Source organism: Streptomyces sp. NPDC047880 (genome assembly GCF_040706515.1).
GTDB lineage: Bacteria > Actinomycetota > Actinomycetes > Streptomycetales > Streptomycetaceae > Streptomyces.
In genome coordinates this window covers 239,063-293,422 of record NZ_JBEZOK010000001.1, presented here as the reverse complement: position 1 = coordinate 293,422, position 54,360 = coordinate 239,063, and the positions used below count along the sequence as shown (strand labels likewise).

Genomic DNA, 54,360 nt, shown 5'->3' with positions numbered 1-54,360 from the left:
CGGCTTGCCGACGGCCGAGGAGAAGACCAGCCCGTGTTCCTCCCAACTGTCGCCAGCGGCGAGCCGCTCCCAGCCCTGGTCCTCGAACTGCTGCCACAGGACCTCGACGCAACGCGCCGGCAGAGCGAGCGTTCGCCGGGACTTCCGGGTCTTGGTGTCCCCGCCGCGCCGGACCGAGCGCCACACGGCGATGTGCGGGGGCTGCGGCGGATCGGCGTCCGGCCTGCCCTTGAGGAAGACGTGGTCCCAGGTCAGCGCCCGCAGCTCCTCAGTGCGGGCACCGGTCAGCAGGGCGACGACGGTGTACGCGTGCATCGAGGTTCCCTCGGCCGCCTTGAGTACCGCCTCGGCCTGGGCCAAGGTGAGCGCCTTGGACGGTCGCCCAGCCTGGCCCTGGGGCACGGAGCACAGCTCGACGACATTGCGCTTCACCTTGTCCCGCGCCATGGCCCGCTTGACCGAGCGGTTCAGGCAGGAGTGGACGGACTGCAGCGTGCGGGTGCTGAGGGTCTTGGCCTTGGCGGCCAGCCAGCGGTCGACATCCTCCGCACTGAGGTCGCGGAGCTTCCGGGCGCCCAGAGCGGGGATCACGTGGTTCTGACTCAGGATGGTGCAGGTCTCGACGGTGCCCGGGGCACGACCCGCCAGGCCGAAGGCAAGCCAGTCGTTCACGGCGTCGGCGACGGTGTAGCCCGTGGGCGCGATCGCAAGACCGTCTTCGTGGTCCCGCAGCACCTCCTTGAGCTTGTTCTTCGCCTCTGTCTTGGTCCTGCCACTCCCACGCTTCACGATCCGCTTGCCGCTCGGATCGAAGCCGAGGTTCGCCGTGGCGATCCAACGCTGCCTCTTCTCGTCCCAGTGGAGCCCACCGTCGCCGCGGCTGCGTCGCTTGGTCATCAGGCGGCCTCCTCCAGCTGGTGCTGGATGAAGTCGCGTACCGCGTCGGCGGGTATCCGGCGAGCTCCGTCAATCTTGATGGAGGCCAGCCGGTGAGTACGGATCAGGTCGTAGACCTTGGAGCGTCCGACCTTGAGCCGTGTCATGACGTCCGACACCGTCAGCAGTTCAGGGGTGGCAGTGGTCATGCTGCGGCTCCTTCCAAGGCAAGTTGGTCGCGCAGGGCTTCGCGGGCGGTTTCGCGGTTGAGTTGGAGGTCGCGGGCGATGGTGGCGGCGAGGGCTGATTCGCCGGGGGTGTGGCCGTGTCCGGCGTACTGCCAGTCGGCCAGGACCAGGACGGTGTCCGGCTCGCGGTCGTCCAGGCCGAGGGCGGCGTGTTCCTGGGCGGCGCGGTAGTCGGCGCGTGCCTGGCGGAGGGTGCCGAGGGTGGTGGAGTAGCGGCGGGACTTTGAGGAGAAGTGGCCGCGGAAGCCGAGCATGTGAGCCCAGGCCCACAGGCGCCGGTCCGGGTAGAGCGGGTCGAGCTGCTTGCAGGCCTCGATGAGGCGGCGGGTGTGGTCTGGGACCTGGTGGCGGTCGAGTTCGGAGAGTTCGCCGATGCGGCGGTCCAGGGTGCCGGTGTTCTCGGCTGCCTTGGTGGCGTACTTGGCCACGTATGAGGCGACGGCCTGTTCGGTGATGTCGGAGCCGTCTCCGAAGGCCTTCACGGGCCGGACATCGAGCTGGGTGCCCCAGCGGAAGGTACGGGCCGGTTGGTCCTCGGCGGCCGGGACGGAGACCGAGGTGTAGGAGTGCGCGGCAGCTGCTCGGATCGCATCAGCAAGGAGGTCGACAGTGGCCCAGAAGGGCGGGGCGGTCTCGGGTCCGTCGGGGCCGTCGATGCGGATCACGGCATGGAAGTGCAGGGCACCGCGTTTCTGGAACTCGGCGACCTTGCCGTAGGAGAGGCGGGCGCACTCCTTCAGCTCCCGTTGCGTGATGCCGGCGCGGGCGGCGATCTCACGGCGGAGCCGGTTGGTGAAGCGCTGCCAGAGCTGCCCGGCGTGGTTGTTGAACAGCACCGCGCCCGCGTAGTCGTAGGTGGCCGGGTCCAGGGCGGTTCCCAGTTCCGGGGCGTCCGGGGCGTGGCGGGTGCCGCAGCGGCAGACGCCTCGGTCGGGCCGGTTGTGGACCGGGCCGAAGGAGGGGGCGGTGAGGGTGGCGAAGACGCGGGGGTGGTCGCGGACGGTGGCGGGGATGTCGCGTCGGTCGTCTCCGGCGAGCCCGGCGCGGATGAGGTGGTAGGTGTCGCCCGCGTAGGTCCAGGCGCAGGAGGGGCAGCGGGAGGCGCGGCGGTTGCCGCAGGCGACACGCAGGCGTCCGCCCGGTTCGTTGGCGGTGGTGTAGTGGTGCAGCGTCTCGCCGGTGGTCTTGTCCTTGTGGAGAGTCCAGCCGGTGAGGTGGATGGGGTCGGCGCAGCCGCCGGTGCGGCGGATCTGCTCGTGCCAGCGGTGGTAGTCGGATGCCGAAGCCACCCTCAGCAGGTCGCCGAGGGTGGTCGGGTCGAGCCGGTCAGACACGCGCACCCTCCCGGACGCGGCGGGCGGAGACTGTGCCCAGGCCGTCGCAGGCCCGGCAAGCGATGGTGAGCGTGGGCAGGTGGCCGTGCCGGTCGCGGCTGCCGGTGGTGATGGCGGCGGTGGCGAAGCCGTCGCAGTTCGGGCAGATGCGGGGCGCGGGTGCGGTGCGGTCGGTCATGCTGGGGGTTCCTTCCGGTTGCGAGATCGGACAGGGACGGCGCCCGGAGCGGACGAGACTTGGCGGTTGATGCCGCTCCGGGGGCCGGTCAGCGTCGCTTCGTCTCCGAGGCGAGCAGCGAGCGCAGGACGACGGCGCAGACGGCGACCGAGGCGCCGGTGACGGCGACCGCCAGGAGCATGGAGACCAGGACGGCGCCGACGACCAGGACCACGGCGGTACCGCCGCCGACCAGGGCGAGCGCGGTGCCGGGGGTGAGCTGAACCGTCGGACGGGACGGCGCGGGGACCGGGGTTACCGGAGCGGGCGGCGGGACCTGGGCGGCCGGGACAACGGTGGTCGGCTCGACCACGGCAGGCGGGCTGACCTGACCGGTCGGCGTGGGCATGGTCGGGATCTTCGGACGGAACATCAGCGGTTCTCCCTTCCGGGGCGGTTACTTGATGAAGGTGTCGATGGCGGGGGCAAGGACGCTGTCGGCGAGGAGGAAGCCGCCGAGCAGCAGGACGGCGATGAGCCAGGCGGGCGGGCGGATGAGCTTGACGCCGAGGTAGCCGACGACGAGCAGCGCGAGCCAGAGCGGAACCTGCATGGCGGCCTCTTAACGGACGCGGCAGCGGTGGGTGCGGGCGGCGAGCTGGGCGGCGGACTGGCTGGAGTAGTCGGAGGACCAGCCGCAGCGGTCGGCGGTGCACACGGCGGCGTACTTGGTGCGGCCGTGGCGGTCGCGGTGGGTGCCGATCTGCACGGGGCCGATCCGCATCACGGAGTGGAAGTGGTCACGAGCGGGCATGTCAGTCGGTCTCCTTTCGGGTCAGGGCCGGGTCGGGGAAGGCAGCGCGAATACCAGCGGCGGTGGCCGGGTCGGGGGTGCGGCGGGCGGCTTCCTCGGCGAGCAGGTGCGCGAGGAGCGGCCGGTTCGCGGCGGCCATCTCGCGGGCGGCGTCGAGGTGGTCGGCGGCGGTCAGGTCGGCCGGGTCACTGGTCATGGCGTGTCTCCCTTCGAGGTCAGGCGAGTTGGGCGGCGATGGCGTCGGCCAGCTGGGGCGGGACGCCGAGGCGGGCGCGCAGGGTGTCGGTGTCGATCGGCGTACCGGTACGGGCGCGGTGGTCGTCGGCAACCTTGCGGGCGTGGTCGACCAGCGCGGCCGGGACCGGCACAGCCGGAGCGGGCTCGGCCGGGGTGGGGTCGGCAGCCGGAAGTGCCGGAGTGTCGTCGACCGCCGGGGCCAGCTCGGGCTCACTCTCTAGCTCGGTCTCGGTAACCGGCTCAGGGTGCGGTTCGGTGACCGGGGCTGCGGGTGCCGGCGGATCCGGCACCTGGTCTGTGGCGGAGTGGGCGAGGAGGGTGCCGCCCATGAAGGCCAGGGCGGGCCAGGCGGCGACGAGGATGCGCAGCCAGGCCGGGACGTCGGTCAGGTCGAGGAGTCCGGCGGTGGCGACGTTGGCGCCGAGCGAGGCGACCAAGGCGATAACGAACCAGCACCAGGCCAGCCGGGACGGTCCGTCGGAGCGCAGCCGCCGCCAGGCAGCGACCAGGAGCAGGTCGACGCTGATCGGGTAGGCCCAGGCTTTCCAGCCGTCCTGTCCGGCAGCGGCGGCGAGGTCGTGGAGGTGGGCGAAGGACAGCGCCCCGGCGATGACGGCCTGGACCAGGACGGCGTCGACGCGGAGAGCGGGGCGAGTCATCACGGCTCCTTCCTGTGATGTGACATGGGAGGGGTAGGGACCTGGCGCGAAGCGGTCGCGCCGACCGGAGATGACGGGTGGATCAGGCGGTGGCGGGTGTCGTCTTCGACAGCGAAACCCGGGCCGAGGGCAGCGCGGCAGTCGCGGGCCGGTACGGCGCCAGAGCGGGCACGTCGGGGGTGCGGTCGGCGTACCTATTGCAGGTGTTCACGGCCTGGCGCAGCGTGGTGTGCGGGGCGCGGATGCGGTGCCAGCCGCCGGTGGAGTCACCGGCGATCGCGATGCCGCGTGTCTCGGCGGGGATCTGGATGGCGGCCAGGACGGCGTCCGGGGAGATGTCGCCGAAGGCCATGTTCGCGCTCGTTTCGTCGTTGACGCGGTGGGCGGTGCGGCCGGTGAGCTGGGCGCGGAGCATGGTGATGCCCTTGCCGAGTTCGGAGCCGAAGCGCTGCCCGCAGATCTCCAGATAGATGCCCGCCGCGCGGCCGAGCTGAGCGAGACGGACCAGCGCAGTGATGATCCGGTCCCGGCGCTTCTCCTCCTCCTTCGTAGCGAACAGGGCGAGTTCGGCGACCTCGTCGACCAGGACCACGACCGGTACGGGGCGGATGTCGTCGGGCAGGTCCCAGATGTCGGCGGCGATCTCCGCATCCGGCACCGCGACACTGATGCGCTGCTCGGCCCGGATCAGTTGATAGACCTCCTCCATGTGGGACACCAGGGCTTCCAGCAATTCCAGGGCAGTGTCGGGGTTGTCGGCGAGGGCGGAGAACCGGTGCGCGAGCGGGAACAGCTCGACGCCTTGCTTGCAGTCGATGCCGACCAGGGCGACGTCCATCGGGGCGAGCCCGGCGACCAGGTTGCGCTGGTAGACGGACTTGCCGGACTCCGTCGCCCCGAGGGTCAGGCCGTGGGGGACGGCGCGGTAGTCGCGGTAGTGCACCGAGCCGTCCTCCCGCAGCGCGACCGGAACCCGCATCGGGGCCGGATCGGTCTTGGCAGGCATCTGCACCTGCTTGAGCACGTCGTAGCCGGTCATCCGCACCTCAACGACGCCGGAGCGGACCTCACGGGAGGTCACGCCGTACATCCCCAAGGAGTGCCGCAGCCGGTCCGTAGAGGCCGACACGTCGAATGCGTCCTGGCCGGGCCGGAGCTTGAGCCGCAGGACGAGACCGGTCCTGGTCGGGCGCAGCCGCAGGATGCGCGGCACCCGGGACTCCGGCACCGGCCGATTGGCCATCCGGGCCAGAGCCAGCCGCCAGCGCGAGGGCGGAACCGTCAGCCCGCACGCCTCCATGACCGAGGCGTAGCGGATAAGGACCCGCACCGAGGCGAGGACGACGCCGAAAGTCAGCCAGTACCAGGCGGGGCGCCGCCACCGCAGGAGCCCCGCAGCGGCGACGACCACAACCACAGCGACCATGAACCAGGTCATGATCACGCCGCCTCAGACGCCGAGCCGGTAGCAGCCAGAGAGGTGACCGCCACCGCACGGAAGGCGATGCCGTGCCGCTTCTGGCCGTTGAACTCGTTCTCCCACGGCCGGGCGATCAAGCCCGTCAGGGCCACCGGCGTGCCCATGGCCAGGTCACTGGAGATACCGGGCTCCGGCACGGCGACGGAGAGGATCTCGACTTCGTCATTGGCCGCGAACATCACGTCCACGGTCATCAGCTTGACGCCGTCGGCGTCGGTGGCGATCTCGCCGGTACGACGGTCACGCACCTTGGGCTGTGGAGCCTTGGCGACCATCACGGTCGCGGTGGACGTGTCTACGGGGATCTGACGCATGATGGAACTCCCTTGAGGGGCGGGAGCGGCGTACTTGCTTGGCGGTGGGTCGCCGCTCCTGTGAACGTGAATGGAATGTCGCAGCAAAGCCGCGGAGTGCTTCGCGCCCCAACTGGTGCGCACCAGAAGGTTGCATCTGGTGCGCACCAGATGTCAAGCGCTGTCGCGAGCCGGGCACCTCAACTCGCCTGACTGCGACGGTTCCAGGAAAGCGCGCCGGACAACGTCCCGGTAGACAACAGGGGTTAACACCAGACCGGTTAACCCCTCCCCACCTGCGCTGACGTGAGGCATCCTGCTGTTACGGCTCAACAACCCCAGGAGGAACGGCAGTAGCGCATGAGTGGACTCAAGGCAGCAAGAACGGCACGGAGCTGGTCACAAGAGCATCTGGTGCGGGAGATCGAGCGCCATGCACGTCAGCACATGCTCACCGTCGCCTCGACCGCGAGTTTGCGAGTGTACGTCTCGGAATGGGAGAACGGCCGACGGACGATCTCCAGCTACTACGCCAAGATTCTTCGCGCCCTCCTCGGCATCACTGACGCCGAACTCGGAGGCGGAGCGCAGCCGCCGGCACCCGCAGCAGCGGACGGCTACGACGAGCTGATAGACCGAATCGACGAGGCGCGGAACGTCAGCCTGACCATGGTGAAGACCTTCATGGACCAGACTGAACTGCTCCGGACCATCGACCGCCAGATGGGCGCCGCAAGCCTGGTCGACCAGATGACCGCCCACCTGACGCGGCTGGAGGACGCCCTTACCTTCGCCGTACTCCCGGAGACCCGACGTCCGGTCGCCCTGGCCCTGACCGGTGCGGCAACACTCGCAGCCTGGCAGGCTCTTGACGTCGGAGCCGTCGAACGAGCCTGGCGTCACTACGAGCTGGGCAAGCGCGCCGCCCAAGAGGCCGAGGAACCGATGTACCTCGCCCACGCCACCGCCGAGCAGGCCTACGTGCTCTGCGACGCCGGGCGCCCGGAAATTGCGGTGCACCTTGTTCGAGAAGCGCAGCGTCTCGGAGGACCGGGTATGTCTCCGCGCCTCAAGGCGTGGCTGCACGCAGCCGAAGCGGAGATCTGCGCCCGAGCTGGGCTCCAAGAGGACTGCCGACGGGCCCTCGACCTTGCGATACGTCACCTGCCCGCAGGAGAAGAAGCCCGCGATCCGGACATGCTGAGCATCTTCCTGAACGAAGGCCACCTCACCAGGTGGCGCGGGAACGCACTTGCCCTGATCGGCGACGACGAAGCCGTGGACAACCTGTACACGGCACTGGAGACGACCGACCCCACGTTCGTCAGAGCGTCAGCCGGACTCCACTGCGACTTGGCCCAAGCCCACCTGGCCCGCGGGGAACACGACGCAGCCCGGAAGCACCTGCGGCAAGCCCGACTCGTGGCGAGCCGAACCAAGTCAGTACGTCACAGGCGCCGGATAGAGCAGCTCACCCAGCGGTTGTAGGCGACGCGCCGGACCCTCGTGAAGCGAGCACGTGGAGAAGGGCGACCAACGTGCCGGACCCCATCAGCTCACCACGAGCCATCAGGCCCGGAATGTCAGACAGCGGAACCCAGGCGATATGCCCCGCCTCTTCCAGATCGGTCGGCTCTCCAACGAGCTTCGCTCCCTCACCGACGAAGATGTCGTGAGGCGAGTCGACCATGCCGACCATGGGCTGATACGTGACCACGTGCTCCAGGGCGTTCGGCCGCCACCCGGTCTCTTCCTCGACCTCACGCAGCGCAGCCTGAAGAGGGTCTTCCCCTTGGTCGACGATGCCGCCCGGCAGCTCCCAACCGAAGGCATCAGGGACGAAGCGGTACCGCCACATCATGAGCACGCGGTCTTGGTCGTCGATGACGGCAGCGATCGCCACATGGTGCAGCTTGACCATATGGTGCTCGAAGCGGTCGACGCCGGGCGGCTCAACGTCGACGAGGCTCAGCTTCACCCACCGGTTGTCATACAGCGTCCGCTCACCGTGGATCTGCCATGGCTCGACATCCGCCGGCGCTTCCGTGGTCACGGATCGATCCGGTACGCGGTAAGAGCTACGGCCGTGCACCTCAACCACGCCCTCAGCAACCAGCTTGGCCAGCACTTGGCGCAGAGCGGTTCGGCCGATCTCCAGGTCCTCCGACAGGGTCCGCTCGGACGGAAGCTTGGAACCCGGCGAGTACTTGCCCTCAGCGATCCACTCACGAATCGTGCGGTAGACCCGCTCCGACTTCGGTCCCATCCGGCGAGCACGCTCCTGTCGTCCTGCTATGTCGGCCAGCACAACTGTAGCCGGGACTTACTCACGTGAGTAGGTGAGCGTCAGCACCCGTGATCAGCATTGATCAGTCCAGCGCGGTAATAGTTTCCCTACGTTCATCAAGGCACCCGGCTGCGCTCCGCTCCGCCGGGCGCACTTCCCGGCTCCGCTGCGCGCTGCGCTCCTGCCTTCGGCCCGCTCCGCGCACGCTGCGCCGACGCGCGCCCACATGTGGATAGGGCCGGTGGCCATGAGTCGATCACCGCATAGAGCGGCCCCGGTCAGAACAATGCCTCCGGCGGGGGATCGGCCGGCACCGGGATGGAGGGGGCGCCGTCGCCGAGTGCGGGTCCGATGGGGCGTGCGCGGGAAGCTCCCATCCCGTCCACCGTCGACCCAGGCAAAGCCGAGCAGACGCGGCCCATGGCGTCCAGGTCGTTCGTACAGTGGCGCGCTCCACCTGGACGCCATGGACCACGCCCGCTCCACGGTGTGTGGGTCGACGGCGGACGGGATGGGAGCTGGGGAGAGTGGTGGGCTGAGGAATGTGCTCGATGCACAGCAGGAGTCCAGTGACACCATTGCTCCATGGACCAAGCGACGGCCGCGTTACTCGGTGCTGTGGTGGGGATCGTTGGAACGACGACAGCCGCCGGCCTAGCCGCTTGGCAGGGGCGCTGGGCAACCCGCACGCAGATAGATGCGACGAACAGCCAGTGGCGCCGACAGATGCAACGAGATGCCTACAGTGCGCTCGTCCAGCAGGCGATGAGCATTACACGTCTCTTTGACGAGATCGACTACAAGATCTGCAACGGGCACTACACCGGTTCTGACGTGGATCCCTTAGCGGATGCAGCCGCACAGAGTCTGCATGATCTGTCGGCAGCGACGTTCGCAGTGATCCTCGAAGGGCCCCTCGACCTAGCGGATACTGCAGGACCGGTCGAAGACACGACTAGAGCCTGGTGGATCGCATTGCGGACCTTCGGAGACGTTGTGGCGCAGGGCGATGAGGGCGTCGAGGAACACGCGGCGGCGGAGGCGGCACAAGAAGCTGCCGCGCTGGCCATGGGACGGTTCATCGGTCAGGCACAGGCTTATCTGAACCATTCCTGACCTGCCAAGCTGCGACCGGCAGTGCCCACATAGCTAGCTCAAGGGTTACGGCGGACTGCCCCCGATGCGAACCACTGCACCAGGGCGGCTGCGACATGCACCCCTGCTCTAGCAGCCTCCAAACTCTCCGGCACAGTGCCGTTCTGATTGCCGTGCCGAGAGGTCTGTCCCTCCCAGAGGGCCCGCATCATCCCCTCAACAGGTGCGATGGGATCTTTTCCTGCTGGCGTAGCGAGCACGGTTACGAACTTCGATCGCGCGTTTCCTATCTCTCCGAGCATGGTGCCCAAAGTGGCTTTGGCGTGATTGGCCTGGACGACTGCGTGTGCAGCCGACTCCACCGCCTTGATGGCCTCGCTGTACGCCCGCACCGGGTCTGGATGCAATCCATAGGCTGCCTGCCAGGCACTTGCCAAGTGATCGGCAGCAGACCCCGTAGACGAAACAGCTGCTGCGTCCTTGACAGTGCCCACGACTGCCTCACGGACAGGCGGCACGATCCGCGCTTCTAGACCGTCGCCATCGTCGTTGACGCGGTAGGCCGACCCGCCCTCATCCAGAAGTGCTGTAAGCGATCCGTCTGCGTCGCCACTTCCGTAGCGTTCTGCCTGAATCCGCAGCAGTGCGTCTACAACGTCCAGCAAGGCCATGCCTGTCAGGGTTCGGAAGTACTGACTTGCTGTCTGTCGCTCGGGGAGGGGCAAGCGCAGGCGAACGCACACTTGATCGCCCCTGACGCCCTCACCCCAGGTAGCTCGCACACCAGCCCAATCCCGCAAAGGCTTAAGCAGGTGCTGAGGTACTCCTTCATAGGGAGCTTCGTCGGGGTCGGGGCCACCAAGCCTCTCTGAGAAGCGCGGACGCGAAGTACCGGTCATGACAGGCGATCGTAGCCGCCGATGTTCGTGTTGATCAGCGGATAAACCGCATAGAGCAACACGGCATCCTGTACTGGAGCTGACACCAACGCCTGACACCAACAGCAGCGAACGGCAGCGGTTAGTCAGGGATGACAGCGGACTGCAGATCGAGGCCCGCAGCGGGTGGATCCGCCTCGAAGACGCTGCGTGATCGACCTGATAAGGATGAGGCCAGAGGTCCAAGTACGCGATGACCGGGGGACGCGCGCATGACGGAGTACACGTGGCCGAACGGTGTGGGGGATCCGACGCCCGAGGACATACGACGGGCCTGGCCGGCAACCGTGACCGCGCTGCCAGTGGGCGCCGCCGTGACCGGCAGGGTCATCGGCCGACAGCCATTCGGCGTGTTCGTAGAGATCGACGGGGTGCCCGACGCGGTGGGCCTGGCGGAGATCTTCGGTTCACCGCCCGGAACCGTCCCTCCCCCACTGGGGTTCGCTATCAGTGGGAGCGTGGTCGATCACGCGGAGCGCAACTTCCAAGTCAGGCTCAGACTCGATGACTGGGGAGACGAGCGCGAGCCCCTCCCACTTGAGCCTAACGAGCGCCTTGGCGACCGCGAAGCCCTAAGCGGCTTTCTGAGGCGTCTTCAGCAGGACTATGAAGCGAGCGGCGACCAATGGGAGAACCGGACGCTGGGCAGCTTCCTGGAGGCTCTGGAAGCGTGGGTGGCCGATGCCCCAGGGTGGTACGCGAACCACGGCCAGGAGCTCCCGCCTGAGGGCGACTGGGCGTTCATGGCACGGGCCCTCAGCGCAGCGCGGTTCTACGAGTGACGCCGTGCCCCTTGCGTGCCCTATGAGGAAGCGGCCAACGGGGAACAGCGGGGAGTCTCGGCGAACGGTCCGAGAACCCGCAGGTCAGCGTTACGCCAGGTCAGGCCGGGGCCGCGTACGCGATCTTCCGAACTAGCTACGCGGGTTCGATTCCCACTCCCGCTCCATACGACTCGGGGCCAGCTCAGAGGGCGTTGATCGCGCTGTAACCTCAGGCCTCATCCTGGATCTGCTCGACCCGAAATGGTCCGGCTGCCCCAGCGCCAAATAGCACCGTCTCTGCCCCTTCCTTGCACTCAGTCATCACGCTTACCGGGTGTCCGCTGAACTTCCCCAAGGTGCTGACAGCCTGCTGCCATAGGTCTTGCTGGGACTCCTCGGGTACCGGCAGAAACGGATCAGAGATCAAGTGCTGAGCGGCACCCTGGTACATGCGCCTTACTGGACGCCATTCGTCACCCACCAGCACTTCCAGTCGCACGTTCATACTCGCCAGCATCCGTCGGCACAGGACGCTTCGCACGTTCTCGGGCCGTCTCGGGGCCGTCGAAGGGTGCGACCAACGCTGACAACCACCGACAGCTAAGTCGCAGGCCGCAGCGTTGATCGATTACACGGCCGCAGGTCAGGACCCCGGCCCACCACTTCTTCGGCTACTGGTCGCACACCGCGACGCTTGACTCGCCCATTGAAACTCCAGCCCAAAGCCGCTCCACCGACCTAATCGCTAGGCCCTCATTCCGTCGTTCTTGAACTCCGAAACCGCACGGTCCTCAGCGTCACGTACCAGCTTTATGCCGGTAAGAAGATCTAAATCTCCCGTGATTGAAGCCGCCACTCTACAAACTGTTGCGCCAAGATCGGAAAGTACAATAACAGCGACGGCCAGGAAATGCCTAACGGTTTGGTGCTGAACCTCGCTCACAGTCGGAAATGCTGACCCATTGCGGAGCCGCAGGCGGTTCATGAGTGCGCTTGGACCTGCATGAATTGCGTCATTTCCGGCCATGTAGAAGCCGCGCATGTGCTCCATATTCACCAGCTGCTCGATGTCACTGAAGGGGATCGGGGGCCTGCGTCCGGGGAAAAGTGGTGCCGCCCATCCATTCTGTCGGAAAAAGTCGCTTCCCCATGCTGCGGCTGCCCGACGCTCCAATTCTGCTTCCTGCTCGTCGAGTGGATCAGGCGTCCCCCCTTGTGCTGCGATAGCCCGTGCCTCCTTGCGGGCCTCGGCGAGTGTCCACGCCCCATAGCGATCAGAAACGCTAGTGTCTAGCTGCCCGAGGGCAGACAGCGCGAGCGTGATGACCCCGAGCTCGTGCAAGCTCCTCGTCCTAGCCCTTACCGCTTCGGGGAAGCCATGCTCGGCTAGAAGCCGAATCTCGTTGGAGATTGAGCATGCTCGCGAGTGGAGCGACAACAACAAAAGGCATTTGAGCGCCTTTCCTCCCAGGATTCCCTGCACACCTAGGAGGCTATCCCTTTTGATCGCTGGCTCATCATCCAGGACCCATTTTCCAATCGCATCCTGGACGGCCCCATTTAGCACCTCTGCAGCGGTTAATGCGTCATCGAAAAGGAGGAGGCCTCGTCCCCATCTGCGCAAATGAGTGCGCCTGACCTTCGCCATCATCTTCTTGCGGACTCGACGCCTGCTGTCCATCTCACTCAGAAACCAATTGTAATCGTCTGGCGCCAGTTCGTCGGACAACCCAATAGCCTCGTCCATGGCTAACAGCAAGGCGTTTCCGGTCGCGTCTTCGTCTTGGCTGCTAAAGGAACCTTCCCTGATATCCTCGTTGATCTTGTTTACTGCGTACCGCAGGAGTGCCGAGTCTTCCGGTTTCATGCGCCTTCGCCTCTCGTGTGGGAAACCTGCCATTGAATCGCAGCCCTACTCCGGGAGGCAAGGGGTTAACCTTCGCCGCGATGCCGTGGGAGCAGCGTGCACCCACCGAGGGCAGCCGTCCGCTCCTTACAACGTCAGCACCGCCGACGGCAGTGACGGCAGCGCTGACGGCAACGGCGGATCAAGGGCGGACTCCGGGGCTGTTCGGCTGTTACCGGGTTTTTGCGGGTGTCGAAGTTCTGGTGCCCGGCGGCGTCAGCCGGTGGACGGCTGCTCGGGGAGATCTCCGGCAGCTTCGAGTCGCCGCTTCAGTGCGGGCAGCTGGCCCTCGACGCAGCCGGCGTAGGTCGCCAGGAGCACGGCAACGCTGTTCCCGGCCCACTCGGCTACCTGGGCGGGCGGGATGCCGTCGTTCAGCCACTTCGTCAGGCGCGTGTTGCGGTTGTCGTAGACGCGCCGTCCGGTGGGCGACTCGAAGACGTGCGGGGGCAGTACGGCCTTTCGGGTGTTGCGCCACGCTCGACGGATGACGGAACCGGCGAGGATGCCGCCCGACTCGCCTTGGAACAGCAGGTCACCGGGCTTGAGCTGTTCGTCCTCGATGTGCTGCCGAAGGATGCGCGTCAGGGCGGAATGCCCGGCACGGTGCGCGTCTCGCCCTCCGCGCGGCCCTTCAGGTCCCGTTGCTCGTGGATCTCCCCCGTGTCTGTCCACTGCTTTCCGACCTCGGGGGTCGCGGTGTGGATCAGCAGCAGGTCACCGGCCAAACCCGCTCCGCCGACCTCAACTTTGCGGTCTACCCAGCCCAGCCGGAAGTAATTGAACTATCGACTTGCCGATTCTCTCGCCGAGGCGACCACCTGCGGTTGCGGCATCACCTGCTTAAGTGGAGCATTGAATCAGAGGCAAAATGCAGGTAAGTGGCCTGGAGTTCAAATTATGCCTACCAAGAAGAATAAGTCTGTTTGGCTTCGCTTCTTGCTGCCAGGAGCACTAATTATCGGCGCGCTTCTCGTTGCGCTAGTACACTTCGCTTTCCATTCAAAAGATGAATGGCATGGAGATCTTCTGAGCTCTCTGGGGGAAGCGCTTTTCATAGCTGGCCTCCTCGGATATTGCGTGGATGGTGTACTCAAGACTGCCCTGGTCAAAGATGTGGCAGGACTAGTCGTGAAGACGCTGTGGGGCACCAACGCCCCGCAGGAGTACGTGGAAAAGCTGCGCGATTCGATCGGATCCATCGATCGAATGAGTTCAACCGTGGAGATAAGCATAGAACTCTCCTGGCATGACGTGGGGGAAATTCTGAAGGCTAAATGCACCACGCGAAGCATTAAGCACAACATATCCAGGTCAAGCTGGGGCGCCTCCGCTCCCTGGCTGGGGCACGCCATCGACGGGGTACCGAGTAGTGAAATTGAGGACTTCGAGGTCATTGTTACCGAACCTGCTATCGAAAATCGGGTAGCGGTGAGCCATAGAGAGAGATGGAATGTTGAGCAACTGCAGCCATTCGTGCAGGTTAAGGAAGATGGCAGTGCCACGCTCCGAGAGGAGCTCATCTCGGCTAGCAGCCTGCCAGAAATCCCGCCCTCCGGAACATGTGAATCCAGAGTGGTGGGCACGACTTATCATCGCGCTATCGGAGATCAGCCCCTCATCTTGAGCGTCCCGGCGCTCTCAGTAGCGCTAAAAATAGGCGGCCCCGCGCTCAGAGACCTGGACTTTCGTGCACGCATAGGAGCCGATGAACTCTCATTGGCGCCTGTAGGAGAATCACTGAAAGGCGAGCACGGGTTCTCGCACGCAGGCATCGCCGTATGGTTGGAGTGGTGTCCGATGAGTGAATCCGCACGAGCGCCTGCCGATGGTGGGGCACCCCAAGCTAAGGCGACAACAGGCGATCAACGATCCTGACGTCTGCAGGTGACATCAACAACGACGTACGGCTGCATCCACGGGTAATCCAGCACGACGGCCTGAGGCGTCGGTTACGTGTTGCACAGCGCTCGATCGATGAGTGCTCACACACGAGCGCCCTTCCGGGCCGTCCTCGGGCCGTGGAAGGGCGCTCAACGATGACCAACGCCGACAACTGCCGACAGCTCAGCAGCAGGTCAGGACGCTGATCGTTTAGGCGGCCGCAGGTCACGGCCGCCCATGATCAGTTGTGGCTGAGCAGCACCGTTCCTCTCAGGGGCGTTGAGGCGCGAGGTGACCACGTCCGCGGCTAGTCGCTACACGCAACACGTCTCGCAGTGCGCTGGTCAGCTGGGCGGCAAGAAGGTTCAGCTCCTCCGGGTCTTCGGTCTCGTCGTCGAGTACCTGACGCGAGTGCTCCAGCAGTTGAGACGCCATGCCGAGTTGGAACGCCTCGATGTGGTCGGCCAGGCGGGAGACGTAACCGCCTTGGTCATCGGTGCTCAAGTAGCACGGTTTGCCATCCGGCCCTGCCCACGGGAGAAGCCGCAGTTCGTCCTGTGTCGTCATTCCTGCGTGAGCCTCTCGGTGATCTCGGCGTTCGGTGCCGGCGTGCCGGTGAATGCCGACTCGCTGACCGCTTGGCTCCCAGGCCCGGACTGACAAGGCGCCGAGTGACACAGGCAGTCGCAAGCCTCGTAGATCAAAGGCAGGTCGACCGGCGCCGATTCCGGAGAGGATTCCGCGCAGGCTCGGTGCGTGCCGATCTGGCAGGCAGTCGAGCGGTACGAGGTGTCCGTGCCAAGAGTCTGTCGCTGCGAGGGCATCAGTGGACCCCCAGGAGAGTCGACCAGGCGTCGGTCGGCAGCTGGGGAGCGATGACAACCGTCGGGTGCCGTCGCGCGCGTTCTTCGTGAGCCAGAACGTACGGACGGACAAGTGCGGTGTCCTCACCCCGGAGCGAATGCCAGTGACCCGCTCCGTCGAGAGCGGGGTCCCGGACGACCGTCGACTCGTCAGCGGATGCAGCAGAAGCGGAAACACGTGTCGGCCGAGACGGCAGTAAGGGGCGGCGGTGCCTGCCCTTGGGGAAGTACCGCACTCTGGTGAGCGAGGCGGCACGGCGGATACGGTTGAGCACGCTGGTCAGCTCCTATCGCTGATGGCCCGGTCCCCCGACATCGCCCGTCGTGGGGACCGCTTTGCGTACGACCGCCCAGAGGGTGCGGTCGTTCAGGCTGGTGGCGAGGAGTCCGAACCGGTCGGCCTCAGCCACAGCCTTCAGAACCTCCCGCCATAAGTCGGCGGGGAGTGATTCAGGCACCTCCGCCTCGACCGAGGTGTGCCGGTCGTGCTCCTCCCAACGCGCAGGAAGCCCGAGGTCGGACAGTCGGGCAGCGATGGCTGCCGCGCGGACTCCCGAAGCGGGCACAGGGCAGCCTCCGTTAACCGGCGATCACTTTGAGTGAAGCTAGTTAACTAGATTAGAGCTAGTGGACTAGATTTTCCATATGTCTGAGCAGCCGCCCTACCTCCGCATCGCCGACGAACTCCGGCGGCGGATCGCGGAGCACATGTGGGAGCCGGGGGACCGCCTGCCGTCGCGCGCTCAGATCGGCCAGGAGTGCGGCGTGGGCGAGAACGTGGTCCGTCGGGCGCAAGAACTGCTGATCTCGCAGGGCGTGCTGGAAGGCCGCGCCGGATCGGGGACCTACGTCGCCGAGCCCCGGCAACGGGTACGTATCGTCCGGTCGTCCGCGCGCGAGCAGCCCGAGAAGTCGCCGTTCCGTGCGGATATGAAGGCCCTGGGCAAGCAAGGCGACTGGGAGAGCAGGACCGACGCCAAAGTGCCGGCCCCGGCCGACATCGCCGCCCGACTCGGAATCGCCGAGGGTGACCTGTGCGTCCGAACCAAGTACGAGTTCCTCGCCGACGGCAGGCCGGTGCAGCTGTCGACGAGTTGGGAGCCGTACGACCTCACCGCGGGCACGCTCGTCGTTCTTCCTGAGGGAGGCCCGCACGCCGGGGCCGGTGTCGTGAACCGGATGGCCGCGATCGGCGTCACTGTGAGCCACGCCGTGGAGCAGCCCGAGCCACGACAGGCGACCGCCGAAGAGGCCTCACTTCTGGGCATCCAGAAGGCCGCGCTCGTCACGCACATCCGGCGGACGTACTACAGCGACGACGGGCGCCCCGTCGAGACAGCGGACATCGTCGTGCCCGCCGCTCACTGCGAGATCGTCTACGAGATCCCGATCAACCGATAGGCGCAAGCGCTCGGCTGCGACGCGACCATCCCCGGCGCGGTGAGCAGCCGAAGCCCGAAGGATCCTGAGTGTCTAACTGCGTGACAACGCCCACGAACAGCGGCGGACGACCGCGCACACCTGCGGACCATCGCAGCAGGTGAGAGGCGTACCGGCTCAAGGTCAGCCGCACACCCAAGTTGCTTCGGGACGAAGAGGTCGTGGGTTCAAATCCCGCCACCCCGACAGTGAAGTACCAGGTCAGGGGCCTGATCCAGTGAGTGGATCAGGCCCCTGAGTGCTTCCTGGAGATCGTTTGGGAGAAATCTGGGAGAAGATCTTGGTCGGGCTCTCCCAGGGGATGACCGCCGAGGCTGTGGTCAGTGCCACGGCTGAGGGCACCCGACCTGCGCGTTCGCGAATCCAGCTCCGTGGCTGACCAAGAACACCATGCCCAGCCGCCTCAACGGCCGTTAGGATCACGACACATGGCAGGCCATTACTCAGCGCGTCCTCACGACCACGCCCGCGCCCTCGCCCAGCGGGTGCGTGCGTTGCGGGAGGCCCGTGGGTGGACGCGTGAGCGGCTCGCGAAGGAAGCGGGCATCGCCGTCGGGACGCTGGCCCGTCTGGAGAGCGAGGGAGCAATTCAGCCAGGTTTCTTCACCGTCGGCGCGGTCGCTGAGGCTCTTGAGGTCTCCCTCGACGAACTCTTCCGGGAGACCAAGATCGCTCCCGGCCTTTGGTCCGCTGGGTACGAAGGCCGGGACATCGACTCGTTCGTCGCCTCGCTCCTCGACAGCCGTATTGATGTCGTGGCGGACGTACGACTCACGCCGATCAGCCGCAAGAAGGGCTTCAGCAAGACCCGCCTCGGGGAGGCGCTTGCCGAGGCCGGCATCGAGTACACGCACCTGCGTGGCCTGGGCAATCCCAAGGACAACCGGGCGCCGTTCTGGGACGGCCGACTCAATGTAGGCAGGGCCCGGTTCCGTGGCGTGCTGCGGTCTGAGGAGGCCCAGTCCGACCTCGATCGCCTCGCCGAGCACGCTCGGCAGTCCAGGGTCGCGGTGCTGTGCTTTGAGAAGGACGAAAGCCGTTGCCACCGGCAAGTCGTCCTGGAGACGGTCCGCAAACGGGCCTCCGTACCTGTAATTCCCCTGGCCTGACTTCAGCCCTCGCTCCTGCACGCGCCCTTGCCGATGGCGCATGCCTCTCCTCCAATCGGATCGGGAGATCGCTGGAGGGGGCACCCATGGGATCGGGGAATCGGCAGCGCGCACGGATCATGATCACGGTCAAGACATATCCCGAGCTTTCCAACAAGTACCGCGAGACCAGCTGTGTGGCGGGCATACGCCTGGATCAGGGGACACCTCAGCACGTGCGGCTCTTCCCTGTGCCTTTCCGGCTCCTCACCGAGGACGCCCAGTTCTCCAAGTACTCGATCATCGAGGTCGACGTCGAGCCGCACGGCCGGCGGGACTCACGGCCCGAAAGCCTGCGGCCGGACCTCGGCACGCTCGAGATCGTGGGCGCGGTTGCGGCGGGCGGAGACTGGAGGGAGCGGTACAAGTACGTCGAGCCTCTCGTCGCGCCGTCCTTGTGTGCCATCAAGAGGGACCAACAGGAGTACGGAACCTCGCTTGGCGTTTTCCGGCCCACTGATGTCAGCTTCCGGCTGACGGCGGCCGAGCGCTGGTCCGAATCCAAGGCGGCACTGGCAGGGCAACTGGACCTCCTGGAGCAAGACTTGGCCCCGCTTGAGTGGGTACCGCTGGAATTCCGCTACCGGTTCCGCTGCGCGGACGCTGGCTGCCCGAGGCATGACATGGCACTGAAGGACTGGGAGGCAGGTGCGTCGTACCGCAAGTTCCGGCGCAAGTACGGCGAGGACGCTGTACAGGAGAAGCTCCGGGATACCTGGCACGACCGCATCTTCTCCCCGGACCGTGCCGTCCACTTCTTCGTCGGCAACATCGCGGCTCACCCCAGGACCTTCATGCTGCTGGGCCTCTTCTACCCGAAGGCGAGTGTCGTCGAGTACGTCCAGGACAGCCTGTTCGGCGACTGAACCACGTGTCCTCACTACTCTCGCGACAGTTTGTTTGACGTCCAATGGCTGGTCTCCGTAGAGGTAATAGGCAGAGCACATGACCGAACGAACTACCTACCTCGACCCTGACCCCCGCGACTGGCGCTCCCGGAAAATCCGTGTCCGGCCCCACCGCTGGTACGCCACGGTCGAGCTCGACCGCGATGGGTACGTCGACACCGCGACCTCTCAAGGACACGACCCTGAGCTGCCCGCCGCCTACAGCGAAGCTGTCGCCAGGGCTCGAGACGCGTACATCGACCGCATCTGGTACGACGGCTACTCGGGCGACTTCTCGTGGGGGAACGGCCCGCGCTGGGTCACCCTGTTCGTTCCGTTCCCACACGTCGAGGCAACGGTCGAGGCGCTCCGCTCAGCGGAACTCGACCACGACTACAGCAGGTTCCACGCGCTCGCCGACTCGCTGGCGCTTCCCGTCGATGACTGGCTTGCTCCCGGCGAGCGAGAGCTGATCCGCGGCATCGATTTCGACCCGCCGCCTGGCGCGTTCCTGAGGTTCCTGCGGGGCAAGGCCCTGAAGTGCGGAGTACGCCTAAACGGTCGGGCGACCGCCGGGAGCGTGTGGATCCGCCCCACACTTTCTCCCTTCGAGAAGCAGATACGGGAGAAGTTTCCCGAGCGGTACCCCGGGTGGGTGGACCGCTGGACCGGCTACGTCGAGCCGGAGGATGCGTATTTCCGGCCCTGGGTGGGCGGCAGAGACCAGAACCTCAGTTACGGCGCGAAGCCCGTTCAGTTCCGCGCCGTGGAGACGCCGAACGGCGGGGACTGCCCCTGCGGCATGAACCTGCGGGACAACGGTAAAGAGCACACCACCCATCACGCAGCATGGGCATTCGGCATCCGAGCGCCCAAGAACCTGATGTGGTTGAGCAGCGTGGCTGTTGTGACGTCACAGTCACCTATCGCGTGGCGGAAGCTGGTCTACCAGGTGGCGCGAATGCCGCAGAAGGAGAACCACTACGACTTCAACACGTGGTCCCACCTTGATGAGCCTGAGGAGACCCCGGACAACGTACGGGCATACCTGTTGAAGTCAAACGACTACGTCATCGGTTACCTGGCCGCCAACGACGCCAGACAGCACGGCCACTGGGATCTGATCCAAGGGTCCCCGCCCAGCGACGAGGACGACACCACCCTGCGCCCGCGCATCATCCTGATCTGGGTGGCGGACGTCTATCGCCACCAGGGCGTCGGCGCCGCGCTCGTCCAGGCACTCGCGGACGACTTCGGATGCCACGTTGCCGATGTGTCCTGGTCAACGCCGATCAGTGACGCCGGCCAGCGCCTCGCACGCCGGCTCTCACCCGACGGCATCTGGTTCAGCTGACCTACAGGCAAGCTTACGCGCCGCCTGATCAGCGGACACCGGTCCGAACAGCGGCCGGTCCTGTGCCTCGTGCGGTGAAGCCCAGATCTTGAACGAGCCGGAGGCTAATGTTGTGCGTCTTACGTCGGCGCATGCGCGGCCCGGGAATTGTGGTTGCCACCGGGTGCATCCACCTCAGGGGCGATCACTGGCAGGGAGCAAGTGGAGCCGAGAAGCGCAGCCGCCGCAGGGAGAGACTTTCCCTATACGGCGGGGACGACCTGCTACATCGAAGTCCACGAGGACGGCAGAGTCACTCACGGGGACTCACGGGCTGTATGTGAGCGGGCCGTTGCGGGCACGTCCCGCCTGTTCGCCGTATGGCCTGGCCAGTGGTGGAGCGATCTCTTCCTGATCGACGACCTCGATGAGTACGCCAAGGCACATGGGATCAAGCACGATCGGGATCGCACCGGGCTCAGCGAGCACGTCCACGATGTGGCGTGGACCGAGGAGACGGCCTTCAGCACCAACCCTCGCAGCCCGTACATCAGCATCTGCCTCACGATGAAGTGCGGGTGGCGAGATCCGAAACTTGGACGCCTTCGCCAAGCAGATGCGGGAGCAGCAAGGTTGGAACGTCGCCACCAGCGTCGGCTGGGGCAGTAGTAGCGGCCCGGAGGGAACGACCTATTGACGTGGACAACTACACGGATATCTTCGACCAGTTGAGGGACAGCGCCCTTGCCCCGTCGGAGACCCGCACCCACATCGCACGCATCAGCAAGGAGCTCGAAGAGTGAGCACGCCCAGCACGACTGCCCCGCACGACGTCGATCTCGCGCACGCGCGGTGGCGGAAGAGCTCGTACAGCGGCGGTGCGAACGACTGCGTGGAGGTCGCGGAACTGGGCGGACACGCGGCAGTGCGCGACTCCAAGGACATCAGCCGTGGGCCGTTGCTCATCTCGAAGGCGGTGATGCGCGCGCTGGTCAGCGGGATCGCCAGCGGGGCAATCGGTGAGCATCGGGGCTGAGCAGAGAGCTGGGGCGTGAGGAGAGTCGTGACGGTCGTCGTGGGCTCAGGCGTCTCGGTCTCGCGACCGGCGTGGCGCTACCCGAGGCCGTACTGCGGAACGTCCTGCAAGATCCGGCCTCGCGTACCCGCACGGCCGTTCATCTCCCGTACGCGCGCTTCAAGCATGGTGTGATGATCTGACAGTTGATGGCCGTGCGAGCGTGGGGCGCTCGTTCGGGTCATGGCGCCGCAGCTGGCCCCTTGCTGGGATGCCCAGCCACTATCCGCGCGGCGATCTTCCTGCCGCAGGTTGCGCACGCGATCCGGGGCATCTTCACGTATGCGAGTGTGACGAGGCCCGAATGCCGCGTACAACAGACGGGGCGTCCGGGCAGACGACGCCTACTGGTCAAGGACGCCGGGGGCAGTGGCGACACGCGGACTGTCTCCTCGATCCTCGAGGTGCTGGGCATCGCTCCCTCCGGTCGGCGCCGAGTTGCCGGGGCCGTCTTCCCTCTCCCCCGTCGCGTCGCAGGAGCTGCCCCGACGGGTACTCACTTTGTTGTAGAGAAAGGCGCCTACGCCTACGACGGCACCGCCGACAATGGCGCCTTGCCCCCGTCCCAAGTTCCGGTAGAAGGCCCGTAGCGCAGCGGGCCCGCCCCGCTTCGCGGCTTCTTTGGTTAGCTCCGTATAGACGCTGGTCACGCTTTCCTCGCTTCGCTCAGCTACACCGGGAACAGGCCGATGATCGCAGCAACGCCCTTCGTCTGTAACGAAGTTTGGCAGCTCACTTGTATGCGCAGTCGCCGTCGAGGGCTGTCTCCTTGAACTTCGGGAGCACCTTGTCAACAGTCCCTCCGGGACCTCCCGCAGAGACCGTCACCGCCGGCGTCACCTTTTCAAGCTGATCGCGAGTTCGCCTCCACTGTTGGCCAGAGGCATCAGTGAACAGCAGGGAGTCCACGAACATCCCTTCGTCAGCAAGAGAGTACTGGTGTCCTTCCCTCTGGGGGGTCTTGCTGTCCGTTGCCTTCAGGGCAAGTTCGGAGCACGGCGGTAGCGTCAGCCCTTGGATGACGTAAACCGCAAGCTCATGCGATGGCGGCTTCGGCGGACGCTTGCCCGCGACGACAACACTTGCGCCAGTAGCGGCGTCAGGTGACCGGTTCGCGATGTGGAGTCCTCCGCCCTCTTTGCCGTAAGGGTCTGCCCACAGGGTTATTCGGGACACCTGCTCGCGGCTTTCCTGCTCCCGGTCCTCCTTGACCTGGTCGAGCTGCTGCCTGGAGACGACGGCGGCGTAGTAGGTGGCCACGCCGGTGAAGATGAGGCCGCCGATCGCGGCCACCGCCCCAATGCCCGTCCCGATCGTGGTCCACGGCAACCGCCGTAGACGTCGCAGTCCGCCCCGGACGGGTCCCGTTCGTTGGCGGACGCAGTGAGGCGACGGCCTGCGCTGTGCCAGGCGCACTCGCCCCCGGCGTTGCGGATCGTTGATCATCGGCCTGCATCGGCGGGCGGAGACCTGCAGTGTGATCACTGAGACGCCTCACAGGCTGACGACGACCAGGGCGGTGTCGTCTGTGACGCCTTCGGCGGGGATCAGGTCGTTCATCACAGCATCGGCGAGTGCTCCGGGGGTGGTGAGTTCCTTGTGGCGGATCAGGGCGTCGGTGAGTTGGCTGAGTCCGGTGTCGATGTCCTGGTGGCGGCGTTCGATGAGTCCGTCGGTGTAGAGCAGGAGGGTGCCGCCGTCGGTGAAGGCGGTGGTGGCTTCCGGCCGAGGACTGGACTCGAAGACGGCATCCAGCGGCGGATCGGTCGCCTGGTCCAACAACTCCACCGTGCCGTCGGTACGAAGAAGGACCGGAGGGGGGTGGCCGGCGCTGGAGTAGGTGATGAGGTGGCGGCTGAAGTCGATGAAGGCGGTCACCGCGGTGGTCGACTCGGCGCCGGTGACGCAATGCGCGTACCGGCCGAGGACCTCGAGGGCCTGTGCGGGGCCGGTGGCGACCAGGGAGGTGGCGGACAGGGCGCTGCGGAGCTGGCCCATGATGCCTGCGGCCTCCAGGCCGTGGCCGACGACATCGCCCACGGCCACGGCGATCTTGTCGCCGTCCTGAAGTTGGACCAGGTCGTACCAATCGCCACAGACATTGAGGGAGCCGACCGCGGGCCGGTAGCGGACGGCGAACCGGTGAGGGCCGATCGGGGGCGGAACGGGGAGCATGGCGCGCTGCAGGGAGAGGGCGACCTCACGCTCGCGGGCGTGAGCGCGACGCAGGCGCTCGTTGATTTCGTGCAGCTGCCGCATCCGGCTGAAGAGCTCGGCCTCGAGCTGGAGGGAGCCGTCCGGCCGGCTGGTGGCGCGCAGGAGGTCAGTGACTTCCTCGACGCGGTGGATCACCAGGGCGATCTGGCCGTCGGGCGCGAAGACGGGCGCGTTGACCACGCTCCAGTAGCGTTCCTCCCAATGGCCGGGGCGCTGCGCGGATTCCACGTCGTAGCGCTGCAGGTCCATGTCGATCTTGCGGTTGGCCAGGACCTCGCGCAGGGATGCCTCCAGGTGGCGGGCATCGGAGGCTGCCGGGTCCCGCGGGCTGCCGGGGAAGGCGTCGAAGAGGTAGCGGCCCACCACCTGGTCGCGGCTGCGTCCGGCCTGGCGCAGCCACGCGAGGTTGGCGTCGGCGAAGACCAGCTCGGGCGTCAGCAGAGCGACCGCGCCCGGCAGCGCTTGGAACACTGACGCGTAGTCGATAATCATGGATTCAGAATATGGACACATGGTGCGATTCACGCTTACCGGCATCCTCCTGATGGAGACCCGGGCCTTCCTCTGTCGGCGACAACCCGATCAAGAAGCCAAGGCCCTGGTTAATGGGGAGGTCCTCTGGCGCACCGCCCGCAACCTCCAGGCCAAGGTCCGGCTTGATGAGGGGCCGGCAGCCGACGAGTGATCTCCGCGGGGCCGTCTCTGGGCCGTCCGAGGCCGCTCAGCGGCGACCGGTGACGACTACTAACGACAGCTGTAGCAGGCGACAGCCGCGAGTGTCTGACTGCGTGACAACGCCGACGAACAACGACGGACGAGCGCGGACGTCTGCGGACCATCAGCGCAGGTGAACGGCACGCCCTACCAAGGCATGACGCCCACCGAAGTTGCTTCGGGACGAAGAGGTCGTGGGTTCAAATCCCGCCACGCCGACAGTGAATTACCAGGTCAGGGGCCTGATCCGCAGTGCGGGTCGGGCCCCTGAGTGGTTCCTGGAGATCGTAGGGAGCAGACCAGGAGAAGATCCTGGCCGGGCCTCCCAGCGCCGTCTGCCTTCTCCCCTTCGGTGAGGTGCCCAGCACCACTTGGGCTCTGCTGCCGCGTCGCCCGGGCCTAGCGTGGCGCAACGGTGCTCGTACAAATCACCAACCAGCGGGAAGGTACCCCTGCCCATGACTCTGCTCGCCGAACACAACGTCACCGCCATCCCCGGCCGCCGCGTACTGGAGGTCTACGACGCTGACGCCTGCCTCGGCGACGAAGCGGCTCTGGACGCTGCGGAGATACAGGTGGTGGCCGGTAACGGATACCACCTGTATCTCCTGAGCCTGCAACCGGACATGAGGGTCCGGATGACGATCCGCATCTGGGACACACCCCCCGCCCCGCCCGCCGAAGCCGAAGGCCACATCGACGTCAGCCTCGAATCCGAAACAGGCATCCTGGTCATCGGCCAGCTCGATCGCGGACCCGCCGCCGAGATCACCCTGCCCCGCCCCGGCGTCTACGAGGGCCACGCCTGGTGGCAGGGACGCCGGGCAGCAGCCGACTACTACAACACCACCCTCGGCCGGCTCACCGACGGCTCCCCGGAAGGCCGGCTCACCGAAGCCTGGGACAACTGCCCCGTCGCCGAGCGCTACGTCCTCGATCTCGCCTGCATCGGCGAACCCGAACCCGTCGATGAGGACGACCTCTGAACAAGCCGAGCCGAGCCGCTGTCTGAACACTGACGGGATGTCACCCGATGCTTTTGCGGACGGGGCCGATGCGGGTGGCGGAGCGGAAGCGGCGATGGGGAGTCGCGAGGACGGGCCGGTTCGGGCACCGTCGAACCAAGAGACCTCGTTTTCCCCGCGTACTCCGGCACGCTCCGCAACGAGGCAGGCCGGAACGCGTGGCCACCGCGTTGACACGGGCCGTCGCCGGACGTTGACTGGCGACACGGCGCCGGGCCATGCCACTCCCGCACCCACGGGCGAGGCATGCCACCCACCCACCCGCCTCGCCCGGGCTCCGCGGGAACCCACCCAACGGGCAGCAGCGAGGAACACGGCGCAGACGACGAAGGGCAGGGTCACGGAAGATCTCGGCCTGGTCATCCGCAACAGACGACTGCAACGCCGAGGCAGGATCGACCGGGTCTCCGGAAGCCTGAAACAGGCCGTCGAGAAGACCACGAGCGCCTTCGGGCGGAACGGAAGCGGCACTCGATGATGTACGACCAGACACGCGCCCAGCAGCCCGCGGGCCAGAACCCGGGCCCCGCCGAACGCCGTGCCCCGGGCCCGGAGCCGCTGCTCCCGTCGACCGAAAGGGACAAGATCGTCCAGCGCCTCCGGCACGCCCTCAACACCTTCGCCGACACTCCGCGTGAGGCGCTGGAAGAGGCCGAGAGCGCCTACGACGAAGCCACCGCCCAGCTCGTGAACGCCCTCGCGGAACGGCGGCGTCTCCTGCGTGCCGGGTGGCAGGACCAGGCCCCCGAAGCACAGTCCGACGAAGTCCGGCACGCGCTGAGGCAGTACCGGGAGATCACCCAGCGGCTGCTCCAGCTTTAGGCGGCCGCATGCTCCGCGCCGCGGCGGAGCGCGGAGTAGTGTGGACAGCACCGAGGGTATTTCGCACACCGGCTTCCACACCGGGTCGTTCTCGGCGAAAGATGAAACCCGGGCCGCCGCAGAGGTGGCCCGGAGACGGGTCCGCATCATGTCGGCGACCTTGTACCCAACCCTGCCGCACCCCGAGCCCGTCGCAGCCCGGGCCGCGCGTCTCGCGCTGAAGACCGACGGCACCTCCCGCGGACTCCTGGACGGGGCCTGGTGGCCCCGTTCCCGTGATCTGCCGAGCGAACTTCCGGCGCTCACCGACGTGTTGGATCCCTTGTGGGGCCGCATCACCCGTATCGCCGTCAACCCGAAGCACTGGCCGGTCATCCCCCGCAAGGTTCCCGTGGGCGGCCACATCGTCAAGGTCGGCTGGTTCACCCCGGAGATCGACCCGCACACGCTGCTGCTGCTCTCCTACGGCACCGGCCGCTGGGATCTCCTGGTCGTCCCGCCCGAGACCGGGGCGGAGTCGGCGGCCCGGCTGATGGCTGCCGCGTCCGACTGCGACGGCCCGCCGCTGACCGCGAGCGCGCTCGTCGCCGCGGAGGAGGCCCGGCACGGCGTCCTGGCCGCTGACCAGCCACTGGACCCGGACGAGGCATGGGAGTACGAGGGCGGCGCCTCCGCGGTGTCCGCCGCCGTTCCCGGAGAGACCGGTCCGCCCGGCCGACTGATCAACGGTATGTGAGGTGGCCGCCATGAGCGCCTTCCTGACAGCCGCAGCCTTCGTGGTCCTCATCGCGGCGGCGGCGTACGTGATCCACCGGCTCAACCTCCAGCACGCCGACAGAATCGCCGTGTACCGGTACGGCTCCCCCTTGCCCGGCCGCCGCGGCCGGGGTTCGCCTCAGCCCCCGGTGGGACCGGACCGGTCCGTGTCGCCGGCCGCCGGCGAACGACGGGACCACCGCGACGGGGGCCGAGGCCGCTTCCCGCCGCGCCGCCGCCGTAGCCGTACCACTCACCACCGGTGATGAGCCGGTTTCCCCACCGGCCGCGCGTACACCCGGGCCGTGGACCGCGTGAGGAGTGGCCGGGACCATGAACCGAGACATCTGAACCGAGGCGTCATGACTCTTCCGCAGCTGAACATCTACCGGCACGACCGGGGCAGGCGGGCACTGATCACCCTGGCCGGTGAGATCGACCCGGCCACCGCGCCCCAGGTGCGCGCCGCTCTGGAGCGGTGCCTGACCGACGGCATCACCACCATCGACGTAGATCTGACCACCGTCGACCGCTGCGACAGCGGCGGCCTGCGCGTCTTCCTCGACGCGTCACGGCACGCCGCCGACAGCCACGCGTCCCTGCGGCTGCATTACCCGTCCCCGCAGACCGCGCGGCTGCTCGCTGACATGGGCTCCGATTCTCTGCTCCTGTGATGACTCCGGGAGAGGTGGCGCACAGCGGGACGGAGAGCGGGCGAACAGTCCAAGACCGACAAGCCCCGGCAGCACCCGGTTCGATGAACTGCCGTGTGCCGGGCGTGACAGGGCTCGCGTACCGCGCGGCACTTCGTGCGGGGCGGGATTCAGGCGCAGCAGTCGCAGCCGGGGCTGCATCCGCACGGGTCGCCCGCCGCCGTGTCGGCTGTCGGGGCCGCCGCGGTGGAGGGCGCACAGCAGCCTCTGCCCTGCCACGCGTCGCGGCCTTCCTTGGCGGCGATGGCCGCGATGAGGAGGGCGGCGAGGGGATCGGCCCAGGACCAGCCGAGCGTGGCGTTGAGGACCAGTCCGGCCAGGAGCACGGCCGAGAGGTACGTGCACAGCAGGGTTTGCTTCGAGTCCGCGACCGCGCTCGCCGAGCCGAGTTCACGGCCCGCCCGGCGCTGGGCGGCGGACAGGAACGGCATGACCGCCAGGGAGAGCGCCGCGAGCACGATGCCCGGAACGGAGGGCTCGGCCGCACCGGTGCCGGTGAGGGTGCGGACGGCGTCGACGGCGACATAGGCGGCGAGCGCGAAGAACGACAGCGCGATGATCCGCAGGGTGGTCGTCTCGCGTGCCTCGCGGACGGCGTGGTCGGCGGCGGAGAACTGCCAGGCGACCGCCGCGGCCGAGGAGACCTCGATGACGGAGTCCAGCCCGAAGCCGATCAGCGCGGTGGACGAGGCGAGAGTGCCGGCGGTCAGGGCGACGACTGCCTCGACGACGTTGTAGGTGATCGTCGCGGCCACGAGCAGCCGTATCCGGCGCGTGAGCGCGTCCCGGCGGGCCGGGGACGGGCCGAGGGATGTCGCGGTCATCAGCAGCACCCCTTTGCGTCCGCCTCGGCACATGTCCGGTCCGTCTCGACGGCGATGACGGCGGTGCGCAGGTCGTCCAGTGCGTGACCGAGGCGTTCGTCGGCGAGCTCATAGCGGGTGCGGCGTCCGACGGGGACCGTGACGACCAGGCCGCAGTCGCGGAGGCAGGCCAGGTGGTTGGAGAGGCGGGTGCGGGAGATGCCGAGCAGGCCGGCGAGATCGGCGGGGTGGGCGGGGGCGTCCCGCAGGGCGAGCAGGATGCGGCAGCGGATCGGGTCGGCGAGCGCACGGCCGAACCGGACCAGCACGTCGATGTCGGGGGCAGCAGTCATGAGCACCTCGCGACAGTACACCGAATCCTGAATTCAGCATTCCATGGATCCAGCCTGGTGCAGTCGCGTTCTGGTCGTCTTGCGTCGTCTCCTTTCGGCTTCACGCGCCGGGGCCGGCCGGCAGGGCCAGCAGGCGGCGCAGGCGAGGCGTGGCGACGGCCAGTGCTGTGCCCACCGACAGGACGAAACCGCCCAGCAGCAGGAAGTACACCGTCGGGGACAGCACCGTGGTCAGGCGGAAGAGCTGGCCTCCTGCCACCACTCCGACCGCTCCGAACAGGCCGTTCACCGCGAGGAGGCGGCTGGTGCTGCCGGGGGGCGCCACCGTGGCGGCCAGGGCCAGGCCCGCGGGGGCCAGTGCGACCTCGCCGCAGGAGTAGAGGAGGTAGACCAGCAGCAGCCACTGGGGGCCGACCGGGCCGTGTTCGGCGAGTGCGGCCGCCATCGCCATCAGGAGGAAGCTGACGCCCGCTGTGATCAGCGCGCCCGCGAACTTGACCGGTACGTCCACCCGCGGGGCCCGGATCCAGAGCCGGGCGAAGAGAGGGGCGACCAGCAGGACGAAGAGCGGGTGCACGGACTGGAACCAGCTGGCGGGGACCTCGAAGCCCAGGACGTCCCGGTCGGTGTGGCGCTCGGCGAAGAGGCTGAGCACCGAACCGCTCTGCGCGAAGATCATCCAGAAGGCGGCCGAGGCCGCCATCAGCACCGTGAAGCCGGCGAGGCGGCGCTTGTGGAGCGTGCCTCCCGCATGGGTCCGGCGCAGCGAGCGCAGGTACCAGAACGGGAGGGTGACCGTGGTGAGGCCGAGGACGGCGAGCACCGCGGGGAGCGGGAGCAGCCCGCACGCCACCGGCACCACCACGAGCGCGCCCACCACCCCCGTGGCCCACGCCGCGCGCCGGAGCATCGCAGTGGCCTCGGTGCGCGGCACGGGATGCGGCGGGCGCGCGCCCACGTCCCCGTACCGGCGCAGGCCGAGGGCGAACTGGATCAGCCCCGCCGTCATGCCGAGGGCGGCCGCCGCGAAGCCGAGGTGCCAGGCGACGCGCTCGGCCAGCAGTCCGGTCACGACGGGGGCGATGAGCGCGCTGACCTGGATGCACATGTAGAAGAGCGAGAAGGCCGCCTCGCGGCGGCCCTTCCCGTCCCCGCTGACGCCCGCGACCATGGCCGCCATGGCCGGTTTGACCAGGCCCGTCCCCGCGACGACCAGCAGCAGACCGGCGTAGAGCGAGCCGGTCACGGGCAGCGCGAGCACCGCGTGGCCACAGGTGATCAGCACACCGCCGAGCAGCACGGCCCGGCGCGCGCCCAGTACCCGGTCGGCGAGCCATCCACCGGGCAGCCCGGCCATGAAGCTGAGGGACATGTACGCCGCGAAGATCGCGGTGGCCGACTGCGGCGCCATGCCCATGCCGCCGCGGGCCTCGGAGGCGGTCAGGTAGAGGACCAGGATCGCCGCCATGCCGAAGAAGCTGAACCGCTCCCACAGGTCGACCGCGAGCAGCGTGCCGAATCCGGGTCTGCCCCCACCCGCTCGCAGTGGTGCGGCGGGCGGGGCGGCCGGTGCGGAGTCCTGCGGGGTGAGGGAGGTGTCCACCCCCGGTCACCCGGCCGGTTTGAGCGCCACTCCGGCCAGCATCGCGAGCGCCGGGTCGGGGGTCTCGGCCGGTTCGGGGCGCCACAGCGGGGCACGCACCACGCCGGGCTCCAGCAGCTCGAAGTCCTCGAACAGCGCCGTGAATTCCCGGTTGTCGCGCCAGATCACCCGGCTCACCGCGCCCCGGTACTGCTCGGCCGCCTCCGGTGCCGTCCTCGGGACCTCCTCCGCGCCGGCGTGGGAGATGACCAGGGCGCTGCCGGGTGCCAGCCGCTCGGTGTACTGGCGCACCAGGGCGAGCGGATCGTCGTCGTCCGGGACGAAGTGCAGTACGGCGGCGAGGATCAGCGCGACCGGCCGGTCGAAGTCGATCAGCCGGCGGGTGTCCTCCGCGTCGAGGATCTCCCGGGACTTGTACAGGTCGCCCTGGAAGACGGCCGCTCGCGGTTCGCCGGCGAGCAGGGCCCGGCCGTGCGCGACGGCCACCGGGTCGATGTCGACGTAGACGACCTTGCTCTCCGGGTGTGCGGCGAGGGCGACGTCGTGCACGTTGCCCTCGGCGGGAATGCCGGAGCCGATGTCGAGGAACTGCCGTATGCCGAGCGCGGACAGCTCGCGTACCGCGCGGCGCAGGAAGGCGCGGTTGGCCCTGAGAGTGGCCGGGAGGTCCGGGTTGCCGGCCGCGACCTTGCGGGCGAGTTCGCGGTCCACGGGGAAGTTGTGGGTGCCGCCGATCCAGTGGTCGTAGACCCGGGCGATGCTCGGGGTGTCGATGTCGACCTCCGGCGGGGCCCAGGAGGGGCGTTGGGTGTCCTGACGTTCCACGGGTGTGTCCTCCAAGGGGGGCGGGGCGGGATCGGCTGTCACGCCGTGAACACCGGGAGTTCCTCGAGGCCGCGCATCATGAGGCTGCTGCGCCAGCGCAGTTCGTCCGCGTCCACGGCGAGCCGCAGCCCGGGCAGGCGCGTGAACAGGCGGCTGAGGACGATCTGTCCTTCCAGCCGGGCGAGCGGGGCGCCCAGGCAGTGGTGGATGCCGTGGCCGAAGGCGACCGAGGCGGTGTGGGAGCGGGTGATGTCCAGGCGGTCGGGGTCGGGGTAGCGGGCCGGGTCCCGGCCCGCGGCGCCGAGCGAGATGGTCACGAACTCGCCCTCGGGGATGGTGACCGAACCGACCTCGACGGGCTCGGTGGTGAACCGCCAGGTGGCGTTGGTGACCGGCCCGTCGTAGCGGAGGAACTCCTCGACGGCTGCGGGCCACAGCGACTCGTCCGCCACGAGCTGTCCCCGCACCTCGGGATGGGTGAGCAGGGCCAGGGTGCCGTTGCCGATGAGGTTGACCGTGGTCTCGTGGCCGGCCACCAGCAGCAGGAACGCCATGGAGATCAGTTCGTCCGGCGAGAGCTGGTCGCCGGCGTCCTGGGCGTGCACGAGGTCGGTGAGCATGTCGTCGGCCGGCTCGGCCCGCTTCGCCTCGACGAGTGCCTTCAGGTACGCGATCATCGACGCGCTGGCCTCGCTCACCTCGTCGGTGCCGGCGCCGGAGACGAGCAGGTTGGACCAGCGGCGGAAGGCGGCCCGGTCGTCCGGGGGGACGCCGAGCAGCCAGCAGATGACCGTGAACGGCACCGGGAAGGCCAGTGCCTCCATGAGGTCCAGCCGCTCGTGCCGGGCCATGGCGTCCAGCAGTTCGTCGGTGAGCCCGGTGATGCGCGGCCGCAGCGACTCGACCCGGCGGGCGGTGAAGGCCCGGCCGACGAGCCGGCGCAGCCGGGTGTGGTCCGGCGGGTCGCTGTCCAGCATGTGCACGCTGAGGACGTGCGGGAACTGGCTGCGCTCCCCCGATTCCGCGAGGAACCGGCGCTGTTTCTCGGGGTCGGTGAAGTTGCGCGGGATGAGGTCCCGGCCGACCCGCATGTCCTTGCTCAGGCGGGGGTCGGCGAGCAGGGCCCGGGCGTGCTCGTAGCCGGTGACCAGCCAGGTGCGCAGGCCGTTGGGTGTCGTCACGGGTACCGCGGGCGCGGTCTTTCGCAGGCCGGCCAGCGCCTCGTGCGGGTTCTGGTGGAAGGCGGGGGTGAACAGGTCGGTGGGCGGGCCGGCCGGTGGGGCCGTGTGCCGGGCGTCGGTGCGGGCCATGCTCAGACTCCTTCCTTCTCCTTGGCGCCGGCGGGGGCTGCGGGGGTGGCGGCCCGGCCTCCCGCCGGCCGGCCGTCGGCGACGGGGGTGGCGGCCCGGTCCCCCGCGTACGCGGCGAGCTCCCGGTAGATCTCGAAGGGCCGGTCGCGGCCGGTGTCGCGCAGCGGGCGCAGCGGGGCGGTCTGGTCCTTGTGGGCGGGGCCGCTCTCCCAGGCGGTGAACGCCTCCCAGTCCGACCAGCGGCTGACCACGACGTAGGAGCGCGGGTCGCCGAGGGCGTGCAGCAGTTTGTTGCCGAGCAGGCCGGCGGTGCCCGCCATCCGGCGGCTGGCCTCGTGGTAGGCGGGCAGGACCCGGTCCGGGTCGTCGCTCACGTGGTAGAGCACGACCTCGACGGCGCCGCCGGTCACGAGGCGGCGCCGGACAGGGCGGCGACGACGTGCATGGTCGTCATGGAGCCGCCGCTGCGGTACGGGTGCAGTTTCTGACGGTGTTCCAGATGCCGGTCGCTGGTCTCGAACGCACGGAACAGCGGCTCGTTCACCCAGTCGCTGACGATGTAGTAGACGCCCTCCTCCTCGGCGCTGCGGGACAGCCACTGGCCGAGGTTGGCGGGGTGGCTGGTGACGGAGTCGCCGACCTCCAGCCACACCTTCTCGAACTCGTCCTCCATGCCGGGCTTGATCTGCATGCGCAGCGTGACCCGGAAGACCTTCTCGGTGGGTTCGGGCATGTCAGATGCCCCCGTCGACGTTGAGGGTCTCGCCGGTGATGTAGGCGGCGGCGTCGGAGAGCAGGAACAGGACCGGTCCGGCGAGTTCCTCGACGGTGCCGAGGCGGGCCAGCGCGGTCTTCTGCGCGTAGGTGGCGCGCAGTCCCGCCGCGCGGTCGGCGGGCATGGCGGCGAAGGCCTCGGTCTCGATGACACCGGGGGCGACCACGTTGACGCGGATGCCCTTGGGGCCGAGTTCCTTGGCGAGTGAGCGGGTCAGTCCGATCATGGCGGCCTTGGCGGCGGTGTAGTGGGCGCGCAGCGGTATGCCCGCGGCGGCGCCGCGCGAGCCGATGTTGACCACCGAGGAGCCGGCGCCGAGCATCGGCAGCGCCTGCTGGATGATCCGGTAGGCGGCGGTGAGGTTGGTGTCGAGGATCCGCGACCACTCGTCGGCGGGCAGCTCCGCGAACGGGATGTGGCTGATCACGCCCGCGTTGTTGACGATGCCGTCGAGCCGTCCGTAGCGGTCCTTGGCCTCGCCGACGAGTCGGTCGACCTCGGCAGTGTCGCCGACGTCCGCGCGGATCACGTGGTGGTCGCCGGCGGTCTCCTTCAGTGCGGCGGTCAGGCTGTCGACGGCCTCGCTCTCCTGCCGGTAGCAGGTGAGGACGTCGGCGCCGGCCCGGGCCGCGGCGAGGACGATGCCCCGGCCGATGCCGCGGGTGCCGCCGGTGATGAGCAGTTTCCTGCCGTGCAGTGCGAGTTCCACTGGGATTCCCTCCATGGCTGGGACGCGGCTCAGACGCAGCCGTCGACGTGGATGTTCTGGCCGGTGACGTAGCCGGCGTGGTCGCTGACGAGGAACAGCACGGCCTGGGCGATGTCGTCGACGGTGCCGAGCCGGCCGAGCGCGGTGAAGGAGGCGAAGGTGGCGCGCTGCCGCTCGGCCTCCTCGGCGGGCAGTTCGTCGAGCGCCTCGGTGGCGATGCGGCCGGGTGAGACGGTGTTGACGCGGATGCCGCGCGGTCCGAGCTCCCGGGCCAGCGAACGGGTCATGCCGACCAGGGCGGACTTGACGGCGGTGTAGTGGACGCCGCCGGTCATGCCGATGAAGGCGACCGTGGAGCCGATGTTGATCACCGACGCGCCGGCCGGCAGCAGCGGCAGGGTGCGCCGGGTGACCAGGTGGGTGGCGGTCAGGTTGCCCTGGAGGGTGGCGGCCCACTCGGCGGGTGAGAGGTCGGCGTAGGGCCGGGGGCGGAAGGTGCCGGCGTTGTTGACGACGGCGTCCAGTCCGCCGAGGCTCGCCTCGCACGCGGTGACCAGCCGGTCCACGTCCGTCTCGTCCGCGGCGTCGGCCCGCAGCACCTGGTGCTTGCCGGGGGTGCCGGCGAGTTCCTCCTCCAGGGTGGCGACGGCGTCGCCGGGGGTGCGGTAGCAGGTGACGACGTCGGCCCCCGCCCGGGCGGCGGCGAGGACGATGCCCCGGCCGATGCCGCGGCTGCCGCCGGTGACCAGGACGCGTTTGCCCTGGAGCGCGCGGCCGGCCCGGGCGGCGGTCTCCACCTTGGCCTTGATCAGCCGCATCTGGACGGCGGTGTTGCGGTTGAGCCTGGCGGTCATCCCGGCGTCGTCGATGGGGGCGTCGGGCTTCATCGCGAAGTCCTGGATCCAGCGCATCCGTACGCCGCCGGGCACCTCCTCGTACTCCCAGCGGATCTTCATGTACGCGAAGGGACCGGTCTCGACGCGGCGGGCCTCGACGGTGCGGGTGGCGGGGTCGGGGGTGCGCTCGGAGACCCAGCTCCAGACCGTGCCGTTCTCGTCCGGGTGCAGGGCGAGGCGGAAGGTGACGGTGTCGCCGTCCCGGCCGAGGATCTCGGCGGAGGCGTACTCGCTGAACAGCCGCGGCCAGGCGGCCACGTCGTTGGTCATCGTCCACACCAGGTCCATCGGTGCGTCGACGACGATCGCGTTGTCGGTGTGTCCTGCCATCAGACGCGGGCCTCCGTGAGCCGGGCGCGGACGTAGGCGAGGGCCTCGCGCGGGGTCTGGGTGTGCGCCAGGTCGCCGTCGGGGATCTGGATGCCGTACTCGCGCTCGATGCGGTTGACGAGTTCCAGCAGGGCCAGCGAGTCGTAGCCGAGGTCGGCGAAGGCGGTGTCGGCGAAGTGCTCGCCGTCCAGGTCGGTCTGCTCGTCGACGCCGCCGCTGGCCCGGAGGATGCGGCGTACGTCGTCCAGGGTGAATTCCGGCATGGGAAGCCTTTCGTGGGTCGGGTGTGGGCTGAGGGTGCGCCGGGGCCGGTCGGCTGCCGGTGAGTCGGTCACCTCCTGCGGGCGTCGCGGTCGCCGGAGCCCACCACCAGCGCGGAGGTGAAGCCGCCGTGCCCGCGGGCCAGGACGAGGGCGGTGCGCGGGTCGGTCTGGCGGGGGCGGTCGAGGACGAGGTCGATCTCGCAGCCGGGGGCCGGGCGGCCGAGCCCCGCGGTGTGCGGGACGACTCCGGCGTTCAGGGCGAGCAGGGCGGTCGCCACGTCCAGTGCGGCGCCGCCCGCGTAGAGGCGCCCGGTGAGGGTCTTCGGCGCGGTCACCGGCACCCCGCCGGGGCCGAACACCTCGGTGAGGGCGCGGGCTTCGGCGAGGTCCTCGGCGGGCGTGCCGGAGGCGTCGGCGAAGACCATGTCGACTTCGCCCGGCGCGAGCCCGGCGTCGGCGAGGGCCCGCCGGATCACCGACACCAGCACGGAGCGGCGGGCGGTGGGGCGACTCGGTGCCGAAGGCCGCGCGGCAGTTCCGTCCGCCACGGGCAGCCGCGTGGCGTCGTGCGCCGTGGCGGACCGCGTGGCGTCGTCCGTCACCGGCAGCCGTGTCGTGCCGTCCGCGGTGGGGTCGAAGCCGGCCGCGTAGCCCAGGAGTTCGCCGTACGCCGGGACCCCGCGGGCGTGTGCCGCCTCGGCGCTCTCGACGACGAGCATGGCGCCGCCCTCGCCCGGGACGAAACCGGAGGCGGCCGCGTCGAAGGGCAGGTAGGCGCGGGCCGGGTCGTCCTCGGTGGACAGCCGGCCGGTGGACAGCTGCGCCACCAGGCCGTACGGGCACAAAGAGGCGTCGGTGCCGCCGCTGAGCACCAGCCGGGAGCCGGTGTCGAGCAGCCGCCGCGACTGGCCGAGGGCGTCGAGGCCGCCGGCCTGTTCGCCGCAGATGACCCCGCAGGGGCCGCGCATGCCGTGCCGGATGGAGACCTGGCCGGTGGTGGCCGCGTAGAACCAGGCGATGGACTGGTAGGCGCCGACCCAGGAGGAACCCTTCTGGTAGAGGTTCTCCATCTCGTGCTGGCCGAACTCGGTGCCGCCCGAGGAGCTGGCGGTCACCACCGCCATCTCGTACTCCGGCAGGGTCGCCGGGTCGGCGGCTGCGTCCGCGAGGGCGTCCTCGGCGGCGGCCAGCGCGAAGTGGGTGAAGCGGTCGGTCTGCGGGACGAGCCGTCCCGGCACCTGTTCACCGGCGCGGAACCCGGGGACCTCGCCCGCCACCCGGACGGGATAGCCGGTCGGGTCGAAGCGGGTGATCCGGCCCAGGCCGCTCTTGCCCGAGACCACCGACTCCCAGTGCCGGGCGGCGCCGATCCCGGTGGGCGCGACCACGCCCAGCCCGGTGACCACGGACCGGCCGCGCCGGCCGGGGCGTATGCCGGAGGCGCTCATGCCGCCTCCCCGTGCGCGCGGGCGGGCCGGCCGAGGACCATCGCCGTCTGGAAGCCGCCGAAGCCGCTGCCCACGCTGAGCACCCGGTCCATGCGGTGCTCGCGGGCCGTCACCGGCACGTAGTCGAGGTCGCACTCGGGATCGGGCGTGGACAGGTTGGCCGTCGGCGGGACGACCTGGTGGCGCAGGGCGAGAGCGCAGGCGGCGATCTCCAGGGAGCCGATGGCGCCGAGCGAGTGCCCGATCATCGACTTGATGGAACTGACCGGCACCTCGCGGGCGCGCTGTCCGAGACTGCGTTTGAACGCGGCGGTCTCGTGCCGGTCGTTCTGCTTGGTGCCGGAGCCGTGCGCGTTGATGTAGTCGATGCCGTCCGGGTCGAGCCGCGCCCGGTCCAGGGCCACCCGGACGGCCTCGGCCATCTCCCGGCCGTCGGGCTTGAGTCCGGTCATGTGGAAGGCGTTGCTGCGGCCGGCGAAGCCCAGGACCTCGGCGTACACGGTGGCGCCGCGGCGCCTGGCCGACTCCAGCTCCTCGATCACCATGACGGCGGAGCCCTCGCCCAGGACGAAGCCGTCACGGCGTCCGTCGAAGGGCCGGGAGGCGTGTTCCGGGTCGTCGTTGTTGGCGGTGGTGGCCTTGATGGCGTCGAAGCAGGCGGAGGTGATCGGCGACAGCGGGGCGTCGGTGGCGCCGGCGAGCACGATGTCGGCCGTGCCCTCCTCGATCAGCTGGACGCCGTGGCCGATGGCGTCCAGGCCCGAGGTGCAGCCGGTGGAGATCAGCGCGACCGGCCCCTCGGCACCCGCCTGGCGGGCCACCTCGACGGCGAGGGTGCTGGGCACCATGTAGCCGTACAGGTGGGGGACGCCGTAGCTGTGGTCGACGAGCCAGTCGCGGCCGCCGTCGGAGAGGACGGCGTACTCCTCCTCCAGGCCCATGGTGCAGCCGACGGCACTGCCGATGCTGACGCCGATGCGTTCGGGGTCGGCACCGGGCAGTTCGATCCCGCTGTCGGCGACGGCCTCACGGGCGGCGACGACCGCGAACTGGCCCGCCCGGTCCATCCGCCGGATCTCCTGGGGAGTGAGCCCCGCGGCGAGCGGGTCGAAGTCGCATTCAGCGGCGACCTGTGAGCGAAAGCCCGCCGGGTCGAACAGGCTGATGCGGCGGGTGGCGGTGCGTCCGGCGGTGAGCAGGTCCCAGTAGGCGTCCCGCCCGATCCCGCCGGGCGCGACGGCTCCCACGCCGGTGATCACCGCGCGTCGGGGTCCGGACGTCATCGGGCCGCTCCCACGTCGGGGTTGCCCGCGGACGCGTCGAGCGGCTGTTCGGTGTCGACGTGGCCCAGTTCGGGGCGGGGCGCGAGCGGGGAGAGGTGGAAGACCGCCTCGGCCGGTACGGACCCGGTGTTCACCAGGCGGTGGCGGACCCCGATGGGCACCAGCAGCGAGTCGCCGGGGCCCAGGGCGACCGGGGTGCCGCCGTCCAGCGTCATCTCCAGCCGGCCCTGCACGACGTGCAGGAACTCCTCGGAGTACGGGTGGAGGTGCTCGGTGACGTGATGGCCGGGGGCCAGCCGCAGCACCCCGCCGAAGCCCGACGTGCAGCCCACCGTCTTGGGGCTGAGGGTGACGCGGATGTCGCCGCCGCGCTTGGTGTTGGCGGCGACCTCCTGCGCGGAGACCTTGGTGGAGACGGGGGCGCTCATCGGGCACCGCCCAGGTTCGCCGCACGCGGGGTGCTGGTCTGCGGGCCCTCCTGGGGCGTCCAGGAGTAGAAGGGGACGGCCATGGCGTCCTTGGGCTCGCGCCAGTCGGGGTCGTAGGGCGAGATGAACTGGCCGAGCCGGGTGTTGATCTCCTCGTAGAGCGGGTGGCTGCGCGCCTTGTACAGGTTCGGCGCGATGTCCTGGTCGGCCTCCACCAGGTGGAAGTACAGGTTGTGGAACGCGAACAGGGTCCGCCTCGACACCCCCACCAGATGCGGCAGTTCGGTGCTGTCCGAATCGGCGAAGACCTGCGCGACGCCCTCGGCGTCGGCGAGGTCCATCCTCGCCACGATCAGCGTTCGGTGCACGATGTCCTCCCGGCTTGTCGGTGCTGTGTTCACCCTGGTCGGCGGGGGTCGAGACGCTCTCGAAGGCGCCTGGAGAACCGCTGACGCGCCACGGGCCGGCCGTACACAGCACGACGGCCCGCCGCACCCGGGGGTGCGGCGGGCCGTGAGGGGGGCTGTTACCGGCGGACGTCGGCCTTCATCAGGGTGACGCCGGTGCCGCCGACGACACCGGCGCCGACCATGCGGCCGTGCGGTACGTCGCCCGCGGGCGCGCCCCGTGACAACAGGATCAGGGCCTGCCGGATGAGCCGCGGCACGGAGTACAGCAGCCGGGCGTCCGGAGTCAGGTGCTCCTGCACGAGGTGGACGTCGACGAGGTATTCGAGGAGTGTCTCGGCGTCCCCGATGCCGGGGCGCAGCCGGGTCACCACCTCGTCGAGGCTCCACCGGGGGCGCTCGCGTTGGAGCAGCAGATGCAGCAACTCCCGTGACGGTGCGGGCAGGTGCCGGTGGCTGGCGGCCACCGTGGTCATCAGCGACTGGGTGCCGTCGGGGAGTTCGAGCAGCATCCGGGGATTGCCGCGCAGCCGCAGCGCCAGCCGGGCCGCCGACCAGCCGGGCCGTGCGGTGAGCCGGCCGGCCACCGCCCTGATCGCCAGGGGCAGCCCCTCGCACAGTCCCGTCAGCTCCTGCACCGCCGTGGGGTCCTCCTGCCGGGAGCGTTCCCCGGCGACCCGGTCGTAGAGCTGGAGGGACTCCTCCGGCGACAGGGCGGGCAGGACGATCTTGCGGCCGGTGGACAGGCTGTGCGCCCGGTACCGGTTGGTGGCGATCACCGCGCAACCGGATCCGCCGGGCAGGACGGCGCGGATCTGGGAGGCGGTGAGCGCGTCGTCGACCACGACGAGCACCCTGCGGTCGGCGGTCCAGGTGCGGAAGAGCCTGCTGAGCTCGTCGAGTCCGCTGGGCTGTTTCTCGCGCTGGACGCCGCAGGCGGTGAGGCAGGCCGACAGCACGTCGGCGAGCTGCTGGGCGCCCTCGCCGACGGCGGACAGGTCGATGAAGAGCTGCCCGTCCGGGAAGCGCGGGCGCAGCCGGTGCGCGGCACGCACGGCGAAGGCGCTCTTCCCGACACCGGGCGGGCCGTGCACCTCCACCACCCGCATACCGGTGCTGGGCCGGTCCGCGCCGAGGAAGGTCTCCAGCTGGTCGAGTTCGCGTTCCCGGCCGACGAAGTCACCGGTGTCGGCGGGCAGTTGGGCCGGCCCGGGCCCGAGCCGGCGTCCGCCTGGCGCGGACTCGGTCTTGGCCGGGGCCGGCCCCCTGAGATGGCCGCGGTCGGCGAGCACCTCCTGGTGGAGGCGCTGGAGCTGCGCGGAGGGCTCCAGCCCGAGTTCCTCGACGAGATGGCTGCGCAGGGTGCGGAAGGTGTTCAGGGCGTCCGGGCGGCGGCCGCAGCGGTGCAGGGCCCGCATCAGCTGCCCGGCGAACGCCTCGTGGGTGGGGTGGGCGCGGAAGGCCTCGGACAGTTCGTCCAGGACGGCGTGGTGACGGCCGAGTTCGAGCTCCAGGGAGAAACGTTGCTCCTGGACGCTCTTACGGCGTTCCTCCAGCTGGGTCGACCAGGCCGAGAGCCGGCGTCCGGTACTGACGTCGACCAGGGCTCCGCCGTGCCACAGGGAAAGGGCCGCCTTGAGGGTGAGGGCCGCCTCCTCCTCCCTCGCGCCGGTGCGCAGTTGCGCCATGCCCTGTTCGGTGAGCTGGTCGAACCGGTAGGCGTCCACCGACTGCTTGTCGTCCAGCCTCAGTTCGTAACCGCCCACCCTGGTGAGGATGGCGGGGCAGCCGTGCGGCGGGCGGGAACTGAAGGCCGCGCCGTGCTGTCCGGTCGCCAGAAGCAGTCTGCGGCGCAGTTGATAAATGTAGGTTTGCAAGGTGGTCAGCGCGCTGAGCGGCGGGTGGTCCTCCCACAGTTCCTCGCACAGCTGGTCCACGCTGACCAGCGAGTTGGCATTGAGCACCAGCAGGGCCAGCACCTGACGCAGCTTGGGGGCCGACGGTGTGACGTCCTCCCCGTTCCTGCGTATTCGCATGGAGCCCAGCAGACCGATCTCTATCACTGCATTCCCCCTGAGTGAGCCGCCTGTGTGGGGGGCGGCCATCGGCTTTTCACCTTCCTGCGTCACTCATTCTTCAGCGAAGCACCGAACACCCGAAGGGACAGGGAAAATTACCCACCCTTTACTCGGGGAATTTCACTTCGCCGGAAAAGAAGTTGAAACCAGCAATACCCTTGCGCGCGCCGACGACGAAAATGGAAACCGAATACCACATTCTCGTTCTCCGCCTTCCCTTATCCTATGCTTCGCGCACATGGATGACAAGGTGCACATTTCTGCGGTGGTGCGCGCAGGGGCGCCCGCTCCGGCTCACACGTGGAGCTCGACCCCGTACTCCGCGAGCCACGTGTTCAGCTGGAGCACCATCTCCATGCTCGCCCGTTCCACCCACGCGAAGGCACCGCTGGGGGCCGCCGCGGTGCCCAGCGCCACCCGGGTCGCCTCGGCGTCCAGCAGCGGGGCGACCGGCGCCGTCCGGTCCGCGGCCACCTCCCCGAAGCGGTGGCGGACGAACTCGCCGTACGCGGCCTCCTGGACGGTCGGGTAGGCGCTCTTGGGCCGGTTGAGCACGGGCTCCGGCAGCAGATCGGCGACCGCGGCCCGCAGCAGGCTCTTCTCCTGGCCGTTCACCCGCTTCAACTCGGCCGGCACGTTGTAGACGTACTCCACCAGCGCCCGGTCGCAGAACGGCGGGCGCAGCTGCACCCCGTGCGCCATGCTCATCCGGTCGGCCCGGTCCAGATGGGTCGGGGCCCACCGGGTCAGCGCCAGGTAGGTGACCTCGCGCGCCCTGCGCTCGGCGGGCGTCTCCCCGGCCACCTGCGGGACCTCGGTGAGCGCGTCGCGGTAGTGCTGGTCGGCGTACTCCATGAAGTCCAGCTCCTTGCGGAGCGTACGGTCCACCAGTGAGCAGCCGAGACCGCCGGCGGCCGCGTCGTGCCCGCGCTCGAAGGAGACCCACGGGAACGTCGTGGAGTTGCTGTGGGCCGGGTCGTACGCCCAGAAGTAACCGTTGAACACCTCGTCCGCGGTCTCCCCGGAGAGCACCGCCGTGATCCCGGCACCGCGCAGCGCCTCGAAGAACAGCAGCAGCGAGACGTCCATGTCGCCGAGCGGCGAGGGCGTGTCCTGGCTGCGCAGGGCGGCGGCGTGCGTGAGCGGATCGGCGAGCGCCGATGTGTTCAGAAGGATCTCGGTGTGTTCGGTTCCGATGTGTTCGGCCGCGAGGGCCGCGTAGGGGGCGTCCGGGGTGGCGCGCATCGTCGGGTGCGGCTCGAAGTTCTCCGCGTAGCCGGAGAAGTTCACCGAGAACGACCGGAGCCGGCCGCCCCCGGCCCGCCGCTCACGCGCCGCGAGCGCGGTCAGCGCACTGGAGTCGATCCCCCCGGACAGCATCGCGCCGACCGGCACGTCCGCCCGCAGGTGGGTGGCGACCGCCTCCGACAGCAGCCGGCGCACGGTGGCGACGGTGGTCTCCAGGCTGTCGGTGTGCGGGCGGGCGGGCAGCGACCAGTAGCGGCGGTGACCCGTGCCCGGCGCCCGCACGGTCATCGTGTGGCCGGGCAGCACCTCACGCGTGCCCCGGAACACCCCGGTGCCCGGCTTGCGGCTGTGCGCGAACAGCTCCCGCAGCCCGTCGGCGTCGACCACCGGCCGGACCGCCGGGTGCGCCAGCAGCGCCTTGGGCTCGGAGCCGAAGACCACACCGGAGGGCGTCAGGAAGTAGCACAGCGGCTTCACCCCCAACCGGTCGCGGACCAGCAGCAGTTCCTGCCTCCGTACGTCCCACAGGGCCAGGGCGAACAGGCCCTCCAGCCGCTCGGGGAACGCGGCACCCCACTCCAGGTAGGCGCGCAGCGCCACCTCCGCGTCGTCGTCACCGGTGAACCGGTGCCCCTTCGCGGCCAGTTCGCGGCGCAGCTCCACACGGTTGGTGACGCTCCCGTCCAGGGTCAGCACGGCCACCGGGCCGCCGGCCTCCGTCTCCACGAGGGCCGGGCCGTCGGTGCGGCCCGTGCCGGTCAGGGCGAGGTGCCGCTGGGCCAGCGCGGCATGGCCCTCGATCCACTCGCCGGAGCCGTCCGGGCCGCGGTGCGCGAGCGCCGCCGCCATCGCCCGTACCGTGGGCGCCTCCGGTGTCAGGTCCCGCTCGAAGTCCACCCAGCCGGCGATTCCGCTCATCGTGGCGTCCTTTCGCTCTCCGCGTGTGATGTGGGTGCGCTGTTCTCCTGCGGGGCACGGGTGAGGACGGTGACCTCCACCAGGGAGAGCCCGTGCCGGGCGACCGCCTCCCGGAACTCGCCGAGCCCTGGCGCCCCTTCGCCGCGCACCGCGATGCCCAGCCGGCGCGGGGCCTCCTCCCCGTAGCGGTGGTACAGCTCCAGATAGCCGCGCGCGGTGTGCTCCGCGTCGTCGACCAGCGCGAACCGCACCGGCCGCCGCCGGCCCCGCCAGGTCAGCTCGCCCGGCGAGCCGCCCGCGAAGTTGTGCCGCCAGCCGCTGCCGGTCGCCACCACCAGCGCGCCACCGAGGGAGTGCACCCCGGCGGGCACGGTGTACGGCCGCCCGCTGTGCCGTCCCGTGAAGTGCAGCAGCGCGAGCCGCTCGGCCACCGGGCCGGGCTCGGGGCGGGACAGCAGCTCCCGCATCCGGGCGTCGGCCGCCGCCCGCTCCGGCCCCTCCGGCAGCCGGCGTACGACCACGGGGCTCATGACAGCACCACCGCGGCGGCGGTCAGCGCGCAGCCCGCGATCGCGAGGACGGTGCGCACCAGGTGCCAGCCGCGCCAGGCCGGACGGGGGTCCCGCCAGCCGGGGCCCAGGTCCTCGGGCCGGGTCCGCTTGACCGTCCGGTTGATCGGCACGTTCCGGGTCTGCGACACCACGGCCACCCCCGCCATGCACAGCGCGGCGACCGCGAACAGCAGCCGGGGGCCGCCCGACGCCCGTACCGCGAACCCCACGTCCACGGCCGTGGAGCCGGTGACGATGAACGGCATGATCCGGTCGTAACGTCTGCCGAGCAGGATGTGGGTGGACACGTACCGCTCCGGGGACATCGCGACCAGCGCGGGCATCACGCTCACCGCGACCGCGAAGAGCACCCCCGCCACCAGGCCGGTGCCCGTCAGCACCAGCACACTCAAAGCCTCCACCACCGCTTTCGCCCTCCTTCGAGCCGTGCGACGTCCTTCTGGGCCCGCGCTGTCCTCCGTGCTGGCCCGAACCTGTCAGCCGCCCCTCGCACGACACTCGAATCCGCCTGGGAGCACGCCGCTTCGCGCGGGTTCCGCTCACCCGCGCCGCGAGCCCACCTCGAGGCGCCGGGTGTTGCATCGGCCCGCCGAACCGAACGCAATCCACACCCTTCGAGGAGCCGGTATGGCGGACGAGACGACCGAAGTACTCATCGTGGGCGGCAGCATGGTGGGGCTCGCCCAGGCCCTGTTCCTCGCCCGGCAGGGCATCCGTCCGCTGCTGGTGGAGCGGCACGCGGAGATCTCGGCACACCCCCGGGCGCAGGCCGCGAGCCCGCGGACCATGGAGCTGCTGCGCGCGCTGGGCCTGGAGGAGGCGGTACGGGCACGGGAGAACCCGCACGCCCAGTACGGCGACATCCTCCAGGCCGAGTCCCTGACCGGGAAGGAACTCGGGCGCTTCGACGGGCCGTTCCGCTTCGACCGGCACGAGGTCGGCACCACCGGCTGGACCCTGATCGGGCAGGACCGTCTCGAGCCGGTGCTGCGGGAGCGGGCCGAGCAGCTCGGCGCGGACATCCGGTTCGCCACCGAGATGACCGGGTTCACCCAGGACGCGGACGGCGTCACGGCGGTGCTGCGCAGTGCGGGCGACGGTGCCGAACGGACCGTGCGGGCACGGTATCTGGTCGCCGCCGACGGCTCACGGGCGCCGATCCGCACCTCCCTCGGCATCGGCCACCACGGACCGGGGGTGTTCGGCGGTCAGATGAACATCGTCTTCCACGCCGGCCTCGACCCGTACGTGGCGGGGCGCACCTTCTTCCTCTGCTTCGTCAGCAACCCGACCGTCAAGGGGGTGCTCGGCAAGCTCGGCGGCGCGGACTCCGACCGCTGGGTGCTCGCGCCGAGCCTGCCGCCCGGGGCCGACCACCGCGGCTTCGGCACCGAGGAGTGCGTGGAGCTGGTGCGGGCCGCGGTGGGCGTGCCCGGTCTGCCGGTGACGGTGGAGTCCGCGACGAGCTGGGAGATCGCCGCCTGGGTGGCGGACCGCTTCCGCTCCGGACGCGTGCTGCTGGCGGGCGACTGCGCCCACGTCATGCCGCCCACCGGGGGGTTCGGCGGCAACATGGGCATCCAGGACGCGCACAACCTGGCCTGGAAGCTCGCGCGGGTGCTGCGCGGGCAGGCGGGCCCCGGCCTGCTGGACACCTACGAGCAGGAGCGGGCCCCGGTCGCCGAGTTCACCGTCGACCAGGGCGTCATCCGCTACCTCCAGCGCAGCGGCCTCGACGAGGCGGCCGCGGCCCGGCACCGGCCCGAGAGCACGGTGCTGTTCGGGCACGTGTACCGGTCGGACGCTGTCCTGCGCGAGGCCGGCGACGACGACACCGCCGTCGTCGAGGACCCGACGGCCCCCACCGGCCGCCCCGGCACCCGCGCTCCGCACCTGCCCCTGGTCCGCGAGGGCAAGGACGTCGCCCTGCACGATCTCCTCGACGGCGACTTCTGGCTGCTCACCGGACCGGACGGCACGGCCTGGCAGGAGCCGGCGGCCGCGCTCGGTCTGTCCTTCCACCGGGTGGGCGCGGAGGAGTCCCCCGAGGTCGTCGAGCGTTTCCTCGGCCGCTACGGCGTCGAGGAGACCGGTGCGGTGCTGGTCCGGCCGGACGGGTTCATCGCGTGGCGTTCCGGTGGGGCGGTGGGTGAGCCTGCCGGGGCGCTGACGGCGGCGCTCGATGCGGTGCTGCGGCGTGCGTGAGCGTTCCGTTCGGGGGTGGGGTGCGCTACGGGGCGGCTGCGGACCGGTGGGGGCCGGTCGCGCAGTTCCCCGCGCCCCTGTGGGAGCGCTGCGCGCCCCATGAAGCGGCCGCGGTGCTCCTTCCCGGAGCACCGCGGCCGTCGTGTGCACGCGAAGCGTGCGTCAAGGGGCGCGGGGAACTGCGCGACCAGCCGCAAACGGACCGCAACCACCCGGCAACAACCACCTTCGCGCGAAGCGCGTCTCAAGGGGCGCGGGGAACTGCGCGGCCGGCCCCCACCGGCCAGCAGCCGCCAGGCAACCCCACACGCCCCCCTCGCTCCTAGACCCGGTCCAGAATCCCCCGCAACGCGGCGATCGCCGCCTGGTCGAGAGGCCCACCGCGCCCCGCGGTCGTGCGCCATCCCACGAACCCGTCGGGCCGTACCAGGACCGCGCCGCCGGCCAGCAGCCCGTAGCGCCGCCGGAAGGACCCGTCCTGGTCCCACAGCCGCGTCCCCCGTCCGATCCGCACGACCTTCAGCCCGGCCCCGAGCCGTTCGGCCTCCTTCTCCACCGCCCCGGTCCAGCGGCCCGCCGCCTCGTCCACGAGCAGGGTGAACCCGTCGCCGTACAGATCGGTGACCGACACCGGCCCCTCGGGCCCGTCGAGCTGGACATGCGGGGCCCGCGCGCCGGGCCGGGCGCCGGGGTGCTCGGGGTCCTCCAGGATCGCGTCGGGCGCCCCGTCCTCCGCCGCGAACGCGCCGGAGCGGTAGCAGTACCCGAACGTCATGGTCGTCTCGTCCACCAGCTCCGCGGCGACCTCCTGGTACTGCTTGCCCTCGCGGACCGCGAACCGCAGCATGGCCTGCCGTACCGTCTCCTCGGCCACCGGCCGCCGCTCCGCGTCGTAACTCTCCAGCAGCCCGGGGCCGGCCGTGCCGTCGAGCACCAGGGCCAGCTTCCAGGCCAGGTTGTACGCGTCCTGGATGCCGGTGCTGGCGCCGAACGCGCCGGTGGGCGGCATCACGTGGGCGGCGTCCCCGGCGACGAACACCCGGCGTGTCGCGAACGTGTCCGCCACGCGCGCGGAGATGTCCCACGCGGGCATGTCCACCGACTCGATCTTCAGCGGCAGGTCGGGCACCCCGACCGCGGCGCGCACCAGGGAGGTGCACCGCTCCTCGGTGAAGTCCTCGGCGCGCTGGCCCTGTTCGGGGAAGAAGGAGACGTTGATGACCCACCGGCGGTCGTTGTCGATGGGGATGATCGTGCCGCGCATCTCGGGGTTGTTGACGTAGGCCGCGATGATCCGGCGGCCGCGCAGCGCCTCGGTCAGGTCGGCCTCGAAGAAGAAGCTGACGAGGTTGGTGATGGTGCCGCGGCCGTGCGCGCCGATGCCCAGCATGTCGCGCAGCGGGCTGCGGCTGCCGTCCGCCGCGATCACGTACCGCGCCCGGATCTGCGAACTCTTCCCGGTGGACCGGTCGGTGACGTGGGCCAGCACCCCCTCCGCGTCCTCCTCGAGCGCGTCGACCCGGGTGGAGAAGCGGACGTCCGCCCCTGCTTCGACGGCCCGCTCCCGCAGGATGGGCTCCAGCTGGTTCTGGTCGATCAGCGTCCACTGGGTGGGGCTGATCCGGCCGATGTCCTCCGGAGAGGCGCTGGGCATCCGTACGCGTTCCTTGCCGGCGAGGCTCTCGACGTGCACCAGGTCGGTGTTGCCGGAGATGGGGGAACGCCCCGCCCGGACCCGCTCCTCCATGCCCACCGCACGGTACAGCTCCATCGTCCGCGGGTTGATGGCCCGGGCCTTGGGGTGGGTGGAGGTGTCCGGGTGGCGTTCCACGAGGGTGGCGGCGACGCCGTGATGGGCGAGGAAGACGGCCGCGGACAGTCCGGTCAGCCCGCCCCCGACGATGAGGACGGGGGTGGTGTGCGACGTCATGCTGCCTCCTTGTGGGCGGTGACCAGGGTGTGGGTGCCGAGCAGCGGCTGCGCGTCGCCGTCGGTGAAGCCGGCCCCGCGCAGCCAGGACCGGCAGTCCGCGATCCGGTACTCGGAGCCGTCGGGGCTGACCAGCCGCATGTGCAGGCTGCTGAGCAGCCGCTCCGGGTCGCTGCGGTCGTCGTCGATCATCCGGTCGTAGACGAGGACCGTGCCACCGGGCCGCACCGCCTCGAAGACCCGGCCGAGCAGCTCGCGCCGCCGGGCGGTGTCGAAGCCGTGCAGGATGTGCCCGAGGACGACGACGTCGGCCGGCGGGATCGGGTCGGTGAAGAAGTCGCCGCCGGCGAAGGCGATCCGGCCGGTCAGGCCGAGGCCCTGGACGTGCTCGGTGAACAGCGGCCGCGTGCGCTCCAGGTCGAAGCAGGTCGCCTTCAGGTGCGGGTGCGCCCGCACCAGGACGGCCGCGAGGTTGCCGCGGGCGCCGCCGAGGTCGACGAAGGAGGAGTGGCGGTCCCAGTCGAGCCGCCGGGCGATCTCGGCGCCCATCCGGTCGCTGTAGGCGTCGAGTCCGGCGAGGAACCGCTTCATCTTGGCGGGGTCCTTGTGCCGGTCCCCGACGAAACCGCCCTTGTCCGGGTCGAGGTGCTGCGGCTCGCCGGAGCGCATCGCCTCGGTGAGCCGGCCCCAGGTGCCGTACAGGGTCTCGTTGGTGAGCTCGACGAAGCCGCCGAGGTACGAGGAGGAGCCGGGCACCAGATAGGCCTGCGCCAGCGGGGAGTTGCGGTAGCCGCCCTCCGTCCGCTCCAGCAGACCGAGCCCGGCCAGCGCGTCCAGGAAGTCCGGGACCATCCGGTGGTGCGTCCCGGTGCGGCGGGCCAGTTCCGCGGCGTCGGCGGGGCTTTCGGCCAGCGCGCCGAACACCCCGAGGGTGACGGCACTGTGCAGCACCTTGGCGGCGCAGTCGGCAATGGTCAGCCGGATCAGTGGTCCGGGGTCGACCGCCGGAGCCGTCTGCGGGTCTTCGGTCGTTGTCACACGAGCCTCCTGGTCTGCCTCTGCCTGTTCTTCGGGCTGCGTCCTGCGTCGTACGGCTGTGCAGTGCCGACGATGGTCGCGAGCCGTCGATTCGGGCTCGAAGGGCGCTGAAGGGCGGCCGGGGCGGGGCGCGCACGCGTGAGCCGCCGTCCCGTGCGGGACGGCGGCTCTACCGGTGGATGCGGAGCGTTCAGTTCTCCTCGGCGGCCCTCTCGTGTTCACGGTGGCTCTCGCCCTGGTGGTCCTCACCCTGGTGCTCACCGCGCAGCGGCAGGTTCTTCATCGTCAGGGCGGCCAGCAGCCCCAGCAGAAGGACCGGTACGGCGGTGAGGAACACGGGGGTGAGCGCGGCGGCGTACGACTGTTCCACGGCGTTGCGCACGGGCTCGGTGAGCCGGTCCAGTGTCTCGGTGGAGGACAGCGCGTCGTGGTCGATGCCGCGCAGCGCGCCCGGCGGGGTCCGGTCGGCGATCTCCTCGGTGAGCCGGTTGTAGAAGATCGAGGCGAACAGGGAGATGCCGACGGTGGTGCCCAGTTGCCGGGCGAAGGACACGGTGGCGTGGACCGCGCCGATGTCGTCCCGCGGGGCGGTGTTCTGTGCGGCCATGGTGAGGACCTGCATGTTCAGTCCGGCGGCGACGCCGAAGACCAGCATGTAGGCGATGACCACGGTACGGGGGGTCCCGGTGTCCATGGTGGCCAGGAGCAGCGCCCCCACGATGCCGATGGCCATGCTGAGCACGGGGTACCACTTGTAGCGCCCCGTCTTGGTAATCGCCGCTCCGCTGACCACGGAGGAGGCGACCAGGCCGAACATCATGGGCAGCAGCACCACGCCGGACATGGTCGGGCTGGCGCCGGTGACCACCTGGATGTAGATGGCCAGGAAGTTGACCGAGCCGAGGAAGACGATGCCCGCCGCGACGCTCACCAGCACGCTGACGCTGAAGGTGGAGTCGCGGAAGAGGTGCAGCGGGATGACGGGTTCGGGGGCCCGGCGCTCGGCGGCGACGAACGCCACGGCGAGCAGCACCGCTCCCGCGGCGAGCCCGAGGATGCGCCAGTCCAGCCACTCGTACTTCACTCCGCCCCAGCTCGCGGCCAGGGTGAGGGCGACGATGGCGGCGCTGAGCAGGACGAAGCCGGTGTAGTCGATCCGCGCGACGCGGTCGGCGCGGGGCAGGTGCAGGCAGGTGGAGACCAGCACCAGGATGACGATGCCGACGGGCAGGTTGATCAGGAAGACCCAGTGCCAGCTCAGCAGGTCGGTGAGAGCACCGCCGACGGCGGGCCCGGCGAGGGCCGCGAGGGCGAAGACGATGCCGAAGAGGTTGAAGTACTTGGCGGCCTCACGCGGGTTGAACAGCTCGCCGATGATGGCGAGCACGGAGACGAAGAGGCCGCCGGCGCCGATGCCCTGCACGGTGCGGAACAGGATGAGCTGGTCCATGGACTGCGCGGCGCCGCTCAGTGCGGAGCCGGCCAGGAACACCGTGACGGAGATCAGGAAGATCTTCTTGCGGCCGAAGAGGTCGCCGAGCTTGCCGTAGACGGGCGTGGTGACGCTGGCGGCGATGATGTACGCGGTCGTCACCCAGGCGAAGACGTCGAGACCGCCGAGGTCCCCGACGATGCGGGGCAGCGCGGTGGCGACGATCTGCGAGTCCAGCATGGCCAGGAAGACGGCCAGCATGCAGGCGGTGATGACGGGTTTGATGCGGGTCTGGGGTGAGGAGCCGACGGTCGTGAGCGGGCCATCTGCCCCTGTGGTCCGGGAGGGCACGGTAATTGCCTTTCGGGCTGGAGTGGGTGCCATCCCCGTCCCGCGGGCCGTGGTCGGCCGGCGTCGCTGCGGTGTGGGATCCGTCAGGGGATTGCTGTGGGCTGCGCCGTACGGCACGAGTGCCTCTCGTGCCGTACGGCGAGTGGCCGGTCCCGAACGGGGGACACCGTGACCGGCCACGTCGGTCGGGAGGCGGCGGGTCGCCGGCCCCGCGTCAGGGGACGAGGACGACCTTGCCGAGCTGGGCCCGGGCCTCCATGAGTTCGTGCGCCTTGACGGCCTCCTCGAGGCCGAGCCGCTCGTGCACGATCGGGCGCACCTTGCCGCTGGCGATCATGTCGAGCAGGTCGCGCTGGCCCGCGGCGATGGCGTCGGGCTTGTTGTAGAGCATGGCGTACAGGGCGAAGCCGGCCACGGTCTTCATCCGGCTGAGCATCAGCGGATGGATGGGCTGGATGTCGCCGCTGGCCGAGCCGTAGAAGACCAGCCGGCCGAACTGGGCCGTCAGGGCGATGGACTTGGTGAGGATGTCCCCGCCGACGGTCTCCAGGACGACGTCCACGCCCCGGCCGTCGGTCGCGGCCCGGACCTGGTCGTCCCAGTCGTCGTCGGTGTAGTTGACGGTGACGTCGGCACCGAGGTCACGGACGAAGTCCAGCTTGGCCTGCGTACTGGCGGTGGCGATGACCTTGCCGGCGCCCATCGCCTTGGCGATCTGCACGGCGAGGTGGCCGACGCCCCCGGAGGCGGCGTCGATCAGGATCGTCTCCCCTGCTCTGAGCTGGCCGGACTCCTTGATGGCGTGGTAGGCCGTCTGGGCGGGGCTCGGCAGCAGGGTGGCCTCGGCCGCGTCCATGGTGTCCGGGATGGTGATGGCCCAGGCGGCGTCGGCGGTCACGTAGTCGGCGTAGGCACTGTGGTCGACGTCGACGACGACGCGGTCCCCGACGCTCAGGTTGGTGACGCCTTCGCCGAGTGCCTCGACCACGCCGGCGACATCGCCGCCGGGGGCGCCGGGGAGCGTGGCGTGGCCACCGATCGGGATGCCCTGGCGGCGCTGGACCTCGGCGAACGTGACGCCGACGGCCTCGGAGCGGATCAGCACTTCGCCCGGTCCGGGCTGCGGCTTCTCCGCCTCTTCGACACGCAGCACCGTAGGGGCGCCGTGTTCGTAGTGGCGGACGATTCGCATGGTGTTCTCCCAACTAGGAGGTGTTGTCGAGCCGCGGGAGGTTGTCGCGCGGCTCCGCCCAGGGATCCGGGTTACATGGTGTGGGTCAATTACATGTCGTCATGCATGCACTTGTCAACCGCACATCAGTGATTCGATGCACGGCCTGAGGGAGTGTCAGGGAACGAGGACCACACGGCCGAGCTGGGAGCGCGACTCCATCAGCTCGTGCGCGGCCGCCGCGTCCTTCAGCGGCAGCTCGGCGTGGACGACGGGACGCACGGTGCCGGAGCTCACCATGTCCAGCAGCTCCCGGGCCCCCGCGGCCATGGCGTCCGGCTTGCCGCTCATCACGCCCCACATGCTGAAGCCCATGACGATGCGGTTGTCGAAGATGTCGGCGACGTCGATGGCCGGCAGCTCGCCGCCCGCCGCGCCGTACACCACCGTCCGCCCGAACGGGGCGGTGAGGTTCACGGACTTGGTGAGGATGTCGCCGCCGACGGTCTCCAGGGCGACGTCCACGCCCCGGCCGCCGGTCGCGGCACGCACCTTCTCGTCCCAGCCGTCCTCGCCGTAGTCGACCGTGACGTCGGCGCCGAGCGAGGCGGCGAAGGACAGCTTCTCCGCTCCGCGGGCGGCGGCGATGATCTGGCCCGCGCCGAGCGCCTTGGCCATCTGGACCAGCAGGTGCCCGATGCCGCCCGCGGCGGCGGTGATCAGCACGGTCTCGCCGGGCTGGAGCTTCGCCGCCGTGACGATCACGTGGTAGGCGGTCTGGCCCGGGATGGGCAGCGAGGTGGCCTGGCCGGGGTCGATGCCCTCGGGGACGGCGAACAGCCAGTCGGCCTGGGTGACGACGTACTCGGCGTACCCGTCGGCGGCGACGCCGGTGACCACGCGGTCACCGACCTTCACCTGGTCGACGCCCTCGCCGAGCTGCTCGACGACACCCGCGACGTCACCGCCCGGCGAGCCCGGCAGTGTGGCGGGACCGCCGACCGGGATGCCCTGACGGCGCTGGCACTCGGCGAAGTTGACGCCGACCGCCTCGGCGCGGATCAGCACCTGGCCGGGGCCGGGGGTGGGCTTCTCGGCCTCTTCGAGCCGCAGCACCGAGGGGGCACCGAACTCGTGGTGTCGGACGATACGCATGGACGTACTCCTCTTTCTCGTTCGTTCACTTGCGTGCACGGCGGGGCCTCGCCCTGCCGTGCACGACGGGGGTTCGAAGGGGGCGGGGAGCGGGCCGGATCAGGCCCGGGTCAGTTCGACGAGCGAGCGCACCGGTCCCAGGTCGACCACGCGGCGCAGGGCGAGCCCGGCGCCGGCCGCCAGCTCGCGCAGCTGCTCGGTGGTGCGCATCCGCCCGCCCAGGTAGATGAGCATCCGCAGGTCCAGGTCCGTCTGGTCGGTCTGCACGTCGAGGAGACCCTCCAGGACCATGACCCGGCCGCCCGGACGGACGGCCTCGGCGCAGCGCCGGAGGATCTCGGCCGCCCGGTCGTCGGGCCAGTTGAGCAGGACGTTGGACAGCAGGTACACGTCGCCGTCGGCGGGCAGCGGATCGAAGAAGCTGCCGACCACGGCGCGGCAGCGCTCCTGGAGGCCGGCCGCCGCGAAGTCCCGCTCGGCCGCCGCCGCGGGCGCCTCGAGGTCGAGCAGGGTGCCGTGCGCGCCCGGGGTGGCGTCGACCACGGCCGCGAGCAGATCACCGCTGCCGCCGCCGACGTCCACGACGTGCCGGACGGACCGCCAGTCACCCTTGGCCAGCAGTTCGGGGACGACCCAGCGCATGCTGGCCGCCATCCGCCGGGCGAAGGCCTCCGCGAGCGCGCCGTCCGACTCGACGTCCGTCCAGAACTCCTGCCCGTACAGCGCGGAGTAGACGGGCCCGCCGGTGCGCACGGCATCCAGCAGGCGGAACACCGCGGCCTCGCCCCGGCCGGTCGGGCCGTCCAGGCGGAGCCAGTCGCGGCCCGACTGCGGGACGTCGTCGCGCAGCAGGACACCGAGTTCC

Annotated in this window: 60 protein-coding genes and 2 pseudogenes (2 of these 62 only partly in view); 16 read left to right on the top strand and 46 right to left on the bottom strand. The window is 69.6% G+C overall.

Going from position 1 to position 54,360, the window contains the following annotated elements:
* From AB0937_RS01505 to AB0937_RS01455, 11 genes are all read right to left on the bottom strand, one after another.
* Positions 1-897, bottom strand: partial view of a site-specific integrase gene (locus AB0937_RS01505; protein WP_366708917.1) — the 5' portion only. The gene continues 270 nt to the left of window position 1, outside the view; the window shows 897 of its 1,167 coding nt (coding positions 1-897); it begins with the start codon at positions 895-897; the stop codon falls past the left edge of the window.
* Positions 897-1,085, bottom strand: a complete 189-nt coding sequence (locus AB0937_RS01500) for a helix-turn-helix domain-containing protein (RefSeq protein WP_366708916.1) — start codon at positions 1,083-1,085, stop codon at positions 897-899. The genes AB0937_RS01505 and AB0937_RS01500 overlap by 1 nt, the downstream gene beginning before the upstream one ends.
* Entirely contained in the window at positions 1,082-2,458 is a 1,377-nt protein-coding gene (gene repSA, locus AB0937_RS01495; protein WP_366708915.1) for a replication initiator protein RepSA, read from the bottom strand. The genes AB0937_RS01500 and repSA overlap by 4 nt, the downstream gene beginning before the upstream one ends.
* Positions 2,451-2,636, bottom strand: coding sequence for a hypothetical protein (locus tag AB0937_RS01490; RefSeq protein WP_366708914.1), 186 nt, complete (start codon positions 2,634-2,636; stop codon positions 2,451-2,453). The genes repSA and AB0937_RS01490 overlap by 8 nt, the downstream gene beginning before the upstream one ends.
* A gap of 88 nt (positions 2,637-2,724) precedes the next feature.
* Positions 2,725-3,048, bottom strand: coding sequence for a SpdD-like protein (locus AB0937_RS01485; protein ID WP_366708913.1), 324 nt, complete (start codon positions 3,046-3,048; stop codon positions 2,725-2,727).
* Between the two features lie 24 nt (positions 3,049-3,072).
* Positions 3,073-3,228 (bottom strand): hypothetical protein, encoded by a 156-nt coding sequence (locus tag AB0937_RS01480; protein ID WP_193505093.1) that lies wholly within the window; start codon positions 3,226-3,228, stop codon positions 3,073-3,075.
* 9 nt (positions 3,229-3,237) lie between these two features.
* Positions 3,238-3,429, bottom strand: coding sequence for a mobile element transfer protein (locus AB0937_RS01475; RefSeq protein ID WP_352117513.1), 192 nt, complete (start codon positions 3,427-3,429; stop codon positions 3,238-3,240).
* Between the two features lies 1 nt (position 3,430).
* On the bottom strand, positions 3,431-3,625 hold the full coding sequence (locus AB0937_RS01470) for a hypothetical protein (protein ID WP_366708912.1): 195 nt from the start codon (positions 3,623-3,625) through the stop codon (positions 3,431-3,433).
* A gap of 19 nt (positions 3,626-3,644) precedes the next feature.
* Positions 3,645-4,325, bottom strand: a complete 681-nt coding sequence (locus AB0937_RS01465; protein ID WP_366708911.1) for a DUF2637 domain-containing protein — start codon at positions 4,323-4,325, stop codon at positions 3,645-3,647.
* 82 nt (positions 4,326-4,407) lie between these two features.
* Complete coding sequence (locus AB0937_RS01460; protein ID WP_366708910.1) at positions 4,408-5,763, bottom strand: FtsK/SpoIIIE domain-containing protein; 1,356 nt, start codon at positions 5,761-5,763, stop codon at positions 4,408-4,410.
* 2 nt (positions 5,764-5,765) lie between these two features.
* Complete coding sequence (locus tag AB0937_RS01455; protein ID WP_033314179.1) at positions 5,766-6,119, bottom strand: hypothetical protein; 354 nt, start codon at positions 6,117-6,119, stop codon at positions 5,766-5,768.
* 426 nt (positions 6,120-6,545) lie between these two features.
* Between AB0937_RS01455 and AB0937_RS01450 the strand changes: the two genes are divergently transcribed.
* Positions 6,546-7,586, top strand: coding sequence for an XRE family transcriptional regulator (locus AB0937_RS01450; RefSeq protein WP_366709327.1), 1,041 nt, complete (start codon positions 6,546-6,548; stop codon positions 7,584-7,586).
* On the opposite strand, the gene AB0937_RS01445 is transcribed toward AB0937_RS01450, so the two are convergent.
* Positions 7,570-8,364 carry an NUDIX domain-containing protein gene (locus AB0937_RS01445; protein ID WP_366708909.1) on the bottom strand — a complete coding sequence of 265 codons (795 nt, stop codon included), beginning with the start codon at positions 8,362-8,364 and terminating at the stop codon, positions 7,570-7,572. The two genes, AB0937_RS01450 and AB0937_RS01445, sit on opposite strands and share 17 nt — an antisense overlap.
* Before the next feature lie 606 nt (positions 8,365-8,970).
* On the opposite strand from AB0937_RS01445, the gene AB0937_RS01440 reads away from it, so the two are divergent.
* Positions 8,971-9,501 carry a hypothetical protein gene (locus AB0937_RS01440; protein ID WP_366708908.1) on the top strand — a complete coding sequence of 177 codons (531 nt, stop codon included), beginning with the start codon at positions 8,971-8,973 and terminating at the stop codon, positions 9,499-9,501.
* A 38-nt stretch (positions 9,502-9,539) separates the two neighbouring features.
* Here the strand turns inward: AB0937_RS01440 and AB0937_RS01435 are convergent, their stop codons facing one another.
* Positions 9,540-10,151, bottom strand: a complete 612-nt coding sequence (locus AB0937_RS01435) for a hypothetical protein (RefSeq protein ID WP_366708907.1) — start codon at positions 10,149-10,151, stop codon at positions 9,540-9,542.
* 479 nt (positions 10,152-10,630) lie between these two features.
* Between AB0937_RS01435 and AB0937_RS01430 the strand changes: the two genes are divergently transcribed.
* Positions 10,631-11,200: a hypothetical protein gene (locus AB0937_RS01430; RefSeq protein WP_366708906.1), complete on the top strand. Its 570-nt coding sequence runs from the start codon at positions 10,631-10,633 to the stop codon at positions 11,198-11,200.
* Positions 11,201-11,411: 211 nt separating this feature from the next.
* Here the strand turns inward: AB0937_RS01430 and AB0937_RS01425 are convergent, their stop codons facing one another.
* The 3 genes from AB0937_RS01425 to AB0937_RS01415 form a co-directional block, all read right to left on the bottom strand.
* Entirely contained in the window at positions 11,412-11,687 is a 276-nt protein-coding gene (locus tag AB0937_RS01425; RefSeq protein ID WP_366708905.1) for a hypothetical protein, read from the bottom strand.
* Positions 11,688-11,927: 240 nt separating this feature from the next.
* On the bottom strand, positions 11,928-13,049 hold the full coding sequence (locus AB0937_RS01420; protein WP_366708904.1) for a DUF5677 domain-containing protein: 1,122 nt from the start codon (positions 13,047-13,049) through the stop codon (positions 11,928-11,930).
* A gap of 255 nt (positions 13,050-13,304) precedes the next feature.
* A complete protein-coding gene (locus AB0937_RS01415; RefSeq protein ID WP_366708903.1) occupies positions 13,305-13,763 on the bottom strand; it encodes a hypothetical protein in 459 nt (152 codons plus the stop codon).
* 225 nt (positions 13,764-13,988) lie between these two features.
* On the opposite strand from AB0937_RS01415, the gene AB0937_RS01410 reads away from it, so the two are divergent.
* Complete coding sequence (locus AB0937_RS01410) at positions 13,989-14,966, top strand: hypothetical protein (protein WP_366708902.1); 978 nt, start codon at positions 13,989-13,991, stop codon at positions 14,964-14,966.
* Positions 14,967-15,242: 276 nt separating this feature from the next.
* On the opposite strand, the gene AB0937_RS01405 is transcribed toward AB0937_RS01410, so the two are convergent.
* Positions 15,243-15,539: a hypothetical protein gene (locus AB0937_RS01405; RefSeq protein WP_366708901.1), complete on the bottom strand. Its 297-nt coding sequence runs from the start codon at positions 15,537-15,539 to the stop codon at positions 15,243-15,245.
* A gap of 583 nt (positions 15,540-16,122) precedes the next feature.
* Positions 16,123-16,401 (bottom strand): hypothetical protein, encoded by a 279-nt coding sequence (locus AB0937_RS01400; protein WP_366708900.1) that lies wholly within the window; start codon positions 16,399-16,401, stop codon positions 16,123-16,125.
* Between the two features lie 79 nt (positions 16,402-16,480).
* On the opposite strand from AB0937_RS01400, the gene AB0937_RS01395 reads away from it, so the two are divergent.
* The 4 genes from AB0937_RS01395 to AB0937_RS01380 all read left to right on the top strand — a co-directional run bounded on the left by AB0937_RS01395 (position 16,481) and on the right by AB0937_RS01380 (position 20,664).
* Positions 16,481-17,236 carry a GntR family transcriptional regulator gene (locus AB0937_RS01395; RefSeq protein WP_366708899.1) on the top strand — a complete coding sequence of 252 codons (756 nt, stop codon included), beginning with the start codon at positions 16,481-16,483 and terminating at the stop codon, positions 17,234-17,236.
* A gap of 467 nt (positions 17,237-17,703) precedes the next feature.
* On the top strand, positions 17,704-18,384 hold the full coding sequence (locus tag AB0937_RS01390; RefSeq protein ID WP_366708898.1) for a DUF488 family protein: 681 nt from the start codon (positions 17,704-17,706) through the stop codon (positions 18,382-18,384).
* Between the two features lie 119 nt (positions 18,385-18,503).
* Positions 18,504-19,289, top strand: a complete 786-nt coding sequence (locus AB0937_RS01385; RefSeq protein WP_366708897.1) for a hypothetical protein — start codon at positions 18,504-18,506, stop codon at positions 19,287-19,289.
* A 79-nt stretch (positions 19,290-19,368) separates the two neighbouring features.
* Entirely contained in the window at positions 19,369-20,664 is a 1,296-nt protein-coding gene (locus tag AB0937_RS01380) for a GNAT family N-acetyltransferase (RefSeq protein WP_366708896.1), read from the top strand.
* A 306-nt stretch (positions 20,665-20,970) separates the two neighbouring features.
* Here the strand turns inward: AB0937_RS01380 and AB0937_RS01375 are convergent, their stop codons facing one another.
* On the bottom strand, positions 20,971-21,138 hold the full coding sequence (locus AB0937_RS01375) for a hypothetical protein (RefSeq protein ID WP_366708895.1): 168 nt from the start codon (positions 21,136-21,138) through the stop codon (positions 20,971-20,973).
* A 304-nt stretch (positions 21,139-21,442) separates the two neighbouring features.
* Between AB0937_RS01375 and AB0937_RS01370 the strand changes: the two genes are divergently transcribed.
* On the top strand, positions 21,443-21,679 hold the full coding sequence (locus tag AB0937_RS01370) for a DUF397 domain-containing protein (RefSeq protein ID WP_366708894.1): 237 nt from the start codon (positions 21,443-21,445) through the stop codon (positions 21,677-21,679).
* Between the two features lie 771 nt (positions 21,680-22,450).
* Here AB0937_RS01370 and AB0937_RS01365 read toward each other — a convergent pair.
* Positions 22,451-23,011 (bottom strand): hypothetical protein, encoded by a 561-nt coding sequence (locus tag AB0937_RS01365; RefSeq protein WP_366708893.1) that lies wholly within the window; start codon positions 23,009-23,011, stop codon positions 22,451-22,453.
* Positions 23,012-23,212: 201 nt separating this feature from the next.
* The gene (locus AB0937_RS01360) at positions 23,213-24,427 is read right to left on the bottom strand and encodes a SpoIIE family protein phosphatase (protein ID WP_366708892.1); all 1,215 of its coding nucleotides are present in this window, start codon (positions 24,425-24,427) and stop codon (positions 23,213-23,215) included.
* A gap of 19 nt (positions 24,428-24,446) precedes the next feature.
* Here AB0937_RS01360 and AB0937_RS01355 point away from each other — a divergent pair, with 19 nt between their 5' ends.
* The 6 genes from AB0937_RS01355 (at position 24,447) to AB0937_RS01330 (ending at position 27,926) form a co-directional block, all read left to right on the top strand.
* Positions 24,447-24,620: a hypothetical protein gene (locus AB0937_RS01355; protein ID WP_366708891.1), complete on the top strand. Its 174-nt coding sequence runs from the start codon at positions 24,447-24,449 to the stop codon at positions 24,618-24,620.
* A 487-nt stretch (positions 24,621-25,107) separates the two neighbouring features.
* A complete protein-coding gene (locus tag AB0937_RS01350) occupies positions 25,108-25,635 on the top strand; it encodes a hypothetical protein (RefSeq protein WP_366708890.1) in 528 nt (175 codons plus the stop codon).
* A gap of 513 nt (positions 25,636-26,148) precedes the next feature.
* Positions 26,149-26,496: a hypothetical protein gene (locus AB0937_RS01345; protein ID WP_366708889.1), complete on the top strand. Its 348-nt coding sequence runs from the start codon at positions 26,149-26,151 to the stop codon at positions 26,494-26,496.
* A gap of 40 nt (positions 26,497-26,536) precedes the next feature.
* Positions 26,537-27,232, top strand: a complete 696-nt coding sequence (locus AB0937_RS01340; protein WP_366708888.1) for a DUF5994 family protein — start codon at positions 26,537-26,539, stop codon at positions 27,230-27,232.
* Between the two features lie 10 nt (positions 27,233-27,242).
* A complete protein-coding gene (locus AB0937_RS01335) occupies positions 27,243-27,518 on the top strand; it encodes a hypothetical protein (RefSeq protein WP_366708887.1) in 276 nt (91 codons plus the stop codon).
* A gap of 96 nt (positions 27,519-27,614) precedes the next feature.
* The gene (locus AB0937_RS01330; RefSeq protein ID WP_366708886.1) at positions 27,615-27,926 is read left to right on the top strand and encodes an STAS domain-containing protein; all 312 of its coding nucleotides are present in this window, start codon (positions 27,615-27,617) and stop codon (positions 27,924-27,926) included.
* A gap of 149 nt (positions 27,927-28,075) precedes the next feature.
* Here AB0937_RS01330 and AB0937_RS01325 read toward each other — a convergent pair whose 3' ends face one another.
* The 19 genes and pseudogenes from AB0937_RS01325 to AB0937_RS01235 form a co-directional block, all read right to left on the bottom strand.
* Complete coding sequence (locus AB0937_RS01325; protein ID WP_366708885.1) at positions 28,076-28,789, bottom strand: cation transporter; 714 nt, start codon at positions 28,787-28,789, stop codon at positions 28,076-28,078.
* Positions 28,789-29,121, bottom strand: a complete 333-nt coding sequence (locus AB0937_RS01320) for a metalloregulator ArsR/SmtB family transcription factor (RefSeq protein ID WP_366708884.1) — start codon at positions 29,119-29,121, stop codon at positions 28,789-28,791. The genes AB0937_RS01325 and AB0937_RS01320 overlap by 1 nt, the downstream gene beginning before the upstream one ends.
* A 100-nt stretch (positions 29,122-29,221) precedes the next feature.
* Positions 29,222-30,724, bottom strand: coding sequence for an oligopeptide:H+ symporter (locus AB0937_RS01315; protein WP_366708883.1), 1,503 nt, complete (start codon positions 30,722-30,724; stop codon positions 29,222-29,224).
* A 6-nt stretch (positions 30,725-30,730) separates the two neighbouring features.
* Entirely contained in the window at positions 30,731-31,549 is an 819-nt protein-coding gene (locus tag AB0937_RS01310) for an SAM-dependent methyltransferase (protein ID WP_366708882.1), read from the bottom strand.
* 38 nt (positions 31,550-31,587) lie between these two features.
* Positions 31,588-32,859, bottom strand: a complete 1,272-nt coding sequence (locus AB0937_RS01305) for a cytochrome P450 (RefSeq protein WP_366708881.1) — start codon at positions 32,857-32,859, stop codon at positions 31,588-31,590.
* A 2-nt stretch (positions 32,860-32,861) separates the two neighbouring features.
* Positions 32,862-33,269 carry an antibiotic biosynthesis monooxygenase family protein gene (locus tag AB0937_RS01300; protein WP_366708880.1) on the bottom strand — a complete coding sequence of 136 codons (408 nt, stop codon included), beginning with the start codon at positions 33,267-33,269 and terminating at the stop codon, positions 32,862-32,864.
* Positions 33,266-33,592 (bottom strand): antibiotic biosynthesis monooxygenase family protein, encoded by a 327-nt coding sequence (locus AB0937_RS01295; RefSeq protein ID WP_366708879.1) that lies wholly within the window; start codon positions 33,590-33,592, stop codon positions 33,266-33,268. Before AB0937_RS01295 ends, AB0937_RS01300 begins: the two co-directional genes overlap by 4 nt.
* Position 33,593: 1 nt before the next feature.
* On the bottom strand, positions 33,594-34,343 hold the full coding sequence (locus AB0937_RS01290; RefSeq protein WP_366708878.1) for an SDR family NAD(P)-dependent oxidoreductase: 750 nt from the start codon (positions 34,341-34,343) through the stop codon (positions 33,594-33,596).
* A 29-nt stretch (positions 34,344-34,372) separates the two neighbouring features.
* Positions 34,373-35,089 (bottom strand): annotated as a pseudogene (locus AB0937_RS01285) (SDR family NAD(P)-dependent oxidoreductase); the annotation flags it as partial.
* Positions 35,090-35,122: 33 nt separating this feature from the next.
* Positions 35,123-35,569, bottom strand: a pseudogene (locus AB0937_RS01280) (SRPBCC family protein); the annotation flags it as partial.
* Entirely contained in the window at positions 35,569-35,832 is a 264-nt protein-coding gene (locus tag AB0937_RS01275; RefSeq protein ID WP_361113142.1) for an acyl carrier protein, read from the bottom strand. The pseudogene AB0937_RS01280 and the gene AB0937_RS01275, both read right to left, overlap by 1 nt.
* 68 nt (positions 35,833-35,900) lie before the next feature.
* Positions 35,901-37,280: a ketosynthase chain-length factor gene (locus AB0937_RS01270; protein WP_366708877.1), complete on the bottom strand. Its 1,380-nt coding sequence runs from the start codon at positions 37,278-37,280 to the stop codon at positions 35,901-35,903.
* Positions 37,277-38,563: a beta-ketoacyl-[acyl-carrier-protein] synthase family protein gene (locus AB0937_RS01265; RefSeq protein WP_366708876.1), complete on the bottom strand. Its 1,287-nt coding sequence runs from the start codon at positions 38,561-38,563 to the stop codon at positions 37,277-37,279. The genes AB0937_RS01270 and AB0937_RS01265 overlap by 4 nt, the downstream gene beginning before the upstream one ends.
* A complete protein-coding gene (locus AB0937_RS01260; RefSeq protein ID WP_366708875.1) occupies positions 38,560-38,991 on the bottom strand; it encodes a cupin domain-containing protein in 432 nt (143 codons plus the stop codon). The genes AB0937_RS01265 and AB0937_RS01260 overlap by 4 nt, the downstream gene beginning before the upstream one ends.
* Complete coding sequence (locus tag AB0937_RS01255) at positions 38,988-39,359, bottom strand: TcmI family type II polyketide cyclase (RefSeq protein WP_366708874.1); 372 nt, start codon at positions 39,357-39,359, stop codon at positions 38,988-38,990. The genes AB0937_RS01260 and AB0937_RS01255 overlap by 4 nt, the downstream gene beginning before the upstream one ends.
* Before the next feature lie 158 nt (positions 39,360-39,517).
* On the bottom strand, positions 39,518-41,461 hold the full coding sequence (locus AB0937_RS01250) for a BTAD domain-containing putative transcriptional regulator (protein WP_366708873.1): 1,944 nt from the start codon (positions 41,459-41,461) through the stop codon (positions 39,518-39,520).
* Positions 41,462-41,770: 309 nt separating this feature from the next.
* Positions 41,771-43,642 (bottom strand): asparagine synthase (glutamine-hydrolyzing), encoded by a 1,872-nt coding sequence (gene asnB / locus AB0937_RS01245; protein WP_366708872.1) that lies wholly within the window; start codon positions 43,640-43,642, stop codon positions 41,771-41,773.
* On the bottom strand, positions 43,639-44,172 hold the full coding sequence (locus AB0937_RS01240) for a hypothetical protein (RefSeq protein ID WP_366708871.1): 534 nt from the start codon (positions 44,170-44,172) through the stop codon (positions 43,639-43,641). The genes asnB and AB0937_RS01240 overlap by 4 nt, the downstream gene beginning before the upstream one ends.
* Positions 44,169-44,618, bottom strand: a complete 450-nt coding sequence (locus AB0937_RS01235; protein ID WP_366708870.1) for a DUF1772 domain-containing protein — start codon at positions 44,616-44,618, stop codon at positions 44,169-44,171. Before AB0937_RS01235 ends, AB0937_RS01240 begins: the two co-directional genes overlap by 4 nt.
* Positions 44,619-44,841: 223 nt before the next feature.
* On the opposite strand from AB0937_RS01235, the gene AB0937_RS01230 reads away from it, so the two are divergent.
* On the top strand, positions 44,842-46,419 hold the full coding sequence (locus tag AB0937_RS01230; protein WP_366708869.1) for an FAD-dependent monooxygenase: 1,578 nt from the start codon (positions 44,842-44,844) through the stop codon (positions 46,417-46,419).
* Between the two features lie 322 nt (positions 46,420-46,741).
* On the opposite strand, the gene AB0937_RS01225 is transcribed toward AB0937_RS01230, so the two are convergent.
* From AB0937_RS01225 to AB0937_RS01200, 6 genes are all read right to left on the bottom strand, one after another.
* Positions 46,742-48,349, bottom strand: a complete 1,608-nt coding sequence (locus AB0937_RS01225; protein WP_366708868.1) for an FAD-dependent monooxygenase — start codon at positions 48,347-48,349, stop codon at positions 46,742-46,744.
* The gene (locus tag AB0937_RS01220; RefSeq protein ID WP_366708867.1) at positions 48,346-49,386 is read right to left on the bottom strand and encodes a methyltransferase; all 1,041 of its coding nucleotides are present in this window, start codon (positions 49,384-49,386) and stop codon (positions 48,346-48,348) included. Before AB0937_RS01220 ends, AB0937_RS01225 begins: the two co-directional genes overlap by 4 nt.
* Before the next feature lie 190 nt (positions 49,387-49,576).
* Positions 49,577-51,202 carry an MDR family MFS transporter gene (locus AB0937_RS01215; protein ID WP_366708866.1) on the bottom strand — a complete coding sequence of 542 codons (1,626 nt, stop codon included), beginning with the start codon at positions 51,200-51,202 and terminating at the stop codon, positions 49,577-49,579.
* Positions 51,203-51,383: 181 nt separating this feature from the next.
* The gene (locus AB0937_RS01210; protein ID WP_366708865.1) at positions 51,384-52,361 is read right to left on the bottom strand and encodes a zinc-binding dehydrogenase; all 978 of its coding nucleotides are present in this window, start codon (positions 52,359-52,361) and stop codon (positions 51,384-51,386) included.
* A gap of 156 nt (positions 52,362-52,517) precedes the next feature.
* Complete coding sequence (locus tag AB0937_RS01205; protein ID WP_366708864.1) at positions 52,518-53,495, bottom strand: zinc-binding dehydrogenase; 978 nt, start codon at positions 53,493-53,495, stop codon at positions 52,518-52,520.
* Between the two features lie 99 nt (positions 53,496-53,594).
* On the bottom strand, positions 53,595-54,360 hold the 3' portion of the coding sequence (locus tag AB0937_RS01200) for a methyltransferase (protein WP_366708863.1). The gene runs 206 nt beyond the window's last position; only the last 766 of its 972 coding nucleotides appear in the window; the start codon falls outside the window, past its right edge; its stop codon occupies positions 53,595-53,597.

What these genes read in the sequence shown, in the direction of transcription:
- AB0937_RS01500 (WP_366708916.1), bottom strand. Translation starts at nt 1,085, where the DNA reads ATGACCACTGCCACCCCTGAACTGCTGACGGTGTCGGACGTCATGACA.
- AB0937_RS01490 (WP_366708914.1), bottom strand. Translation starts at nt 2,636, where the DNA reads ATGACCGACCGCACCGCACCCGCGCCCCGCATCTGCCCGAACTGCGAC.
- AB0937_RS01485 (WP_366708913.1), bottom strand. Translation starts at nt 3,048, where the DNA reads ATGTTCCGTCCGAAGATCCCGACCATGCCCACGCCGACCGGTCAGGTC.
- AB0937_RS01480 (WP_193505093.1), bottom strand. Translation starts at nt 3,228, where the DNA reads ATGCAGGTTCCGCTCTGGCTCGCGCTGCTCGTCGTCGGCTACCTCGGC.
- AB0937_RS01475 (WP_352117513.1), bottom strand. Translation starts at nt 3,429, where the DNA reads ATGCCCGCTCGTGACCACTTCCACTCCGTGATGCGGATCGGCCCCGTG.
- AB0937_RS01470 (WP_366708912.1), bottom strand. Translation starts at nt 3,625, where the DNA reads ATGACCAGTGACCCGGCCGACCTGACCGCCGCCGACCACCTCGACGCC.
- AB0937_RS01465 (WP_366708911.1), bottom strand. Translation starts at nt 4,325, where the DNA reads ATGACTCGCCCCGCTCTCCGCGTCGACGCCGTCCTGGTCCAGGCCGTC.
- AB0937_RS01460 (WP_366708910.1), bottom strand. Translation starts at nt 5,763, where the DNA reads ATGACCTGGTTCATGGTCGCTGTGGTTGTGGTCGTCGCCGCTGCGGGG.
- AB0937_RS01455 (WP_033314179.1), bottom strand. Translation starts at nt 6,119, where the DNA reads ATGCGTCAGATCCCCGTAGACACGTCCACCGCGACCGTGATGGTCGCC.
- AB0937_RS01450 (WP_366709327.1), top strand. Translation starts at nt 6,546, where the DNA reads ATGCTCACCGTCGCCTCGACCGCGAGTTTGCGAGTGTACGTCTCGGAA.
- AB0937_RS01445 (WP_366708909.1), bottom strand. Translation starts at nt 8,364, where the DNA reads ATGGGACCGAAGTCGGAGCGGGTCTACCGCACGATTCGTGAGTGGATC.
- AB0937_RS01440 (WP_366708908.1), top strand. Translation starts at nt 8,971, where the DNA reads ATGGACCAAGCGACGGCCGCGTTACTCGGTGCTGTGGTGGGGATCGTT.
- AB0937_RS01435 (WP_366708907.1), bottom strand. Translation starts at nt 10,151, where the DNA reads ATGGCCTTGCTGGACGTTGTAGACGCACTGCTGCGGATTCAGGCAGAA.
- AB0937_RS01430 (WP_366708906.1), top strand. Translation starts at nt 10,631, where the DNA reads ATGACGGAGTACACGTGGCCGAACGGTGTGGGGGATCCGACGCCCGAG.
- AB0937_RS01425 (WP_366708905.1), bottom strand. Translation starts at nt 11,687, where the DNA reads ATGAACGTGCGACTGGAAGTGCTGGTGGGTGACGAATGGCGTCCAGTA.
- AB0937_RS01420 (WP_366708904.1), bottom strand. Translation starts at nt 13,049, where the DNA reads ATGAAACCGGAAGACTCGGCACTCCTGCGGTACGCAGTAAACAAGATC.
- AB0937_RS01410 (WP_366708902.1), top strand. Translation starts at nt 13,989, where the DNA reads ATGCCTACCAAGAAGAATAAGTCTGTTTGGCTTCGCTTCTTGCTGCCA.
- AB0937_RS01405 (WP_366708901.1), bottom strand. Translation starts at nt 15,539, where the DNA reads ATGACGACACAGGACGAACTGCGGCTTCTCCCGTGGGCAGGGCCGGAT.
- AB0937_RS01395 (WP_366708899.1), top strand. Translation starts at nt 16,481, where the DNA reads ATGTCTGAGCAGCCGCCCTACCTCCGCATCGCCGACGAACTCCGGCGG.
- AB0937_RS01390 (WP_366708898.1), top strand. Translation starts at nt 17,704, where the DNA reads ATGGCAGGCCATTACTCAGCGCGTCCTCACGACCACGCCCGCGCCCTC.
- AB0937_RS01385 (WP_366708897.1), top strand. Translation starts at nt 18,504, where the DNA reads ATGATCACGGTCAAGACATATCCCGAGCTTTCCAACAAGTACCGCGAG.
- AB0937_RS01380 (WP_366708896.1), top strand. Translation starts at nt 19,369, where the DNA reads ATGACCGAACGAACTACCTACCTCGACCCTGACCCCCGCGACTGGCGC.
- AB0937_RS01360 (WP_366708892.1), bottom strand. Translation starts at nt 24,427, where the DNA reads ATGATTATCGACTACGCGTCAGTGTTCCAAGCGCTGCCGGGCGCGGTC.
- AB0937_RS01355 (WP_366708891.1), top strand. Translation starts at nt 24,447, where the DNA reads ATGGTGCGATTCACGCTTACCGGCATCCTCCTGATGGAGACCCGGGCC.
- AB0937_RS01350 (WP_366708890.1), top strand. Translation starts at nt 25,108, where the DNA reads ATGACTCTGCTCGCCGAACACAACGTCACCGCCATCCCCGGCCGCCGC.
- AB0937_RS01345 (WP_366708889.1), top strand. Translation starts at nt 26,149, where the DNA reads ATGATGTACGACCAGACACGCGCCCAGCAGCCCGCGGGCCAGAACCCG.
- AB0937_RS01335 (WP_366708887.1), top strand. Translation starts at nt 27,243, where the DNA reads ATGAGCGCCTTCCTGACAGCCGCAGCCTTCGTGGTCCTCATCGCGGCG.
- AB0937_RS01330 (WP_366708886.1), top strand. Translation starts at nt 27,615, where the DNA reads ATGACTCTTCCGCAGCTGAACATCTACCGGCACGACCGGGGCAGGCGG.
- AB0937_RS01325 (WP_366708885.1), bottom strand. Translation starts at nt 28,789, where the DNA reads ATGACCGCGACATCCCTCGGCCCGTCCCCGGCCCGCCGGGACGCGCTC.
- AB0937_RS01320 (WP_366708884.1), bottom strand. Translation starts at nt 29,121, where the DNA reads ATGACTGCTGCCCCCGACATCGACGTGCTGGTCCGGTTCGGCCGTGCG.
- AB0937_RS01305 (WP_366708881.1), bottom strand. Translation starts at nt 32,859, where the DNA reads ATGGCCCGCACCGACGCCCGGCACACGGCCCCACCGGCCGGCCCGCCC.
- AB0937_RS01295 (WP_366708879.1), bottom strand. Translation starts at nt 33,592, where the DNA reads ATGCCCGAACCCACCGAGAAGGTCTTCCGGGTCACGCTGCGCATGCAG.
- AB0937_RS01275 (WP_361113142.1), bottom strand. Translation starts at nt 35,832, where the DNA reads ATGCCGGAATTCACCCTGGACGACGTACGCCGCATCCTCCGGGCCAGC.
- AB0937_RS01270 (WP_366708877.1), bottom strand. Translation starts at nt 37,280, where the DNA reads ATGAGCGCCTCCGGCATACGCCCCGGCCGGCGCGGCCGGTCCGTGGTC.
- AB0937_RS01265 (WP_366708876.1), bottom strand. Translation starts at nt 38,563, where the DNA reads ATGACGTCCGGACCCCGACGCGCGGTGATCACCGGCGTGGGAGCCGTC.
- AB0937_RS01260 (WP_366708875.1), bottom strand. Translation starts at nt 38,991, where the DNA reads ATGAGCGCCCCCGTCTCCACCAAGGTCTCCGCGCAGGAGGTCGCCGCC.
- asnB (WP_366708872.1), bottom strand. Translation starts at nt 43,642, where the DNA reads ATGAGCGGAATCGCCGGCTGGGTGGACTTCGAGCGGGACCTGACACCG.
- AB0937_RS01240 (WP_366708871.1), bottom strand. Translation starts at nt 44,172, where the DNA reads ATGAGCCCCGTGGTCGTACGCCGGCTGCCGGAGGGGCCGGAGCGGGCG.
- AB0937_RS01230 (WP_366708869.1), top strand. Translation starts at nt 44,842, where the DNA reads ATGGCGGACGAGACGACCGAAGTACTCATCGTGGGCGGCAGCATGGTG.
- AB0937_RS01225 (WP_366708868.1), bottom strand. Translation starts at nt 48,349, where the DNA reads ATGACGTCGCACACCACCCCCGTCCTCATCGTCGGGGGCGGGCTGACC.
- AB0937_RS01215 (WP_366708866.1), bottom strand. Translation starts at nt 51,202, where the DNA reads ATGGCACCCACTCCAGCCCGAAAGGCAATTACCGTGCCCTCCCGGACC.
- AB0937_RS01210 (WP_366708865.1), bottom strand. Translation starts at nt 52,361, where the DNA reads ATGCGAATCGTCCGCCACTACGAACACGGCGCCCCTACGGTGCTGCGT.
- AB0937_RS01205 (WP_366708864.1), bottom strand. Translation starts at nt 53,495, where the DNA reads ATGCGTATCGTCCGACACCACGAGTTCGGTGCCCCCTCGGTGCTGCGG.